This window comes from Bacillus sp. FJAT-27225, from assembly GCF_001685025.1.
Taxonomy (GTDB): Bacteria; Bacillota; Bacilli; order Bacillales; family Cytobacillaceae; genus Bacillus_D.
Genome location: NZ_MAYU01000021.1, coordinates 1 through 57,671 on the forward strand (window position 1 = coordinate 1; position 57,671 = coordinate 57,671).

48 protein-coding genes (1 of these 48 running past the window's edge) are annotated in these 57,671 nt (G+C 44.1%); all 48 read right to left on the reverse strand.

All coding sequences use genetic code 11. The annotated features are described in order from the left end of the window. Window positions 1-405: 405 nt before the first annotated feature. Window positions 406-1,272, reverse strand: a complete 867-nt coding sequence (locus A8F94_RS12200; protein WP_066200547.1) for a 2-oxoacid:ferredoxin oxidoreductase subunit beta — start codon at window positions 1,270-1,272, stop codon at window positions 406-408. After that, window positions 1,273-3,006 carry a 2-oxoacid:acceptor oxidoreductase subunit alpha gene (locus tag A8F94_RS12205; protein ID WP_066200551.1) on the reverse strand — a complete coding sequence of 578 codons (1,734 nt, stop codon included), beginning with the start codon at window positions 3,004-3,006 and terminating at the stop codon, window positions 1,273-1,275. 289 nt (window positions 3,007-3,295) lie between these two features. Next, a complete protein-coding gene (locus A8F94_RS12210; RefSeq protein WP_066200555.1) occupies window positions 3,296-4,219 on the reverse strand; it encodes a dipeptidase in 924 nt (307 codons plus the stop codon). 193 nt (window positions 4,220-4,412) lie between these two features. Beyond that, on the reverse strand, window positions 4,413-4,673 hold the full coding sequence (gene spoVS, locus A8F94_RS12215) for a stage V sporulation protein SpoVS (RefSeq protein ID WP_010193268.1): 261 nt from the start codon (window positions 4,671-4,673) through the stop codon (window positions 4,413-4,415). A 132-nt stretch (window positions 4,674-4,805) separates the two neighbouring features. Beyond that, window positions 4,806-5,603 (reverse strand): TIGR00282 family metallophosphoesterase, encoded by a 798-nt coding sequence (locus A8F94_RS12220; protein ID WP_066200560.1) that lies wholly within the window; start codon window positions 5,601-5,603, stop codon window positions 4,806-4,808. Window positions 5,604-5,713: 110 nt separating this feature from the next. After that, on the reverse strand, window positions 5,714-7,273 hold the full coding sequence (gene rny, locus A8F94_RS12225; RefSeq protein WP_066200563.1) for a ribonuclease Y: 1,560 nt from the start codon (window positions 7,271-7,273) through the stop codon (window positions 5,714-5,716). 278 nt (window positions 7,274-7,551) lie between these two features. Then, window positions 7,552-8,598 carry a recombinase RecA gene (recA, locus tag A8F94_RS12230; protein ID WP_066200566.1) on the reverse strand — a complete coding sequence of 349 codons (1,047 nt, stop codon included), beginning with the start codon at window positions 8,596-8,598 and terminating at the stop codon, window positions 7,552-7,554. Between the two features lie 267 nt (window positions 8,599-8,865). After that, window positions 8,866-10,116, reverse strand: coding sequence for a competence/damage-inducible protein A (locus tag A8F94_RS12235; RefSeq protein WP_066200569.1), 1,251 nt, complete (start codon window positions 10,114-10,116; stop codon window positions 8,866-8,868). 26 nt (window positions 10,117-10,142) lie between these two features. Beyond that, entirely contained in the window at window positions 10,143-10,721 is a 579-nt protein-coding gene (pgsA, locus tag A8F94_RS12240; RefSeq protein WP_066200572.1) for a CDP-diacylglycerol--glycerol-3-phosphate 3-phosphatidyltransferase, read from the reverse strand. Between the two features lie 62 nt (window positions 10,722-10,783). Then, window positions 10,784-11,692: a helix-turn-helix domain-containing protein gene (locus A8F94_RS12245; protein ID WP_368072786.1), complete on the reverse strand. Its 909-nt coding sequence runs from the start codon at window positions 11,690-11,692 to the stop codon at window positions 10,784-10,786. Between the two features lie 259 nt (window positions 11,693-11,951). Further along, on the reverse strand, window positions 11,952-12,743 hold the full coding sequence (locus A8F94_RS12250) for a DUF3388 domain-containing protein (protein WP_066200578.1): 792 nt from the start codon (window positions 12,741-12,743) through the stop codon (window positions 11,952-11,954). A 196-nt stretch (window positions 12,744-12,939) separates the two neighbouring features. Further along, entirely contained in the window at window positions 12,940-13,197 is a 258-nt protein-coding gene (locus A8F94_RS12255) for a DUF3243 domain-containing protein (RefSeq protein WP_066200581.1), read from the reverse strand. Window positions 13,198-13,324: 127 nt separating this feature from the next. Then, on the reverse strand, window positions 13,325-14,047 hold the full coding sequence (gene ymfI / locus A8F94_RS12260) for an elongation factor P 5-aminopentanone reductase (protein ID WP_066200584.1): 723 nt from the start codon (window positions 14,045-14,047) through the stop codon (window positions 13,325-13,327). Window positions 14,048-14,173: 126 nt separating this feature from the next. Next, the gene (gene yfmH, locus A8F94_RS12265; protein WP_066200586.1) at window positions 14,174-15,463 is read right to left on the reverse strand and encodes an EF-P 5-aminopentanol modification-associated protein YfmH; all 1,290 of its coding nucleotides are present in this window, start codon (window positions 15,461-15,463) and stop codon (window positions 14,174-14,176) included. After that, entirely contained in the window at window positions 15,450-16,742 is a 1,293-nt protein-coding gene (yfmF, locus tag A8F94_RS12270) for an EF-P 5-aminopentanol modification-associated protein YfmF (RefSeq protein ID WP_066200589.1), read from the reverse strand. The genes yfmH and yfmF overlap by 14 nt, the downstream gene beginning before the upstream one ends. A 659-nt stretch (window positions 16,743-17,401) precedes the next feature. Beyond that, window positions 17,402-18,352, reverse strand: coding sequence for an ABC transporter permease (locus tag A8F94_RS12275; protein ID WP_066200592.1), 951 nt, complete (start codon window positions 18,350-18,352; stop codon window positions 17,402-17,404). A 1-nt stretch (window position 18,353) separates the two neighbouring features. After that, window positions 18,354-19,433, reverse strand: a complete 1,080-nt coding sequence (locus tag A8F94_RS12280) for an ABC transporter permease (protein WP_066200595.1) — start codon at window positions 19,431-19,433, stop codon at window positions 18,354-18,356. Beyond that, window positions 19,430-20,953: an ABC transporter ATP-binding protein gene (locus tag A8F94_RS12285; RefSeq protein ID WP_066200599.1), complete on the reverse strand. Its 1,524-nt coding sequence runs from the start codon at window positions 20,951-20,953 to the stop codon at window positions 19,430-19,432. The genes A8F94_RS12280 and A8F94_RS12285 overlap by 4 nt, the downstream gene beginning before the upstream one ends. A 157-nt stretch (window positions 20,954-21,110) precedes the next feature. Then, entirely contained in the window at window positions 21,111-22,214 is a 1,104-nt protein-coding gene (locus A8F94_RS12290; protein ID WP_066200602.1) for a BMP family lipoprotein, read from the reverse strand. A gap of 70 nt (window positions 22,215-22,284) precedes the next feature. Further along, window positions 22,285-23,010, reverse strand: coding sequence for a GntR family transcriptional regulator (locus A8F94_RS12295; RefSeq protein WP_066200605.1), 726 nt, complete (start codon window positions 23,008-23,010; stop codon window positions 22,285-22,287). A gap of 337 nt (window positions 23,011-23,347) precedes the next feature. Beyond that, window positions 23,348-25,690 carry an FtsK/SpoIIIE family DNA translocase gene (locus tag A8F94_RS12300; protein WP_066200608.1) on the reverse strand — a complete coding sequence of 781 codons (2,343 nt, stop codon included), beginning with the start codon at window positions 25,688-25,690 and terminating at the stop codon, window positions 23,348-23,350. 171 nt (window positions 25,691-25,861) lie between these two features. Continuing rightward, complete coding sequence (locus A8F94_RS12305) at window positions 25,862-26,065, reverse strand: YlzJ-like family protein (RefSeq protein WP_066200611.1); 204 nt, start codon at window positions 26,063-26,065, stop codon at window positions 25,862-25,864. After that, window positions 26,062-26,790, reverse strand: coding sequence for a ClpP family protease (locus A8F94_RS12310; RefSeq protein ID WP_139070107.1), 729 nt, complete (start codon window positions 26,788-26,790; stop codon window positions 26,062-26,064). The genes A8F94_RS12305 and A8F94_RS12310 overlap by 4 nt, the downstream gene beginning before the upstream one ends. A 170-nt stretch (window positions 26,791-26,960) precedes the next feature. After that, on the reverse strand, window positions 26,961-28,628 hold the full coding sequence (locus tag A8F94_RS12315; RefSeq protein WP_066200617.1) for a ribonuclease J: 1,668 nt from the start codon (window positions 28,626-28,628) through the stop codon (window positions 26,961-26,963). A gap of 348 nt (window positions 28,629-28,976) precedes the next feature. Continuing rightward, a complete protein-coding gene (gene dapA / locus A8F94_RS12320; RefSeq protein WP_066200620.1) occupies window positions 28,977-29,858 on the reverse strand; it encodes a 4-hydroxy-tetrahydrodipicolinate synthase in 882 nt (293 codons plus the stop codon). A 184-nt stretch (window positions 29,859-30,042) separates the two neighbouring features. Further along, window positions 30,043-31,290: an aspartate kinase gene (gene dapG, locus A8F94_RS12325; protein ID WP_066200623.1), complete on the reverse strand. Its 1,248-nt coding sequence runs from the start codon at window positions 31,288-31,290 to the stop codon at window positions 30,043-30,045. A 27-nt stretch (window positions 31,291-31,317) separates the two neighbouring features. Further along, entirely contained in the window at window positions 31,318-32,373 is a 1,056-nt protein-coding gene (gene asd / locus A8F94_RS12330; RefSeq protein WP_066200626.1) for an aspartate-semialdehyde dehydrogenase, read from the reverse strand. A 185-nt stretch (window positions 32,374-32,558) separates the two neighbouring features. Next, a complete protein-coding gene (dpaB, locus tag A8F94_RS12335) occupies window positions 32,559-33,152 on the reverse strand; it encodes a dipicolinate synthase subunit B (RefSeq protein ID WP_066200629.1) in 594 nt (197 codons plus the stop codon). Then, window positions 33,149-34,051 (reverse strand): dipicolinic acid synthetase subunit A, encoded by a 903-nt coding sequence (gene dpaA, locus A8F94_RS12340; protein ID WP_066200632.1) that lies wholly within the window; start codon window positions 34,049-34,051, stop codon window positions 33,149-33,151. The genes dpaB and dpaA overlap by 4 nt, the downstream gene beginning before the upstream one ends. Before the next feature lie 198 nt (window positions 34,052-34,249). Further along, window positions 34,250-34,498 (reverse strand): YlmC/YmxH family sporulation protein, encoded by a 249-nt coding sequence (locus A8F94_RS12345; RefSeq protein WP_066200634.1) that lies wholly within the window; start codon window positions 34,496-34,498, stop codon window positions 34,250-34,252. A gap of 381 nt (window positions 34,499-34,879) precedes the next feature. Next, window positions 34,880-36,118 (reverse strand): M16 family metallopeptidase, encoded by a 1,239-nt coding sequence (locus A8F94_RS12350; protein ID WP_066200636.1) that lies wholly within the window; start codon window positions 36,116-36,118, stop codon window positions 34,880-34,882. 78 nt (window positions 36,119-36,196) lie between these two features. Then, complete coding sequence (locus tag A8F94_RS12355; RefSeq protein ID WP_066200639.1) at window positions 36,197-37,162, reverse strand: polysaccharide deacetylase family protein; 966 nt, start codon at window positions 37,160-37,162, stop codon at window positions 36,197-36,199. Between the two features lie 112 nt (window positions 37,163-37,274). Continuing rightward, on the reverse strand, window positions 37,275-39,395 hold the full coding sequence (pnp, locus tag A8F94_RS12360) for a polyribonucleotide nucleotidyltransferase (RefSeq protein WP_066200642.1): 2,121 nt from the start codon (window positions 39,393-39,395) through the stop codon (window positions 37,275-37,277). A gap of 166 nt (window positions 39,396-39,561) precedes the next feature. Next, window positions 39,562-39,831: a 30S ribosomal protein S15 gene (gene rpsO, locus A8F94_RS12365; RefSeq protein WP_066200648.1), complete on the reverse strand. Its 270-nt coding sequence runs from the start codon at window positions 39,829-39,831 to the stop codon at window positions 39,562-39,564. 157 nt (window positions 39,832-39,988) lie between these two features. Beyond that, a complete protein-coding gene (gene ribF, locus A8F94_RS12370) occupies window positions 39,989-40,933 on the reverse strand; it encodes a bifunctional riboflavin kinase/FAD synthetase (protein WP_066200651.1) in 945 nt (314 codons plus the stop codon). A gap of 68 nt (window positions 40,934-41,001) precedes the next feature. Then, complete coding sequence (truB, locus tag A8F94_RS12375) at window positions 41,002-41,925, reverse strand: tRNA pseudouridine(55) synthase TruB (RefSeq protein WP_066200656.1); 924 nt, start codon at window positions 41,923-41,925, stop codon at window positions 41,002-41,004. Between the two features lie 512 nt (window positions 41,926-42,437). Continuing rightward, window positions 42,438-42,809, reverse strand: coding sequence for a 30S ribosome-binding factor RbfA (rbfA, locus tag A8F94_RS12380; RefSeq protein ID WP_066200659.1), 372 nt, complete (start codon window positions 42,807-42,809; stop codon window positions 42,438-42,440). A 17-nt stretch (window positions 42,810-42,826) separates the two neighbouring features. Continuing rightward, the gene (locus A8F94_RS12385; protein ID WP_066202388.1) at window positions 42,827-43,105 is read right to left on the reverse strand and encodes a DUF503 domain-containing protein; all 279 of its coding nucleotides are present in this window, start codon (window positions 43,103-43,105) and stop codon (window positions 42,827-42,829) included. Beyond that, window positions 43,105-45,735 (reverse strand): translation initiation factor IF-2, encoded by a 2,631-nt coding sequence (gene infB, locus A8F94_RS12390; protein ID WP_066200662.1) that lies wholly within the window; start codon window positions 45,733-45,735, stop codon window positions 43,105-43,107. The genes A8F94_RS12385 and infB overlap by 1 nt, the downstream gene beginning before the upstream one ends. A gap of 19 nt (window positions 45,736-45,754) precedes the next feature. After that, window positions 45,755-46,057 (reverse strand): YlxQ family RNA-binding protein, encoded by a 303-nt coding sequence (locus A8F94_RS12395; RefSeq protein WP_066200665.1) that lies wholly within the window; start codon window positions 46,055-46,057, stop codon window positions 45,755-45,757. Then, the gene (gene rnpM / locus A8F94_RS12400) at window positions 46,057-46,338 is read right to left on the reverse strand and encodes an RNase P modulator RnpM (protein WP_066200670.1); all 282 of its coding nucleotides are present in this window, start codon (window positions 46,336-46,338) and stop codon (window positions 46,057-46,059) included. The genes A8F94_RS12395 and rnpM overlap by 1 nt, the downstream gene beginning before the upstream one ends. 18 nt (window positions 46,339-46,356) lie before the next feature. Beyond that, entirely contained in the window at window positions 46,357-47,562 is a 1,206-nt protein-coding gene (gene nusA, locus A8F94_RS12405) for a transcription termination factor NusA (RefSeq protein WP_066200672.1), read from the reverse strand. A 79-nt stretch (window positions 47,563-47,641) separates the two neighbouring features. Beyond that, window positions 47,642-48,112: a ribosome maturation factor RimP gene (gene rimP / locus A8F94_RS12410; protein ID WP_066200674.1), complete on the reverse strand. Its 471-nt coding sequence runs from the start codon at window positions 48,110-48,112 to the stop codon at window positions 47,642-47,644. Window positions 48,113-48,354: 242 nt separating this feature from the next. Next, complete coding sequence (locus tag A8F94_RS12415) at window positions 48,355-52,683, reverse strand: PolC-type DNA polymerase III (protein ID WP_066200679.1); 4,329 nt, start codon at window positions 52,681-52,683, stop codon at window positions 48,355-48,357. A gap of 332 nt (window positions 52,684-53,015) precedes the next feature. After that, on the reverse strand, window positions 53,016-54,719 hold the full coding sequence (locus tag A8F94_RS12420) for a proline--tRNA ligase (protein WP_066200682.1): 1,704 nt from the start codon (window positions 54,717-54,719) through the stop codon (window positions 53,016-53,018). Window positions 54,720-54,809: 90 nt separating this feature from the next. After that, complete coding sequence (gene rseP / locus A8F94_RS12425; RefSeq protein ID WP_066200684.1) at window positions 54,810-56,069, reverse strand: RIP metalloprotease RseP; 1,260 nt, start codon at window positions 56,067-56,069, stop codon at window positions 54,810-54,812. A gap of 74 nt (window positions 56,070-56,143) precedes the next feature. After that, window positions 56,144-57,292: a 1-deoxy-D-xylulose-5-phosphate reductoisomerase gene (dxr, locus tag A8F94_RS12430; RefSeq protein ID WP_066200687.1), complete on the reverse strand. Its 1,149-nt coding sequence runs from the start codon at window positions 57,290-57,292 to the stop codon at window positions 56,144-56,146. 137 nt (window positions 57,293-57,429) lie between these two features. Further along, window positions 57,430-57,671 carry the 3' end of a phosphatidate cytidylyltransferase gene (locus A8F94_RS12435; protein WP_066202390.1) on the reverse strand. It continues 553 nt past the right edge of the window, so only the last 242 of its 795 coding nucleotides appear in the window; its start codon lies beyond the right edge, outside the window — the gene reads right to left on this strand; the stop codon is at window positions 57,430-57,432.

Genomic DNA, 57,671 nt, shown 5'->3' on the forward strand with positions numbered 1-57,671 from the left:
TCATATTATTGTTTGTTGACGCTTGTTTGTTTAGTTTTCAAGGAACAACTTTATTATTATATAACTTCCGTCGCGATATGTCAACGTTTTTTTCAAATCGTTAACAGCAACATTTAATATAATAACATTACGAATCATTAGAAGTCAATAAGTTTTTTTATTTCCTTCAGATTTTTTAGCCGCTAACGAAGCAGCTAAATCATAATACCACTTCCTCAATAGGTTACTCAATGCATAAATATTTCCAATCATAATCAACCAACCACAGAAACCAAGGCCATCCCAATCCCTTCTATTCATTCACTTACAGAGAATGGCCCTTCACTCTTCCTTATATATAGCAAAACCCCCTGGCCAGTTCCTTAATCGGCCAGAGGGTTTTTAAACTATACTTTGTATATACTATTACATGAACTCAGCAACAAGCTTATCAAAATGATCCTGATCAAGGTTAAGATCGGCTTTAGCAAGCGGCTCGGCAGAATAGCCGTTTATTAACTCCTGATAAGATTGGCGCTCGGTATTTTGATAAATGAGGCCAGTTACAAGGCCGTTGTGCTTCATTAAAGTTTGCATTGCCAATTCGCGGTTGTTTGCATCGTAACCTTCAATATCACTAAGTTTGGTCAAGTTCTCTTTAAACCAATCATACGTATTGACTTTGTTATAGGTTACACACGGACTGAAAACGTTAATTAACGAAAAGCCTTTATGCTTAATGCCCGCTTCAATTAAAGCGGTCAAGTCCTTCAAGTCAGTCGAAAAGCTTTGGGCAACGAATGTTGCGCCCGCGGTCAAAGCCATTTCCATAGGAGCGATGGCTTGTTCAATCGAACCCATCGGGGTTGATTTTGTTTTGAAGCCGGTTGCCGACCTTGGCGATGTTTGCCCCTTTGTCAACCCATAGATCTGGTTGTCCATTACAATGTAGGTAATGTCAATATTCCGGCGGATAGCGTGGATGGTATGCCCCATTCCAATCGCAAAGCCGTCCCCATCACCACCTGATGCCAAAACAGTCAAATCGCGGTTTGCCATTTTTACTCCCTGGGCGATAGGCAAAGCACGACCATGAATGCCGTGGAAACCGTATGAATTTATATAACCAGAAATACGGCCGGAACAGCCGATACCGGATATTACAGCGAGTTGTTCAGGCTCGAGCCCTACATTGGCAGCTGCACGCTGGATTGCTGCCTGTACGGAGAAATCGCCGCAGCCAGGGCACCAGTTTGGTTTTACATTATTACGGAATTCCTTAAATGTAGCCATTTAGAACAACTCCTTGCTTTTTGTGTAGATTTCATTAGGAAGGAACGGATTGCCATCATACTTCAACAGCTTGAACATCTTTTCGGCATGTCCCACGTTCATCTTCATAATATTTGCAAGCTGCCCCGTCGCATTGTTTTCAACAACAACAATCTTTTTCGCAGAACGGACAAGCGGAAGGATTTCATCTACCGAAAACGGGTGAATAAGACGAACATGTGCATGGTTCACTTTATGGCCTTCAGCAGACAAGCGTCCCATTGCTTCTTCAATGGCTCCCCTAGTTGAGTTGAAACCTACAATTAACAAATCTGCTTCATCATGTGGTGCGTTGACATGAACTGGTTTATTAAAACGGACATTCGCAATTTTACGGAAACGTTTATCCATCTGGGCAATTCTGTTTGCTGCCGATTCGGAAGGCTTTCCTGTTTCATCGTGCTCAACACCGGTAACATGGTGAATCCCATTTTTCATACCCGGAATAACACGTGGTGATACTCCATCTTCGGTTACTTCATAACGCTTGAAGTAGCCCTTGTTTTCAATTTCAGGGAGTTCTCCTGATACCAGCTTGCCGCGGCGAATTTCCACATTGTTGAAATCCAGCGGTTCCACAGTCTGTTTTCCAAGCGATAGCTGAAGGTCGGAAAGGATGATTACTGGACATTGATATTCTTCTGCAAGGTTGAATGCCTCAGCTGTATCATAAAACGCTTCTTCAACAGTACTTGGCGCAAAGACGATTTTTGGAATTTCACCGTGTGTTCCATAAATCATCTGCATCAGGTCGGATTGCTCCTGTTTAGTAGGAAGGCCGGTTGAAGGGCCGCCACGCTGTGTATCTACAATAACGATTGGAGTTTCTGTAATACCGGCCAGGCCGATTGCTTCCATTTTTAGTGAAAGACCGGGACCTGCAGAAGCAGTAATGGCGCGAACCCCGGCGTAGTTTGCACCAATCGCCATTGTAGCAGCAGCAATCTCATCCTCTGTTTGGATGACCGTACCGCCTAGAGCAGGAAGTTTCTTAATTAGATATTCCATAATTTCTGATGCTGGTGTGATTGGGTATGCAGCCATAAAACGACAGCCGCCGGCAAGTGCTCCCAAAGCGATTGCATCGTTACCGATCATGAACATCCTCTTTTTCCCATCAGCTTTTTCAAGCTCCATGGTACGAACTCCGCCAAGCTGTTCAGTAATAAAATCATGGCCAGCCTGGATCGCATCCATGTTCTTTGCGACCACCTGATCGCCCTTTCTGCCAAAAATCTCGCGAACTACTTCTTCAAAGACCGCGATATCAAGATCGAGGACCGCCGTAGTGGCACCGATTGCAACCATGTTTTTCATAAGCGAAGTGCCAAGCTCTGTAGCAATTTCGGTAAAGGGCACGGAATACATGACAGCCTGGGTGTCTTCTGGTTTTTTTGGATTGAACTTTGCATCAGCAATAATCACGCCATTGTTGTGCAATTCTTTGTAGTTTAAGTCAATTGTTTCCTGGTCGAAAGCTACCAATATATCAAGATCATCGGAAATCGATCTGACTTGGGTGGTGCTAACCCTGATTTTGTTGTTTGTGTGGCCGCCTTTAATCCTTGATGAAAAGTGGCGGTAGCCATACAAGTAGTAACCAAGCCTGTTTAACGCGATCGAAAAAATTTCTCCGGTACTTTCAATGCCTTCCCCTTGCTGTCCTCCAACTTTCCAAGAAAGTTGATTAATCATCCTTTACACCCCTTTGGATATGTAAAAAAATAATAGTTTATACCTTACAACTGAAGTTTAGCACTTTTTCAGATAATTCACTAGAAATGCGCTTGCAAATTAAGCGTTTGCAAAGCACTGTCCGTCAGGTACTAAACGGTTTTAATTCTAGACCTATGTGACAAAAATTGCAACACTTTATGGCATAATATTGTCTAAAATTTGAATATTTTTTCAGACTCAGTTTAATAAACCTATATTCTTACTATTGATGTATGCCGACACAACAAAAAAGACTGATTTATTAGGGTTATTGCGGGAGCCGCTTTTTCATATTCTCATATAGAAATTTTGTTACTTGTATTTCAGAATAATATTTTTGCAATTCATTAATTAAATTATCATACTCGGATGCTGATGATAGCCCTTCTACAGTCTTTTCAATCCCATCAAAATCAGATCCAAATCCGACGTGGTCCTCTCCTCCTAGTGAGCATACATGGTCAAGGTGGCGGATTACATCGGAAATCGTAGCTTTCCCAGCCTTAGTAAGGAAATGAGGGACAAACGTAATCCCCATTACTGTATCCCTCCTAATGATTGCCCTAATTTGGTCATCCTTCAAATTTCGCGGGTGAGGACATTTTGTAAAAGAATTGGAATGGGAAGCCATTGGGAACTCGGCTATCTCCATAACATCCCAAAAGCCTCTCTCCGAAAGATGAGATACATCACACCACGTATTCGTTTCATTTAAAACCTCGACAACCTCCCGGCCAAACGGCGTTAATCCCCTACCTCTCGCTTCCATCGCCCCATCGGCAACTGCATTGGCCCAGTTCCAGGTAAGTCCGACTGATGATACACCCATCCCGAGAATTTCTTTCAATTTGTTGATATCCTTTCCAACCGGGTCGCATCCTTCCAGAGCAAGCATCGCACCTATTTGATTCTTATTAAGGGAAGCTAGGTCAGCTTTACTTTTTACATGGACAATACCATTGGTTTCACCGACAATTTTCTCATGAAAGATTTTTGCCATTTCACAAGCAGCCGTGAATGACTGATCTGCCCTCAATTCAGGTGGAACAAAAATGGCGAACACTTGAAGTTTAATATGGGAATTACGCATCCCTGTCAAATTTGCCTGAAGCTTTTCGGAATCTTTAAATTCTATTGAAGGGTCTTCAAATAATTTCAAAAGCACGTCACAATGGGCATCAAATATAGCCATACAATTTGCCTCCTCGGATATTTATCGCGTAACTCATTATAAAAACAGCCATTCGCCAGTCTTATCGGCGAATGGCATAGTTTTTCTTATCCGTTAGTAAAGTATAAATCCTTTAGCTAAAAAACCTGCTTGAAGGTTACAAGCAGGCTGAATCATGGGTTGCAGTTTAAATACAAGCCAGCGATAAAAGGATTTACCTAGGTTCTACAATTAATTTTATGGCAGTCCGTTCTTCACCGTCAATCAGTATATCGGTAAATGCAGGGATGCAAATTAAATCGACACCGCTAGGCGCTACGAATCCTCTTGCAATCGCTACTGCCTTTACCGCCTGGTTCAGTGCGCCCGCACCAATTGCCTGGATTTCCGCCCCGCCTCTTTCGCGCAGGACCCCGGCAAGCGCACCAGCTACAGAATTAGGATTAGATTTTGCTGAAACTTTTAATATTTCCATTCCTAGCTCCTCCTCGTATAATCCCGATCCCGCATGAGCAGCTCATGGACAGTTCAGGTATATATCATTCCATTGTTACTATATTCATGGCGATTGGGACATATTCCCGCCGGGAGGATTTTTGTATCCTTCTTATGAATAAAAAGGATGGTCCGGATTAACAAGAATCCGTTCAATCTTTTTCGCTTTTCCGTTTTTGCGGTCTAGCTCAATTGAAACAGCAGACAGCTGAGCCGGGCCTTCCTTAGGAACTTCAAAGCGGACAGGCATGGATGTTAGGAAGCGTTTTAATACAGCCTCACGCTCCATCCCCAAAATGCCATCATAGGGCCCAGTCATACCAACATCTGTGATATAGGCTGTACCGCCCGGGAAAATTCGGTTGTCTGCAGTCTGAACATGAGTATGGGTCCCGACAACAGCAGAAACCCTTCCATCAAGATACCAGCCCATTGCGAGCTTTTCACTCGTGGCTTCGGCGTGGAAATCAACGAAAATAAACGGAGTCCTTGTACTAGCCTCCTTAATCAGCTCGTCAGCCTTTCGGAACGGGCAATCAATTGCAGGCAAAAATGTCCTTCCCTGCAGGTTAATGACAGCTAATTCCAGATCATTTAGTTTGACATAAACAATGCCCTTTCCAGGTGTACCCTCCGGAAAATTTGCGGGACGCACCATATATTTGGCCCGATCGATGAATTCAAGAATATCACGGTTATCCCATGAATGATTACCGAGCGTAACTGCCTGCCCGCCCCATTCTAGAAAACTCTTATAGATTGCTTCGGTAATCCCTCTACCCGCAGCTGCATTTTCTCCGTTTATAACGGTCAAATGCGGCCTATACTTATCTTTAAGCTTAGGCAAATACTCTTTTACCATCTCTCGGCCTGGAGAGCCAACAACATCACCAATAAATAATATGTTCATTTTCCTTCTCCACTTCAGTTAGTCTTTACGCCCAATTGTATCATACAAGTTTCATGGTTATCCAAAATTCAAAAAAGGACAGCACCCAAAGGGATGCTGTCCTTTACTACTTATTTTGCATACTCTACTGCCCGGGTTTCACGGATTACCGTCACTTTTATATGACCCGGATAATCGAGCTCTTCCTCAATCCTCTTTCGGATATCCCTGGCAAGCCTGTGAGCTGCAAGGTCATCAATCGCTTCAGGTTTGACCATGATACGAACTTCACGGCCAGCCTGGATCGCAAAGGATTTTTCAACACCGTCGTATGACTCGGAGATTTCCTCAAGTTTTTCCAGGCGTCGAATATAGTTTTCAAGCGTTTCACTTCGGGCACCCGGTCTAGCTGCCGACAATGCATCCGCGGCAGCAACAAGGACTGCAATAATGGATGTAGGTTCCTTGTCCCCATGGTGAGAAGCGATACTGTTGATAACAACTGGATGCTCTTTGTACTTAGTTGCAAGCTCAACGCCGATTTCAACATGGCTGCCTTCGACCTCATGGTCAATAGCCTTGCCGATATCATGCAATAAACCTGCACGTCGGGCCAATGTCTCATCCTCACCGAGTTCAGCTGCTAACAGCCCTGAAAGCTGAGCAACTTCCATCGAGTGCTTAAGGACATTTTGGCCGTAACTTGTACGGAATTTCAATCGTCCTAGAATCTTAATCAAATCAGGGTGCAATCCATGTACCCCTACTTCATAGGTTGTCTGCTCACCGATTTCCCGGATATGCTCATCAACCTCCCGGCGTGCTTTGTCCACCATTTCTTCAATTCGCGCCGGATGGATCCTACCGTCCTGGACCAGCTTATCCAGTGCCAGTCGGGCAGTTTCCCGCCTGATCGGATCAAATCCTGACAGGATGACAGCTTCTGGTGTATCATCAATAATCAAGTCAATACCAGTTAGCGTTTCGAGGGTACGTATATTCCTACCCTCACGGCCTATTATGCGGCCTTTCATCTCATCGTTAGGCAAGTTAACTACTGAAACAGTTGTTTCAGCGACATGGTCTGCAGCGCAACGCTGGATTGCGAGGGAGAGGATTTCCTTTGCCCTCTTATCCGCCTCTTCTTTCGCGCGGTTTTCAGTTTCTTTGATCATCATGGCCATATCATGCGTAAGTTCTTTTTCGGCATGATCCAGGATGATCGCCTTCGCTTCTTCTCGGGTAAGTCCCGAGATTCTTTCTAGCTCGGCTTTCTGGGCCCGTACCATCTCGTCCACTTTGCTTTCCATCTGTTCAATATGCTGTTGTCTTTGGTTTAGAGAATCATCCTTTTTCTCCAGAAGGGTTTCACGCTTGTTCAGCGAATCATCCTTCCGGTCCAAATTTTCTTCTCTTTGCAGTAACCGGTTCTCTTGTTTTTGCAGTTCATTTCTTCGTTCCCGAATCTCACGTTCTGCTTCAGTCCGAAGCTTGTGAATTTCATCCTTCGCTTCCAGAAGCGCTTCCTTCTTGGAGGCATCTGCATCGCGTTTAGCGTCTTCAAGAATTTGCTCCGCTACACTTTTTGCGCCAGCTATCTGCTTTTCCGCAAAGGACTTACGAATAAAATAGCCAACAACCGCACCGACGAATAGGCCAAGCAAAATGGAGATGATATCAATGACGTCCATCGTTACACCTCCTCTTGCTATGAACTTTTGTTACATTTTCAAGTGTCGGCATGTACATTGTGTTCAACATACAGCAAGCACCAAGGCTTTTAACATGTAAAATTACCAAAAATGTAAAATATACATTTTTAATTGTATAGCTGTCAATATTCATTGTCAAGGGTTTGTCCTTTCATTACCAATAAATATGACAGTAACTGGAAAAAGAACAATAAATGCAGCTAATTATTCTAAAATAAAAAAGCAAAGCCATACCGGCTTTGCCTTCTTGATAATAGTTAGTCGATCAATTCAAATTGTTCAGGATCGTCCTCTTCCTCTTCTTTTACCACTTTCACGCCGTCGAGGTTGTAATGATCACGGATTTGCTGTTTGACCTTTTCACGGATTTCAGGGTTTTCCCTAAGGAATGTCTTGGCATTTTCCCTTCCCTGGCCAATACGCTCCTCATTGTAGGAGTACCAGGAACCGCTCTTTTGGACAATGTCAAGGTCCGAGCCAATATCAACAATTTCCCCTTCACGGGAAATTCCTTCACCGTACATGATATCTACTTCTGCAGTCCGGAATGGAGGAGCAACCTTGTTTTTGACTACCTTGATCTTCGTTTTGTTTCCTATCATTTCAGTACCCTGCTTTAAGGTTTCAGCACGACGCACTTCCAGACGGACAGTTGAATAGAACTTTAGGGCACGGCCCCCAGGTGTTGTTTCCGGATTTCCGAACATAACGCCAACCTTTTCACGAATCTGGTTAATAAAAATGGCGATTGTTTTAGACTTGTTAATTGCACCGGAAAGCTTTCGAAGAGCCTGGGACATCAGGCGGGCCTGCAAACCGACATGGGCATCTCCCATCTCACCTTCAATTTCAGCTTTTGGTACAAGTGCCGCAACAGAGTCTACCACGACGATGTCAACTGCCCCACTGCGGACAAGAGCTTCGGCAATTTCAAGAGCCTGCTCCCCTGTATCAGGCTGGGAAAGCAACAACTCATCAATGTTGACGCCTAGTTTTTGCGCATAAGCAGGGTCAAGGGCATGCTCGGCATCAATGAACGCAGCCGTTCCTCCCTTTGCTTGGACTTCAGCGATTGCATGAAGCGCAACAGTTGTTTTACCTGAACTTTCAGGTCCATAAATTTCAATAATACGCCCGCGTGGATATCCTCCAACTCCAAGGGCAATATCAAGGGTAAGGGATCCGCTTGATATAATGGAAATCTGTGTGTCTGTCTTTTCCCCAAGCTTCATAATTGAACCTTTTCCGAACTGCTTTTCAATCTGCTTTAACGCCATTTCAAGGGCTGCTTGACGATCACTCACTGTGTTTCCTCCTTAAGATCATATATATAAAAGCATAAGCGATTGGATACAATCTAGCAAATTACTTCTATTAATAATATACTATTATTCAACCCTTTTGTCCAGCAAAAAAGCGAACATCTATTCTGTTTTTTTATATAGCTCTCTTCCATTGAAATACCCGATTTGCGTGGCAGAATCCACTATTATTCACTCCATTTGGATGCAGAAAAACAATTTTTCCATGAAAACTGAAATTTCTATTTTAAAAAAAGAAGGAGCCTTTAATTAGGCGTCCTTCGTTTCCTTTAACCTCTTTAGGAGAAAATAGCAACCGTATTTTACGGTCCGAATCCGGTTTGCTTCCCGATTGCCGCCAAGATTCAATTTTTCGGCAGTGGTTGGCTGGCCATTTATACTAATTCCAATATACACAGTACCGACCGGCTTCCCTTCCAGTTCATCCGGGCCGGCAACGCCCGTAAAACTTATCCCGATATCGGAATGGGTGAGTCTTGCTACATTTTCAGCAAGCTCACGTGCGCATTGGGAACTCACAACGCCATGTTCTTCAATTGTTTCTTTCTTGACATGGAGAACCTCAGCCTTGACCTGATTCGTATAACACACCACTCCGCCCTTCAGATTGCCTCCGGCGCCAGGAATGCTTGTATACTCTTGCTGGAACATTCCACCTGTCAAACTCTCCGCACTGGAAATGGTCTGACTATTTTCCTTTAGAAGCTTGGCTAATTCATTCATAAGGGATGTATCATCATAGCCGTAAAAGTACTCTCCAACCCGGGCAAGTATTTTTTCTTCGATTTCATCAAGAAGCTCAATTGCTGCCTCCAGAAGTGAATGTTTTGCGGTAATCCTCAGTGCTACTTCCCCATCGGATGCCAAAGGGGCAATCGTAGGATTGCTCTGGCTATCGATAATATCCTCAAGTTCATGCTCAAGAAGCGCCTCTCCAATCCCAAAAAACCGGAGAACTCTTGAGATAATATGTTCATTCTTGTCCATTTTGCCTTTAATGGCAGGTACACCATAGGTAAGGAACATTGGCTCCAATTCCCTTGGCGGCCCCGGCAGAAGCATATACAGTTTTCCATTTTTATCGAACAGCATGCCAGGAGCCATACCATGGTCATTCGGGAGGACTTTGGCACCTTCCAAAACCAATGCTTGCTTCTTATTATTTTCAGTCATTTCCCTGCCTGTCCGTTTGAAAAACTGCTCAATTGATTCCATCGCCTGCTTATCCATAGCAAGGCCAGTATTTAAATGAGAAGCAACCGACTCTTTTGTCAGGTCGTCTTTTGTGGGGCCCAGTCCGCCCGTCACAATGACTAAATCCGAACGTGATTCAGCAATTTGCAAAGTACTCTTAAATCGTTCAGCATTATCACCAACAACAGTATGGTAATAAACGTTAATCCCCATCAGGGCAAGCTGCCCAGACAAGAACCTTGCATTTGTATTATTAATTTGCCCAAGCAGCAATTCAGAGCCAACTGCAATGATTTCAGCATTCAACTGTCAATCACACCTTCAAGTAGGGTCTATTTTGAATTTTTAAAGACATGCAGGTTTTTGGAAAAATAATCCCACCCTGACCAGACGGTAAAGATCAAGGCAACCCATAAAGCTATGTCATCGAATGGAAATCCAATGATTTCAAAAATGATATTATGAAGCAACAGCGCGGAGATTGCCACAATCTGTGCCCATGTTTTTATTTTCCCTAGCATATTGGCGGCAACGACTTCTCCCCCTTCGACTAGGAGAAGGCGCAAACCTGTAACGGCAAATTCTCTGCTGATAATGATGATGACAATCCAGGAAGGAGCCAATTGCAGCTCTACCAGAACAATCAATGCCGCTGATACAAGCAGCTTATCAGCCAATGGATCGAGGAATTTCCCCATGTTTGTAACAAGCTTGTATTTCCTCGCATAGTATCCATCTACCCAGTCAGTCGAAGCAGCTACAATGAATAGCAGAGCACCAACCAAATGGTTTACAGGAAGTACCGTACCCAAAAGGCTTAGCTCACCCCAATTAAATGGTACGAGCATAATGATTAAAAATAACGGAATGAGAAAAATTCTAGATATTGTAATTTTATTAGGAACATTCATTTTCTTTCCTCCAAGTTGGATAAAATCTAAGGCGCGAAAAAATAGCCATCATCAATGGATGACTATTGTTCCTCCTTGCTATAGCGAATCGTTATATCCTGACGAACCTGGTCCGTGGGTGGAACAGCATATTCAAGCTTCTGGCCATTCACATAAATCTCTGTATCAACGGACCTTCCGACGACGATTACAGCTTCAGACTCATTAGTGAAATCGACCGTATGATCAGCCTTTTTTCCATTAACGGCCAACATCCCCTGGAAGAAAGATTTCCCATTGCCATTCTTTATGTTTACCCATGTTTCTCCTGTAGAAACAACTTTGACTTCAAATTTTTCAGCATTTTTCAGTTCATATGTTGTTTGTTTTCCCGCTGCCTGGACAACAGCAAGCTCTTGGGCAGGAGTTTCAGGTTCAGCCGGTTCTTCACTCTCTCCATCTTCTCCACCCTTATTTTCTTCTCCTGCTTCATCCTCTTCAGTATTGCCATCGTCTGCCGGTTTTTCCTTTTCCACAATAGTTGGTGGAGCATCATTTTCATTTGGCTTCGAACCTGAATCGTTTGCAGCATAGTGCTGTACCAGGAAGTACACGAGGGCTGCAGCACCAATAATGAACACCCAAATCAGGATTTTAGGCAAAACATCAAATATACGCGAATTCCCTTCGGCAAGGCCTTTTCTGGATTTAACGCGTGAAAGCTGCTCTGGCAAGTCTTTTCGCATCGGGGATGGAATTTCAGCCTCATATGTATCGAAAATCTCATCGGGATCAAGCCCAACTGCCTCTGCATATTGCTTTATAAATGCGCGGACGTAAAAGTCCCCCGGCATACTGGAATAATTGCCTTCCTCGATGCCAGCCAAGTATCTCTTTTGTATTTTAGTTGCGGCTTGAAGATCATCAAGGCTTAGTCCTTTTGCAAGCCTGGCTTCTTTCAGCCTGTTACCTAGTTCTGTCAATACTAACACCTTCCAACTGTATAAAATGAAACTTCAATCAGCCGGGGGTTCCTCATCCCCAACGATTGTTTGTCCCGTTTAGCCGCTAAGACGCCAAATTACGGTGACCAAGCAGCACTACGAACCCGATAGGTGCAACTATGCCGCATTAAAGCGCGCAGCAACAGTTTCACCGTATTTCACAATCGGGCTCATCCTGAAGTTGATCCCCTGCCCTTTTTTGGTTAAACTTTTGGAATCTTAAAGTGGGGGCTTACTGTCCATCGGATTAAAAATCGAAATCTCCAAAATCCGAGGCCGGGAATCCATCCTTAAGATCAACGACGTCATACGTTATTTCTTCATCGGCATCATTGCGGAGTTCAATAATATAATCAAAATCATCCATTGTATATTCAGAGTTTCTGATAAAAATATCAGGATGCTCAATTACCTTGACGGCTGGCAGCCGCATAATTTCCCTCACCAGCTGCCAATGCCTTTCGTTTGCCCTTTTTGTTGAGACAATCCCATCAATAATAAAAAGGTTGTTTGCGTTATATTCATCCTCAATGAGCTGGCTTCTGATTGTTTGCTTAAGGAGTGTGGACGATACAAACAGCCATCTCTTATTTGCACAGACACTAGCCGCTACAATCGATTCCGTCTTGCCAACTCTAGGCATGCCTCTAATTCCTATTAACTTATGGCCATCCTGTTTAAACAGCTCAGCCATAAAATCGACCAGCAAACCTAATTCATTCCTTACAAACCTGAATGTTTTTTTGTCGTCAGCATCCCTTTGAATATAGCGTCCGTGCCTGACCGCAAGGCGATCGCGAAGTTTCGGTTCACGTACCTTTATTAGTTTTATTGTATCCATCGTATGTAAAATTGACTCAAGCCTTTGGATCTGGTCATCGTTGTCGGCAAGGATCAACAGCCCGCGCCTGCCTTGATCGACCCCATTTATCGTGATGATGTTTATAGAAAGCATGCCTAGGAGGGAGGATATATCGCCCAGAAGACCAGGGCGGTTTTTGGTGATTTCGTACTCTACGTACCACTCTTTCTTTGCCATATGTACCTCCTGCCCGAACTTCTGACAAAATTCATCATAATTTATCTATCCCTATATTAAATGATTTTAAAGTAAAGAGAAAGGAAAAACCATCTAAATATGAATATTCACTAGGGCAGCAGTAATACCTTAAAATGGCCAAAAGTGAGAAGTTTAAGATTTATTTACAAAAAAAAAGAGAGGAGGGTCCTCTCTTTTAGCGGGTTCCGTTATTTTGGACGAGCTTTACCATCATATTTGCAATGGCATGCTGTTCATCCTTATCAGCTACAGACCAAAGGTCGGCAAGGATGCGTTCCTGCTCGTTCTTAGGCTCAACCTGATTAGCAAGATAATCACCGATTTGGTAAGCCAGATCTGAAACCACTTCTTTGTTCATTCCCTGGTCCTGTGCTTGATGGAGCCTGTCAGCAAGAAAGTCTTCCCACTGTTTCCAGTTGTCGAGTACAGACATTATTTAACCCCTCCTTTTCAATACTACACAATTAGTTTGCCGGGAGAGCCAATTGCCTATGCATTCTTTTTTTAAATCAGGGACGGTCTGGGTTGCGAATTGGCAAACGAGAACCGTCCCTTTTAACCTACGTATGCCAGCCGCCATTGATGGAGAGGACGTGGCCTGTTATGTACGTGGCATGGTCCGATATTAGAAATGCGATTCCTTTTGCGATTTCTTCTGGTTCGGCCAGCCTTCCCATCGGGATATCAAGGGAAATAGCCTCCAGCTCATCGGGACTAAATCCGCCGAGCATCCCTGTCCTGACTGCACCAGGAGCGACCGCATTAACTCTTATTCCGCTGGGGGCAAGCTCCTTGCCCAGTGCTTTAACAAAAGCGATTTGTGCGCCTTTTGCAGCCGAATACGCAGCCTCGCATGCCGCACCTTCCTGTCCCCAAATTGATGAAACCATTACAATATTGCCAGTTTTTTTCGCAAGCAGTTTTGGAAGGAGGGCCCTTGTCAGCAAAATAGGGTTCATAACGTGGATATTCAATAAGTACTGAATTTCTGTATCAGCCAAATCCTGCAGCAAACCATATACACTGTTGCCGCTGCAATGGATGATTGCATCAAGGTTCTGAATGTGTGATACTAGTTCATTGTATCCTGCAGTTTGTGTAAAATCCGCTTTAACAGCCAGATACTCGCCACCTAATCCAGAAAGCTCTTCAATAAGGTCTTTAATATGGCCTTCATTTGAATTGTAATGGAGATACAGATTATAACCGTTTTTCGCGAGTTCCCTTGCTGTTGCCATGCCGATTCCACCACTTGCGCCTGTAATTAATGCAAACTTCTTCACAATCCTCACCCTTATATTGTTGCCTGCACTCTTTTAGGCAGTGCATGCCATTTTTTCGAATGGAATATATTCAGTTTTTCTTTAAATAAGGAAAAGCGCCAACCATGGCGCTTTTCGATTACTCTTTTACTTGGCCAATGGGACAACCTGGCACACCGAAAAACGTTCTTCTGAAAAAAGTTCCCGGGATACTTTCTGAATATCCTCCAAGGTTATTTTTTCAAGAACAGGAACAACAGCGAAAAGATCCATCTCATTAAAAGCATAACGGGTAAATTGATTTGCTATGAATTCGGGAGAGTTAATCGCTCTTAAAAACGAACCAATTTTCTTACGTTTTGCCCGTTCGAGCTGTTCTGATTCAATTGTTCCATCCTTTGCTGCCTGTAAAACTTTCTTCAAGGCATCGGCCAGATCATCAGGCCTTGATGTATCACCGCCTACCATAGCGAAGCCGAAACCCTGTTCCTGCGTATAGTCGAAGGAGAAGGTCTCATCAATAAGGCCTTCATCGTAAAGGCGAGCATAATTATCCGAGCTTTTACCAAAGAGAATATCGAGCAGCAGATTCATGGATAGTTCCTGGGCCAGCATTTCTTCTCCGTTTGTATCAACATTTAGAGCCTTTAATCCCACAAGACATTTTGGAGTCTGGACGTTCATTTCAAGAACTTGCTTAGCCTTTGATACACCTGCTGCCTCAGGTTCAAAATTCCTCTCTATCTCGTTTCTTGAATCGAACTGTTTTTTCCCCTGGTTATTCTTGATTTGAGCCATCATTTTTTCGGGCTCGACCGGGCCAACAACGAAAAGAAGCATATTTGAAGGATGATAAAACGTGCTATAACATTCATACAGCATATCCTTATCAATCTTGGCAATGGATTCGATTGTACCAGCAATATCGATTTTCACCGGATGGTCGTGGTACATATTTTCTATGAGGCCAAAGTAAAGGCGCCAGTCCGGATTGTCATCATACATCGTGATTTCCTGGCCGATAATCCCTTTTTCCTTCTCAACGGTCTTTTCCGAAAAATACGGTTCCTGGACAAAATCCATCAATGTCTCCAGGTTTTCTTCAACCCTCGAGGTACTAGAAAACAAATAGGCGGTTCTTGTAAAGGACGTAAATGCGTTTGCGGATGCCCCTTGTCTGCTGAATTGCTGAAACACGTCCCCGTCTTCCTTTTCAAACAATTTATGTTCAAGAAAATGAGCTATACCGTCAGGAACTATTACAAACTCATTCTTGCCGGGGGGTTTAAATGTATTGTCAATTGACCCGTACTTTGTTGTAAATGTCGCATACGTTTTGTTAAAACCTTGTTTTGGAAGGATATAAACATCCAGTCCATTAGGAAGCTTCTCATAAAAAAGTTCTTCCTTTAACTGGCTGAACTCAATTTTCTTCATGCCCGGACTCCTCCTTTCCCGTCAGGAAGTATATTGTATCAAGATCGACTTTTTGTCCAACTTCCACAATTTCTTCACGAGTGGCCGCTTTCATTCCATCAATCCACTCATCAAGAGTCAGCTCCACTCCCGCGACCACATTATGATACAGAATTTCAACAATGCCTCTATTCGTATCAATGGTTTCTAAAATCTGGTTAACAATGACTGCTTTGGTCTGTTCGAGTTCCGCATCTGAAAAATTGCCTTTTTTCATTTCATCCATCTGCTCTTTAATAATTCCAACAGCTTTATCAAAGTGATTTATATCGATTCCAGACATAACCATTAAAAGCCCTTTATGGCTCTCCAGCCGGCTTGCGGCATAATATGCAAGGCTTGCTTTTTCACGGACATTGATAAAGAGCTTGGAATGTGAAAAGCCGCCAAAAATTCCGTTAAATACCTGAAGGGCAGAATAGTCTTTGTCACCATACAGTGTGTTTGTACGATAACCAATGTTCAGTTTACCCTGCTTTACATTTTGAACTTCCTTGATAACTTGTTCTTTTTCCTTTTTTCCAATTGACCGCTCTCCCGGATGTTTAGGCTGCCTTGGTTTAAAAGTAAAGAGTTCGCCAGCAAGCGACTTCACTTCCTGTTCATCAATATCGCCCACAACATACAAGTCCAGCTCATCCTCATCCAGCGCCCTTTGGTATTCGCTATAAAGGCTTTGCGGCGTTATCTTATCAACATCCTCCAATGTACCGTGCACATTGACAGCATATGCTTCATCCTTGCACATCTCTTCAACGAGCCTGAGGTTGGAATAACGCATCTTATCATCAAAAGCAGATTGGATTCTCTGTTTGTGGGTGCGCTTTTCTTTATCAACCGTGGCACCGTTAAAGCCGTTCCCGTCTAAAAGCGGATTGAGGATAATTTCTCTTAAAAACTCAAATCCTTTTCTTAGCAGAGGTGAGGAGTCTGCAAGAAATTTTTCATTGGCTATTTCAACAAAAAAGGAAATAATATGGTAATCGCCTTTCTTGGCCAAATCAACATAAAAAACAGCTCCATACAGGTTATCCAAATACGATCTTAGCTTCGCTGTAGTTGGAAACGCTGCGGAGGAACTTTGTAAAACATATGGGATAAGTGCCCTGGCTGTTGCATCCTCTCTGTTTAATGGGGCTTTCATTTTAAATACAAGTGCATTGGTTTTGTATTTGCTTGTTTTAGCAATGTGCAGTTTATACCCCTGCATCGGGATTGTTTTTTCTGACAAGACGGCCATTAAAATCCTCCTTTATAAGGAATCTACAAGTTTATCCCGCATTAACGGGCTGTAAGACCCCCACCTAAAGTCTTGGGAATCGATGAAGCGTAGTTGGGGGATAACAGCCCGTAAAAGCCCGATTGGTGAAATACAGTGAAACTGGCCGCTGGAACTATAGCGGCTTAGTTGAACCAATCGGGTTCGTATTGCCGCTTAGTCGCCGTTCTTTGGCGAATTAGCGGCAATAGAACGGGACTAACAATCAGTGGGGGGATGAAGACCCCACTGAGTGAAGTTTCACTTTATCGGCATTCAATAGTATTTATTTTTTGCCTGGTAATTATAATATATTCTAACTATAAATTGTCAGCCTAACAAATTTAAGCAATCTGCTTATATATATGAACTTATTTTGTTTATATCCCGCTATTAATCGGTGATGTTACCCAAAAATGAATCACACTCTTTAAGTCGTATACAGGAATTCATGCTTGTCCAAGGGATCACTTATTCCTTTTCCATCCAGAAAACAGAAATTGTATCCCCTCCTAGGACGAACTTTTACCTTTTAATACGGAAATTGTTGCACTAGCAGTTCTAGATAAAACTACCCCATTGCTTTATTTATTCGTATAACTAAAAAAACCCTCTGCAAACGCAGAAGGTTTCTAAACATATTATCTCTTTCCTGAGTCGAATGGTTCGCCTGCAGCCTTTGGTGCCTGGGAGGTTTTTGAGAATAATACCAGTGCAATCAAAGTTACCACATAAGGGAAAATCTTTAATAGGATTGGCGGAATAACAGACAGTTCAGGTATTACCTGTGATACATTGGCAATTGTACTCGCAAAACCAAAGAAGAAGGCTGCGGCGAGTACACCAAATGGTCGCCATTGTCCAAAGATTAGTGCAGCTAGAGCAAGGAAGCCAAGCCCAGAAACGGTACCGGTAAATTCCCCGGCATATGTCAGTGTAATCAATGCTCCGCCAAGGCCGCCGAATGCACCCGAGATTAAAACACCGCTGTAGCGGACCCGCCTTACATTTACACCTGCAGCTTCCGCCGCCTGTGGATACTCACCACATGACCGGAGGCGAAGGCCAAACTTTGTTTTATACAAGACAAACCAGCTTATGACTAAAACAACCAAAATAAACCATGTGGTTGAATAGGTTTTAGTGAAGAATAAATCTCCGATAATTGGAATATCAGATAATCCAGGAACATTTTTTGGTGCAAACCCAGTCGTTACCCTGATATTTCCACTGCCGGTGATATTCCTTGCCAAAAAGATTGTTAATGCGGTTGCAATCAAGTTGATTGCTGTACCACTAATGATTTGGTTTGCGTTCAAATTGATACTTGCAAATGCATGCAGCAAAGAAACTAGCATGCCAAGAACAACTGCCGCCAATAGACCAATCCATAGAACCGCAGTATGATTCATTGTTCCATTCAAATAGTAAACTGTCAGGGCACTCGCAAATGCTCCAAAGACCATTAGCCCTTCAAGTGCAATGTTTACAACACCGCTTCGTTCACTGAAAAGCCCGCCTAATGCAGTTATGAGAAGAGGAATAGTAAATACAATCGCATATGGAAAAATCTGTTCAATGATTGTCCACATTTTATAGCTCCCCTTTCCCTGGTGCAGGAGCATCCATTGCTTTTTTGTTATTCTTATTTTTCATGAATTTATTTACCAAACGTTCAATCAAAATACTTGTTGCTGCGAAATAAATGATGATAGCAATGATGGTATTTGCCAGTTCAGGCGGGATTTCGGTCATCGCATTCATAAAGCCGGTTCCTGAATAAAGTAAACCAAAGAAAACAGCTGCGAAAAAGACGCCGATTGGATGGTTGTTTGCCAGCAGTGAAACCGCTATACCATCGTACCCCTGTGCAGGAAGAATGCCGATTTGCATGCTGGAAGCATTACCAGTGTACATAGCAACACCGCCAAGACCTGCCAGACCACCTGCAATCAGCATGGAAAGGATAATATTCCTGTTTACTTTCATGCCCGCATACTCTGCAGCAAACCTGTTAAACCCTACAGCCTTCAATTCAAAGCCCAGGGTCGTTTTTTCAATAATGAACCAAATAATGATAACAGCAAGTACTCCAAGGAAAAGGCCAAGGTTAATATAGGATCCCTGGAACATTTCAGTTAAAAATGGAGCTTTCAATGTTGCCGCGTCTGGGAGTTTCCGTGATTCTGTTTCAAGGAATTCTCCTTTAAAATAGCCAGGGACGGTATAGTAAACAGTCCAATATGCAACCCAGTTCATCATAATCGTTGATACAACTTCATGAACATTAAATTTTGCCTTGAGCAAACCTGGGATGAAAGCCCATAATGCTCCACCAATTAAGCCGGCAAAAATCATCAGCAATAGAAGAACCGGCCTTGAGAAGTCAAATGTCAGACCAACTGCAGTTGCACAAAGGCCCCCGATTAGCATTTGGCCTGCGGCACCGATGTTAAACAGTCCCGTTTTAAATGCAAAGGCTACTGAAAGACCGGTAAAGATAAGGGGTGTAGCTGTAGCGAGTGTATCCCCTATCCGTTGAATATTCTTTAGTGCCCCCTGGAATAAATATGCATACCCCTCAAATGGGTTTGCACCGATGAAGAGCATCAATATTCCTCCAGCAACGAGACCCAAAGCTATTGCAATTAATGAAACTATGGTATTTCTCATTTGCCTCTCTCCTTACTTACCCCTGCCATCATCAGGCCCACTTCATTTTCATCGGTTTCGGAGGCATTTACTATGCCGATCAAGTTTCCATTGTTGACAATGGCAATTCGGTCGGAAAGTTTCAATACCTCATCCAACTCCAAGGAAACGAGAAGTACTGCATTGCCATTATCCCTGTGTTCGATCAGCCTTTTATGAATGTATTCAATGGAGCCTACATCGAGGCCGCGAGTTGGCTGGACAGCAATTAGCAGCTTCGGGTTCAGTTCCATTTCCCTTCCGATGATTGCTTTTTGCTGGTTGCCACCTGAAAGAGTCCTCGCTCTTGATCCGGCACCTTCACCCGCTCGCACATCAAAATTCTGCATAATAGTATCTGCATACTTCCGCATTGCCGACTCATTCAATAAGCCTTTTTTGGAAAATGGCGGCTTGTTATAAATTTCAAGAACCATATTGGACTGCAGGGTGTAGTCAAGAACCAGCCCCCGCTTTTGCCTGTCTTCCGGGATATGTCCAATGCCTGATTCAATTCTTTCCCTTATAGGTACGTTTGTTATGTCTTTTCCGAGTAACTCAATCTTGCCTGATTCGGCTTTTCTAAGGCCAGTTATCGCCTCGACAAGCTCGGTCTGGCCGTTTCCTTCAACTCCGGCGATGCCAACGATTTCTCCTGCCCGGACTTCCAGTGAGAAATTCTTTAAGCCCAATACTTTTCTGTTGCTGTTGACGGAAAGATCGTTAACTTTTAAGACTGTCTCCCCCGGTTTGCTTTCGGCTTTATCAACCGCAAAGGATACACGGCGCCCTACCATCATCTCGGCGAGGCTCGCTTCGCTTGCTTCAGCTACATTAACAGTGCCAATCCCTTTTCCCCTGCGAATAACCGTACACCGGTCAGCAACCGCCTTTATTTCTTTCAGCTTATGTGTAATAATGATGATTGATTTGCCTTCCTTGATTAGGTTGCGCATAATCTTCATCAATTCATCGATTTCAGCTGGGGTTAATACAGCCGTAGGTTCATCAAAAATCAGAACTTCCGCTTCACGATACAGCATTTTCATGATTTCAACCCTCTGCTGCATCCCTACGGAGATATCCTCGATTTTTGCATGCGGGTCAACATTCAAACCATACCGCTTTGAAAGTTCTTCTATTCTTTTGGCAGCGCGGTCAATATCGAGCACGATGCCTTTTAGAGGCTCACTGCCAAGAATAATGTTTTCAGTAACTGTAAAATTATCAACAAGTTTAAAGTGCTGATGCACCATCCCAATTCCCAAACGGTTGGCGACATTCGGATTGGTAATTTTCACTTCTTTGCCGCGGACTTTAATAATTCCCTTTTCCGGCTGGTACATCCCGAAAAGCACACCCATAAGAGTCGACTTACCCGCACCGTTCTCACCAAGCAGAGCATGTATTTCCCCCTGCTTCAGAGTCAATGTAATATTGTCATTTGCCACTATTCCCGGAAATTCCTTGCGGATATTCAGCATTTCAACTACATAACTCATTGTAACACCCACCTCATCTGAGTCATCTGTTCCTTTATTGAAATAGGGGTCCCCTATTTTTTTCAGTAATTATAAATCATTACCAGCTTTTCCAATGGGTTATATAGACTTAGATACAAAAGAGACGGAACGTGCCCGTCTCCTTTGCATTTGTCATTTACTTGATTAAAGAGCCTTGCTCGTCAGCAACAGTGATTTCACCTGATTTAATCTTTTCGTAAACTTCTTTAACCTTAGCTTTCGTATCATCGTTTAAGTTAGGGTTTTCTTCAGGGAGTCCGATACCATCGTTCTTCGCGTCAAAAGTAAGAGTTTCGCCACCTTTGAACTTGCCGTCCAATTCATCCTTGATCATATCAATCGCAACTTGGTCAAGCTTCTTCATAGCGGATGTTAGGATTACTGATTTACCATCCTTACCTTTTCCATCTTCATACTGGTCACTGTCTACACCGATAATCCAAACTTCTTCACCAGCACCGGCACGCTGTTTGGCTTCGTTAATCGCACCAACACCAACGCCGCCAGCAGCAGCGAAAATAGCTTTGACCCCACGGTCATACATTTGGGCAGCGATTTGCTGTCCTGCAGCCACGTTGTCGAAAGAACCTTGATATAGGACGTTTTCAGGCTTGATTGTCATTTTTGTGCCCAGGTTATCATTTGCATACTTAATGCCTTGCTGGAAGCCCCAGTTGAATTTCTGTACAGCAGGAATTTCCATACCGCCTATGAAACCAACGTCGCCTTCTTTTAGCTGGTTTGCAGCCGCAACACCAGCTAGGAAGCCTGCCTCATGCTCAGCAAAGAAAACAGCCACTGTATTTTTAGCAACTACTGGCTTAAAATCACCTGAATGTGGGTTTCCGTCAAGAATGACGAATTTTGCATCTTTATATTTTTCCTGTGCCTGGAATATAGCAGTTTCAAATTTAAAGCCAGGAGCTACGATAAACTTGTATCCAGCATCATAAAGGTTACCTATTTCCTTCAGGTATTCAGCTTCAGTTGTTCCTGCTGGCTTCAGATATTTTGTCTGTACACCGAACTCTTCCTCAGCTTTTTTGATACCTTCCCAAGTACCTTGGTTAAATGATTTATCATCGATTGTACCAGCGTCAGTGACCATGCCGACTTTTAAATCGTTTTTCTTGCCGCCATTGCCAGTACCCCCATTGCTCTCATCCGAACCGCAAGCTGCCAATAGCATGCTAGCAGATAACAGCAACGACATAGCCAAACCAAATTTACGCTTTTTCAAGGTTGGAACCCCCTATAGATTTTGTGATTTAGCAGGAATGTGAAACTAATTACTTGCAACTTGCCCAGTATTAAAATCTTTTTCTTAAGACTTTGAAGCTGAACTTGTCTGCTTTGAAATAATTCACCGAATAGAGAACTGGTTCATCCGCCTCATCGAAATGCATCTGTTTTAGAACAAACATCGCAGTCTCGGGTTCACATTCAAGGATGGGAGAAATTTTATCGTGGTAGCCTAATGGTTCGATTTGGGCAACCGCGTATGTAATCCTCCGGCCCGCTTCATTCTCCAATATCGAGAAAAGCGATTCCTCTTTATGCGAGAAAGCTTCTGGCAGAATGCGCTCCGGAACTTTGTCTATACAATAGACAACTGGTTCTCCGTTTGCGGTCCTTACCCTCTCGGTCACGACGATTTCCTCATCCTGGGTAAATGAAAATCGGCGAATGTCTTCCTCTCCTGGCATCTGAGTTGATGAACTCAAGAAAATTGTGCCTGGTTTCATGCCTGCCTGCAGAATCATATCCGTGACCGAGCTAAGCTGCTCGATACCGGAACTAAACAGGGGTTTCGCATTAACAAACGTTCCGACACCATGCCGGCGAATGATAACGTTTTCTTCCTCGAGTATGCGCAACGCTTCCCGAAGTGTTGCCCTGCTTACTCCTAGATGTTTGGCAAGATCGAATTCAGAAGGGAGTTTTTGTCTTTCTTTATATACTCCTTCTTCAATGTCTTGCTTTAACCGGTCAATTACTTGTAAATATAAGTGACGGTTATCTGCCTTGATTGACATGCAGGTACCTCCAGTTTTTTCTTAAGACATCAGACATCTGATGTATAATCATTCCTACTAATCGACAATACTATAACACTTTTCGACTGATAAATAAATAGGAAATAAACACTTTTCAGAAAAACAAATCTAGTAAAAACCTTCAAATTTCGGTTGACATTTCATCCTTTTTTACCCTTTATCTCTTGAATATAGGCTGTTTGCCATCCAACAGCCACAGTCAGGTTTTACTATTGGCTTGCTAGATTCCTACTATTATTGGTGTCTATTTTATGAAAATTATAGTTCGGTAAAAAAAGAAAAAGACCCCGGAAGGCCTTTTTCAACATTGATTCTATTAACCCATTTCTTCGTTCTGCTTGGCAACCAGGACAGTTCTTGGCTTACTGCCTTCATAGGGCCCGACCACTCCACGTGCCTCCATTTCATCAATAAGCCTGGCCGCCCGAGTGTAGCCAATCCTAAACCGGCGCTGAAGCATCGACACTGATGCTGTCTGCATCTCGACGATCAGTTCGACAGCCTCATCATATAATTCATCTTCTACTTCTCCAACAACTTCCGGCACATCATCCGGAATCATTTCTTCCTGATATTGTGCCTTTTGTTGGGAGATAACATATTCGACTGTGTCTTCAACCTCGTCATCTGAAAGGAAAGCTCCCTGAACGCGAATTGGTTTGGATGCTCCAACAGGAAGGAAAAGCATATCACCTCTGCCGAGCAACTTTTCAGCACCGCCCATGTCCAGTATCGTCCTGGAGTCTGTCATACTCGAAACGGCAAATGCGATACGGGATGGAATATTCGCTTTTATAACACCGGTGATAACATCCACAGACGGGCGCTGCGTGGCAATAATGAGGTGTATGCCTGCTGCCCGCGCCATCTGTGCTAATCGGGTGATTGAATCTTCAACGTCGGAAGAGGCAACCATCATCAGGTCGGCAAGCTCATCCACTATAACCACGATATAGGGCAGAAGAGGCTGGTTATCATTTTCCTCTGCGTTGTGGCGTTTTACATGATCATTATACCCTTCAATGTTTCTAGTACCGGTATGTGAAAACAGCTCATAACGGCGTTCCATTTCGTTTACGACTTTTTTAAGTGCCTGAGAAGCCTTCTTTGGTTCCGTTACCACAGGAGCCAACAAATGAGGAATACCGTTATAAACATTCAATTCGACCATTTTTGGGTCGATCATCATTAATTTTACCTCATGGGGTTTTGCTCTCATAAGCAGGCTCGTGATAATGCCATTTATACAAACACTCTTTCCGCTCCCTGTTGCTCCGGCTACAAGCAAGTGCGGCATTTTATTCAGCTCAGCAAGGACAGCTTCCCCGGTAATATCCCTTCCAAGCCCAATCAAGAGTTTTGAATCAGGACGGTCATTTTTAGAAGATTCAAGAACTTCCCTTAGTGATACCATTGCAACTTCCGAATTTGGAACCTCGATCCCAATCGCTGATTTCCCAGGAATCGGTGCCTCAATCCTGATGTCTTTTGCAGCAAGAGCCAGGGCAAGGTCGTCGTTAAGGCTGACAATTTTGCTTACCTTTACCCCTACATCCGGATGGACTTCGTATTTCGTGACAGCAGGGCCAAGATGGACCTGGGTGACTCTGGCCTTGACACCAAAACTGTTGAACGTCCGCTCAAGCTTGGCGGCATTGGCGTGAATCAGTTCATATTCGCCACTTTGATCAGTCTTTTTAGGCAATTTCAGTAAATTTACCGGCGGCAATTCATAAGCAGTGTTCTCCAATTCCGTAAAGGTTATTGGTGGTGAAATGTCCTCCTCTTCCTTGCCAGCGTTTTTTTCTTTTGGTTTTCCAGGGGACTGCTGCGGGACCTGGCTGTTTTCTTGTTCATACGCCCTATCTGCAAAGCTTGAGATGATTGGCTCTGGAGAAGGCAATTCCTCCTCTATAAAAACAGCCTGGACAGGAACAGTACCGCCTTTGTCTGGCTGCGAGGCAGGTGCTTTTTTCTCTTTCTTTGAAGTCTGGGCTTTTCTTCTTTTCTTCCTCTTTTCTCTCCACTCTGAGAAATCCGCCTTAAATGCTTTCCACTGTTTGGCGAAAAACTCCGTGAAAAACGAAATCAGCTTACCAAGAGCTTCACCAAAGGTTTTACCTGTTAGTAAAATCAAACCAGCGGCAACCAGGAGTCCGGCTATAATTTTCGCTCCTGTTTCGTCAAATAAATAGTGAAGCATCGCGAATAAAAGTGCTCCGATCATCCCGCCGCCAAGGTCACCAGTCGCGGGAGTTCCTTTTGCCTCCAGAAAAAACAGCTTCCAAGTGTTCGAAATGACACTTGGATTTTCAAACGTTCCATTCCTTGAAAGCAGATTAAAAAGAGTGATATGGCTAAGGATTAGCAAAGCCGCCAATATGGAATAGGCGCCGACAAGCCTTCCGTGGAAAAAGAATGGAATTTGCCTCTTCCAAATCATGTAGATGCTTAAAATAAATACCCCGGCGAGGCCTGCCATATGCCATTCTCCGAGCCAGAACCTGAAAAACAGTACGACACCTTTTCCAACCGCACCTAACTCGGCCATGGAAATCACTGACAAGGCAAGGAGAATGAGCCCCGCCAGTTCAAATTTTATTGTTGTTTTAATTGTGCTTTCCCTGTTGCGGGATTGCCTTCGTTTCTTCTTGGCCATTTAAATCACCTATGTATGTATAATCTTTGGGGTATTAGAGCTTAAATAGAACAAGCAGCCCTTCGGCTGCCTTATTCAAGCTGGCAGATGTAAAAAGCCAACTGCCGATTTTCTCTAAACCGTATCCTGATTATACCATAAGCTAGGGTCGGATTGGATAAGCCCGACGTTCTAAAACGAAATTTTTGATCCCGGAGCCCATCTTGAATCCAGGAAATCTCCAGGATTCGTGCTGAGAATCCTGACAATTCTATACCCATCCCCATCAGCTTCTATCTCCATCGGGACTCCCTGAAAGTTGATTATTTGCCTTATTTGCGGTTCAAAAACGGGAGGAAAGATAAGTTCTTCCGGCATCATTGTATATAAAATCATTGAATGAGCGCCTCCTGGTTATTTTTATGAAGCTCAATGAGTTCATTTAACTTTTTCATTGCAGGCCCTAGCCCGCCCACTTCATCTATCAAACCTGTTTCGACTGCATCCCGGCCAATGACATTCGTTCCAATATCCCTTGTCAGGTTACCTTTCGCAAACATCAAGTCCTTGAATGTTTCTTCTTTAATCTTTGAATGTCTAGTCACAAATCTCACAACCCGTTCCTGCATTTTGTCCAGGTATTCGAACGTTTGCGGAACACCGATGACAAGACCTGTAAGCCTGACTGGATGAATGGTCATCGTTGCGGTTTCGGCAATAAAACTATAATCGCATGAAACGGCAATCGGCACTCCAATCGAGTGGCCTCCTCCAAGGACAATCGAAACGGTTGGTTTTGACAAAGATGCAAGGATTTCCGAAATGGCAAGCCCTGCCTCAACATCCCCTCCAACCGTATTCAAAATAACAAGCAGCCCTTCAATCTTTGGATTTTGCTCAATGGCAACGAGCTGTGGAATGATATGCTCATATTTTGTTGTTTTATTTTGGGGCGGAAGAGCCAGATGCCCTTCAATTTGGCCAACAATTGTCATGCAATGGATACTTGAATCATTAGTCATTTGAGGAACATTTGTTGTCCCAAGCTGCTGTATCTTTTCAATGAGAGCTGAAGCTGGTTTTTCTTCACGTGCAGGGCTTTCTTCCCCATTTTCGTTCATTCTGCCGGGTAAAAAGTGTTCATCCATACGTATTCTCCCTTCTATCTTATAGGTCTAGTATTGAACTTTAGGAAAGAAAACATGCCGTTAAAGAGAAAATCCATACTAAACTAATAATCGAAAGCAATAAAAAGTAAAGACACCGGTTTCCCGGTGTCTTTACTTCAGCTCTAAACTTCCATGATAATCGGCAGAATCATTGGCCTGCGTTTTGTTCTTTCGAATAAATATTTATTGAGGTCGTCCCTCATTTCCTGCTTTAAGCTCGACCAGTCAAAGAAATCCCTGGAAATATTTTTCTCAACAATATCACGTACCAGCTTTGAGGATTCCTCCATCAGCTTTTCCGATTCGCGTACATACACGAAGCCCCTTGAAATAATTTCAGGACCTGCCAGAATCTTCTTTTCCTGCCTGGATAGAGTGACAACAACAATTAATGTCCCATCTTGTGAGAGAAGCCTGCGGTCGCGCAGGACAATATTTCCGACATCGCCAACTCCAATTCCGTCAATGAGGATATTCCCGGAAGGCACTTTCCCGCCAGGAATAAATTGCCCGTCCTTAATTTCAACAATTTCACCATTCTCCGGAAGATAGATGCTTTCACGCGGCAAACCGCATTCTCTGGCTATGTTTTCATGTGCCTTAAGCATCCGGTATTCACCATGAACTGGTATGAATAGCTTTGGTTTCATCAGGTTAATCATGAATTTCAGTTCTTCCTGGCTTCCATGGCTTGAAACATGAATCAATTTCTTGTTGGAAACCACATTCGCTCCCGCACGCAGAAGCATGTCCACTGTCTTGGCAAGGAAGAGTTCGCTTCCCCTTAAAGTGGTAGCTGCGATCATGACTGTATCGCCTTCTTTAATATTGACGAGTTTATGCGATTTCCTGGCCATTTTTTGGAGGCCCTCCAACGGTTCTCCCTGGGACCCTGTCATTAAAACAACAACCTTGTCATCCGGGTATTCAGAGATTTCTGAAAGCTGTATAATCAAATCTTCGGAAATCTCAAGGTATCCCAAATCAACTGCAATGTGATAAATACGTTCGAGACTTTTGCCGACAACAGCCACTTTCCTGCCTGTCTGTGCCGCAGTATCAAAAATATGCTGAATTCTGTTAATATCCGAAGCAAAGCATGCCGCAATCAGACGCCCGGGAGCACTATAGAATGTATCGCACATCTCCCTGGCAACTTTTGCTTCTGATGTCGTATAGCCGGGTTTTTCAGCTTCGGTACTGTCTGACAGAAGGCAAAGGACTCCCTGCTCACCAATTTCAGCCATTTTGCCAATATCAGGCCTGTAAAGCCTTGTAGCCCCCTGGTCAAATTTGAAATCTCCGGTATACACAATGGCTCCCTCTGAGGTATGGACACATATTCCAACTGAGCCAGGTATACTATGGTTTGTGCTGAAAAATGATACTGTTACACTTCCCATTTCAACAACAGAGTCCGATGAGATTTCAATGAATTCAGCCTTACCTTTGTATTCCTGTTCTTTTAGCTTGGCGTTGGCTAGTGCCAGCGTCAGCTCTGTCCCGTAAACAGGAACATTTAGTTGCCTCAGGATATAAGGCAACGCCCCGATATGGTCCTCATGGCCATGTGTCAGGAAAATTCCCTTTACTCTTTCCTTGTTATCGATCAGGTAGGATATGTCCGGAATTACTATATCAATTCCCAGCATTTCGTCCTCTGGGAACATGAGCCCGGCATCGAGCACAAAAATATCCCTGTCTACTTCACACAGGAACATATTCTTCCCGATTTCCCCCACCCCGCCAAGCGCGATGATCCTGATGGATTTATTTTTTTTCTTTCGCAATTTCTGTTTCCTCCTATGATGATTTAGCCGACCTTAGATCAGTTACCATCATTATACTTGAACACTGAAAATTATTACAACCATTTCCATACCCAAGGCAGATTCTCTTCAATCTTCCTCCAGGATTTAAAACTGCCATAAATCATTTGGCAATCTTTAAATATATGTCTTTAGCCTATGTATATACACCGGTTTACAGAGTTGATAGCTTTGCATTCCTACCTTTAGGTAAGTCAATGGCTGCTTTTACTCCCTCAGGCTTATTTTCTATAAACGTCTTCATGATAAAAAACAACAGGCTGCGAAGTTCAGCCTGTTGTTTAAATCCATTACGAAGCTTAAAAATCATTATAATGGCTGGTGAATTCCCAATAGCGCCGAAAGATTGGCCCGTTCCTCCGCACTTAGCGGAACTAGCGGGAGTCTTACAGAACCTACATCAAACCCTTTTAACTGCAGTGCTGTCTTGACAGGGACCGGATTGGGAGCTGTAAACAACCCAATCATGATTGGCAGAAGTTCCTGATGCAGCCTTGAAGCCCGTACCGTGTCATTTGCAAGATAAGCTTGAACCATTTCCTGCATCTCGTTCCCAATAATATGGGAAGCTACCGAAACGACTCCATTTCCCCCAATCGCCATGACTGGAAGGGCAAGGCCGTCATCCCCACTGTAGAGGTAGAAATCATCCCTCGTATTCGCAATGATTGTTGTCATTGCATTCAGGTCGCCACTTGCCTCCTTAACAGCAAAGATATTCGGAATCTGGGATAACCGAATAATGGTTTCTGGGGCAATATTAATCGAAGTTCTGCCCGGGATATTATAAATCATTACAGGCAGGGACGTGTTCTCGGCAATTGCCTTGAAATGCTGGTATAATCCTTCCTGGTTTGGCTTGTTGTAGTAAGGGGCTACAACCATAATCCCGTCGACGCCAAGCTGTTCTGCCTTCTTTGTAAGCTCTATTGATTGATACGTATTGTTGCTGCCGGTCCCTGCAATGACAGGAACACGCCCTGCTACTGTCTTGACAGTGTGGGCGAATAAAGCCAGCTTCTCTTCCTTTGAGAGAGTAGGCGATTCACCTGTTGTTCCGGAGACGACAAGTGAATCGGTCCCATTGTCCAGCAGATGGTTAATCAGCTGGGTTGTTTTCGGAAAATCAATATGTCCCTTTTTATCAAAGGGTGTTACCATTGCGGTCGAAACTCGGCCTAAATTGATCATTTTCGATTTCACCTGTCCTTTTTATTAGTTTGGCGGGCTAGGCCCGCCTGGCTAAGGAGACTAGCCTTTTTTAGCTAAAAGAAAAGTATAGATCTATACTTTCCCAGCGCATTAGAAAAACTATGCCATTCGCTGATCAGGCTGGCAATTTCCAGTTCTTCCGTTAAGGCTAGACAGGCATCTGCTATAATATGCCCGGATGTCCAAACTCGCTCTGCTCTTCATTGAGCCCAAAAGCATCATGCAGGGCATTTACGGCCTTTACCAGGTCATCTTGTTTAACAAGAACCCAAATTGTCGTATGGCTGTCAGCAGATTGCAGGATCCTTATTCCTTGTCCTGTCAAGGCTGTAACGATTTTGGCTGTTACACCGGGAACACCCGCCATGCCTGCGCCAACAACGGAAACCTTCGCGCAGCCCCGTTCAATAACTGGATCGTGGCCAAGTTCATTCAGCACCTCGATTGCCTTATCGGCAGAATCCTCAGACACAGTATATACAACCCCGCTTGGCGATATGTTTATGAAATCGACAGAAATCCGTTCATTTGCCATCGCTTTAAAAACCTCAGCCTGAAGATTGTATTGGTCTTTCTTTGCTAGTACCTTGATTTGGGTAACATGTGGAACGTGGGCAATCCCGGTTACCGGGCGCTCCTTTATATCTGCGCCTACCCTTGAACGGACTTGGCCAGTTACAAGTGTGCCCGGTCCGTCTGAATAGGTGGATCGGATTCTCATCGGGACTTTTGCTTGCATGGCAATTTCCACAGCTCTCGGATGGATAACCTTTGCCCCTTGATATGCCATGTTGCACACCTCGGTATAGGTAACAACAGGAAGGGGTCTCGCATTTTCAGCAATTCTTGGGTCTGCTGTCATGATACCTTCTACGTCAGTAAAAATATCAATCCACTCGGCATTGAGCGCTGCTCCGAGTGCTGCAGCGGATGTATCGCTGCCTCCCCTGCCTATCGTGGTTACATCACCATTTTCGGCAGTCCCCTGGAATCCTGCTACGACGGCGACATCGGCATCCTGGAGCTCTTCCACTAGCCTTGCGCAGTCCATTTCAATTATTTTTGCATTAGTGTGGTCATCGTTTGTCCGAAAACCTGCCTGGGCTCCATTCAATGATACCGCCCTAATGCCTGACTCAAGCAGCATTGAAGTAAAAACAATGCTTGAAATAACCTCTCCACAAGCAAGTAGCATATCAACCTCCCTGCGGCTGATTTTGCTTAAGCTTTCGCCTGTAAGAGATAATAATGTATCTGTTGAATAAGGATCACCTTTACGGCCCATTGCCGACACTACGACAACGACCTTGTACCCTTCAGAAAGGGCCTTTTCTATATGTTTTTTGGCTTGAAGCCGTGTTTCTTCATTCCTGACGGATGTACCGCCGAACTTTTGTACGATTACTTTCATTCCTGCACCCCAAAAAATCGGTATGAATTACTTCTCTTTTACGACTCCCAATTTGATCAGGCTTTCTGCAATTTGTACTGAATTCCATGCAGCACCTTTAAGGAGGTTATCTGATACTACCCACATATGGAAGCCTTTATCGTTGTCTAGGTCTTTACGGATTCTTCCGACGAAGACCTCATGTTTGCCAACAGAGTTGACAGGCATCGGATAGATTTGGTTTGCAGGATCATCCTGAAGGACCACTCCTGGTGCATCCTTTAACAATTCCTTCATTTCGCCGGCAGTAACCCCCTCGGAGTCGATTTCAAAATAAACAGATTCCGAATGGCCTGTCTCAACTGGAAGCCTGACGCAAGTAGCCGCAACCTGAAGGCCTGTATCATGCATGATTTTTTTCGTTTCATTTATCATCTTCAATTCTTCGAAAGTAAATCCGTTATCTTCGAAGTTATCAATTTGCGGAATTGCATTGAATGCGATTTGGTAATGCTTTTCCCCCGACTTGACAGGCAGCACCTTTGGTTCGTAGCTCTTACCTTCACTATTGGCCTTGGTTTCTTCCCTTAACTCTTCAATTGCCGCTGCACCGGCACCAGAAACGGCCTGATAGGTAGAAACAATAATTTTTTTAAGGCCGAATTTTTTCCTAACCGGTTCTAGGGCAACGACCATTTGAATTGTTGAACAGTTCGGGTTGGCAATAATGCCTTTGTGAGTATGAACATCTTCTACATTCACTTCTGGAACAACAAGAGGCACCTCAGGGTCCATCCGGAAAGCACTCGTATTGTCAATGACGACAGCTCCGCGTTTTGCGGCTTCCGGTGCAAGTTCCTTAGAGACACTCCCTCCTGCGCTGAACAGGGCAATATCAATCCCCTCGAAGCTCTCAGGCTTTGCTTCCTGAACTGTATGCTGCACACCATTTACACTTATTGTTTTGCCTGCAGACCTAGCTGAAGATAGCAAGACAAGCTTTTTTATAGGAAAGTCCCTCTTTACAAGAGTATCAATCATTTGCTGGCCAACAGCGCCGGTTGCGCCGACGACAGCAACAGTATATCCATTTTGTCCATTCATTCTAACCCAAGACTCCTTCCGTCCATGCGTATCTTAAAAGTGATTTCATCTGGGAATGATCACGTAAAGTTCCCATATGTATAAAGGGTCAGCGGGCAAAAACCCGCTGATGCTTTTCTACATTTTAACACATTCCCTTGTTAATGAAAGTCTTAAAACCTTTTTGCTGTAGCAAAAAGCTTTATTCAGTCAAGATATCTTTCTACCAGAACGGGTTGGAGTTGTTTTCCTTCAATGGCAGCCTCGACTGTTTCTTTCAATTGTGCCATTCTGGCAACCATAGAGTTCGGTTTATTTACAGGATCATCCTGGCCAAACGGGATAAAGTATATATGTTTGGATGCCATCAGACGCATTAAGTTTACACCATTTAGGCCAAGTGCGTCATTTGTTGAAATTCCGAGCACCACAGGCTTCTGATTCCTGAGCGTTGCTTTGGCTGCCATTAAAACGGGGGAATCGTTTATGGCATTTGCGAATTTACTCATGGATGCACCTGTCATCGGTGCAATCACCATGCAATCCAGTGGGGTTTTCGGGCCGAGCGGCTCTGCTTTAACAATTGAATCGATCGCTTCATTTCCTGTAGCTTCTACAATTCTCGCTATCCAGTCCTCTCCTTTTCCAAATCGGGTTTCAGTGTTTTTTACAGTAAACGTTACGATTGGAATAACTTCGGCTCCTTCACTGACAAGCTTTTCAATCTGTGGGAATACCTCGTCATATGTGCAGTGAGAGCCAGTTAGGCCAAATCCAATCCGTTTCCCTTTAAGTTTCATATTGATTTCCCCTTTCGATTCTTTAGGTCACCCTGGAGCAGCTGTGATAACACGTTCGCTAAGATTTGCCCGGCTGTTTTCGGTGCAACGATCCCAGGAAGGCCTGGAGCGAGAAGCGCTTTAATTCCCCGCTTTTCTGCATACCTGAAGTCCGTGCCGCCCGGCTTGGAAGCCAAGTCAATAATCAATGTATGTGAGGCCATTTTTGAGATAACAGATGCGCTAACAATCGGGTGAGGAATTGTGTTGATAACAATATCGGCATCTCGTATTTCTTTTTCAATTTCTGACAAATGAAAAGGATGGATGCCCATCTCGGTAATCCGGGCAAGATGCTCAGATTTTCTTGCTCCAGCCTTAACCTTTGCTCCGAGAACATGAAAGGTCCTTGCTACACTCATCCCAGTCCGTCCAAACCCAAGGACGGCTACATTTGATCCGTGAATAGTAAAATCGGTGTGCTGAATAGCCATCATGATTGTGCCTTCGACAGTTGGTATGGAGTTATAGATAGCCACATCATCACGCTCAAACAAGAGAACGAGGCGGCGTTTCGCCTTTTTGACTATTCCGGTTAAATAGCTGTTTGTAATACCTGAAAAAATGGTGCATGTTTCGGGAGTTTTAGCCAGAATCTCATCAGTCAGCACGACTTGTTCATTTGAAAATATCGTTTCAACATGGCCATCCATGCTCGTTCCCGATACAGGTAAGATCAATGCATCATACATTGAAAAATCAGCTTCCGCCAACTTTTCCTTTTGTGCTCCGGTAAAGGCGTGATCCAATTGTTCAAACCCGATAAGTGACAGTTTGGCATCCAATTCAGTCAGTTTCCTGATGATTTCCAGCTGCCTGGCATCGCCGCCCATAATGGCTATCTGCATTCCTGTCAGCATGAAATGCTTCACCTTCTTTTTTACAGATTCCACTCGTTTTACTTCTGCCTAATTCACGCTACTTGACATTTTATGTTTTTGGCTTGGAAGAGGTGAAAGCATTCAGTTTCCGTTTTAAAAATCCCATACTCATGCACAAATAGTAAAAGGCCTCCGCTCTAAACGGAGGCCTTTCGTTCGTATTTATAGCAGCCAGGCTTAGCTTTCGTCCCGGCCAGGAATATCAATAATAATCATATCGGCACCTATCTTTTTAACATGCTTCCAATGGACCCGAATCTCCTCTCCCTGCTTCCTGAATCCGAACCATTTTAATGAAGGGATGAGCAGTGCCTGTATTTGACCGGTCTGCTCGTTGATTTCAAGGTCAGTCTGCCCTAAAACTCCAAGCCTTTCTGCCCTTTTGACGTCTACGATCTCTTTGCCGCTTAATTCACTCAATCTCATGCTCCTTGCCCCCTGTCAGCCCTTTTTATTAGTTTATAGTCACTTGGAGGCAAATAGACTACTTTTCCCAAAACGGATTCTTTCACAGCACCTCTTACTAAGATGACTCTCAACGTGTTGAGGAATCTACTTGGAAGTATGCTGGCGGCACCAGGCAAAAAACTTCACCTGCCTGTTCTAATCTCCTAAAAGTGGAAACCTTCAAACTTATCGTTAAGCATAATCCAAGGATTCAGCTTTTCTTATAAAGTCTACTCTATTGACGACCATACCATGTGTTTATGGCTATTATGATCAGCAAGAATCTTATAGTTAACGACCTTAACAGAACCGCAAGAAGCTAAAAAAAACAGCCATTGCGGACGCAATGGCTGTTTGATGTTATTTCAATAAGTTGGGGAGTTCCCCATCAGGGCTAATCAAAGAGACTGAATAATGGTCTGTAAAGATTTTATTGGCTAGACTGTCAACACCAAGCTTTGTTACACTGTCGATTTCTTCAATAATTTCATCCAATGAGCGATGGTATTTAAGAATGAGTTCATTTTTACCATTGCGGCTCATCCTGCTGTTCGTGCTCTCTAAGCTTAGCATTAGACTTCCCTTAAGCTGTTCCTTGCTATTGGCCAACTCTTTATCTGTTATTCCATCCCGTTTAAGTGTATCGAGAGTCTCCTGAATCGTATCAAAAAGAAGGTTTAGCTGCTTCGCGCCAGTACCCCCATAGATGGTCACAATACCACTGTCCTGGTAGGCTGAATGATAGGAAAACACGGAATAAGCAAGACCCCTTTGTTCACGGACATCCTGAAATAAGCGGCTGCTCATGCTTCCTCCAAGTACATTATTCAGGACTATCAAACTGTAGATATCTTCATGGCCAACCTTCAGCCCTTCAAATCCAATGCAAAGATGAGCCTGTTCCGTTTCTTTTTTACGAGACAAGCGATTGGCATGGAAAACGGGTTTATCATCACTGATATCCGCCCTTCCACCTTCATATGACCCAAATTGCTTTTCTACTTTGCCTATGAAGGTCTCGGCAATATTACCGGCAATCGAGATGACAACATTTTCGGGTGTATAATGGCTATGGATGTACTCCTTTAGTTTAGTGCTGTTAAAGGTTTCAAGGGTGCTTTCCGTTCCCAGTATCGGATAACCGAGCGGATGGGTTTCGTATACAGCTTTACTGAGCAGGTCATGAACAATGTCATCTGGTGTGTCATCGTACATTTTGATTTCTTCAAGGACAACATTTTTCTCTTTTTTCAATTCTCCTTCATCAAAAACCGAATTGAAGAACATATCCGAAAGTACTTCTAGTGCAAAATCTGCATGGGTATCAAGAACCTTTGCATAATAGCACGTATATTCCTTTGAAGTAAAAGCATTTACCTGGCCGCCAATACTGTCGAATGATTCGGCAATTTCCCGAGCTGTACGGGTTTTTGTTCCTTTAAAAAACATGTGCTCAAGGAAATGAGAGATGCCATTGGTTTCTGGCATTTCATTTCTTGAACCAGTGCCAATCCAGATACCTATTGCAACCGATCGGACAGTCGGAATATTTTCTAGTACAACCCTTACTCCATTTTGGCATGTATATTTCTTAATCATTGAATTCCTCCTGTTCTTGGGCAACTGCTGCGGCTATTCTTAGATTATTTTACATGTTTGTTCCGATTTCTCCAAATTTTAGCGCTTTTTAACTTGAGCCGGGTGTATCCTATCTTCGGATAGCAGCTCGGACACAGTGGCTATTTTCAGGTTTTTCTCTTTTAGAGACAAAATCATTCGCTCCAATGCTGCGGCAGTCGGTTCAGTTGGGTGCATCAGTATGATCGAACCATTACCTGCTTTTGTTGTAACCCGCTTAAGTATAGTTTCTGGGCTTGGCTTTTGCCAATCTATAGTATCAACTGTCCACATAATGGTTCCGAGCTTCAAGGTTGCAGCAAGTTCTGCAGTATTCGTTCCGAGACTTCCGCTCGGCGGCGCAAACCACCTGCTTTTTTTCCCCGTTGTTGCTTCAATCACATCATTTGTTTTACGAAGCTCCTCCAGCGCCCGCTCTCTGGTCACTTTGGCCATATCTACATGTGAATAGGAGTGATTCCCTACTTCATGCCCGCCATCTACAATCATCTTAGCGAGATCGGGGTATTTTTTTACCCAATTGCCTTCCAGAAAAAAACTTGCGTAAACGTTTTGCTTTTTCAGGACGGCCAGCATATCTGGCAAATATTCATTTCCCCACGCAACATTGACTGCAAAAGCAACCATCGGTTTAGATGGATTTCCCCTATAAAGCGGAGCGGGTGGAAGGTCTTCAAGATGGACTTTTGGCCGTATTTCCTTGAAAATCAGTTTTGAAGGATCATATTTGCCGGCTTTTTTCATTTTTTTATAAGATGCTTCCATATCGACTTCATAACCATTGTAGCCAGGAATGCGTTTCCATACTTTGTCAATTTTTGCATCTTGGGCTGCTATATTTTTTTCTGCAGCTGCAGCTTCAATTTTTTCATAGAGTGGGTCCTTTTGTTTGAGTGCAGGCATAGAGTTTGTTTTCATAGCCTGGATATAGCCAGAAACATATGGGTTGTTAATTGCCAAAAGTACAAGTATGCAAGTTATAAGAAATAAGAAACCCCTTTTCATTCTTTTACCCCCTTTCCTACACAGTATGTTATGTATCTAGAGGGAAGAACATGCCCTGACCAAACGAAAAAGGAGGTTGCCACTAGTATGGACAGCCTCCTTGCAAAGTATTTTATTTGCTTTCCTGTTCAGCTTTCTCACGCTGTTCTTTTAGGACAGCCTTGCGGGAAAGGTTAACACGGCCTTGTCTGTCGATTTCAGTTACTTTCACAAGCATTTCGTCACCGATTTTGACAACGTCCTCGACCTTGCCCACCCGTTCTTCAGCAAGCTCGGAAATATGGACCAGCCCGTCCTTGCCGGCGAAAATTTCTACGAAGGCACCGAATTTTTCAATTCGTTTTACCTTACCAAGATAATACTCGCCTACAACTACTTCACGGACGATATCCTCAATGATCTTCTTCGCTTTCTGGTTCATTTCCTCATTTGTAGAAGCAATGAAAACCGTACCATCCTGCTCGATATCGATTTTTACGCCAGTTTCTTCAATAATCTTGTTAATCTGTTTACCGCTAGGACCAATAACATCCCTGATTTTATCCGGGTTGATTGTCATCGTCAAAATCTTTGGTGCATATTGGGACAACTGAGCCCTTGGTTCTGACAAAGTAGCAAGCATGGATTCAAGAATCTGCATGCGGCCTTTTTTCGCCTGTTCAAGCGCTTCTTCAAGGATGTCACGGGATAATCCTTCTATCTTAATATCCATTTGAAGGGCAGTTACCCCTTTGGAAGTACCAGCGACCTTGAAGTCCATGTCACCAAGGTGGTCTTCCATTCCCTGGATATCTGTAAGTACTGTATAATGCTCTCCGGATTTAACCAACCCCATTGCAATACCTGCTACAGGAGCTTTGATTGGAACCCCGGCATCCATCATGGCGAGAGTGCTGGCACAAATACTCGCCTGTGATGTCGAACCATTCGATTCAAGCACCTCGGACACGAGACGGATTGTATACGGGAAATCCTTCTCGGAAGGAATCACTGGCTCAAGTGCGCGCTCACCAAGTGCACCGTGTCCAATTTCGCGGCGGCCTGGCCCCCTTATAGGACCTGTTTCACCTACAGAGAAGAGAGGGAAATTATAATGGTGCATAAACCGCTTTTCTTCTTCAAGCCCAAGGCCATCCAGAATCTGAACGTCGCCCATTGCACCAAGAGTACAGATGCTGAGCGCCTGAGTCTGGCCGCGTGTAAACAAGCCGGAGCCATGTGTACGGCTCAACAGGCCGACTTGTGAAGACAGAGGACGGATTTCATCGACACCGCGTCCGTCTGGACGAACTTTTTCCTCAGTTATCAATCGGCGTACTTCATCCTTAACTAACTTGTCGAGGATTTGTTTAACCTGTTTCAGATCTTCATCGGTTGCTTCTTGATCTATATACTTTGCAAGAACTGCATCCTTCACTTCTTTGATGGCAGCTTCTCGGGCATGCTTTTCCTGAACCTGGATAGCGGAAATCATATCTTTTTCACAAATCTCAAGTACTTCTGCCTTCAATTCCTGATCAACTTCATAAAGTTTAATTTCACGCTTTTCCTTGCCCACAGCTTTTACAATCTCATCCTGGAATGCAATAAGGCGTTTGATTTCATCATGCCCGAACATAATTGCTTCCAGCATGACCTCCTCAGGCACTTCAAGCGCACCTGCCTCAACCATGTTGATTGCATCTCTTGTTCCGGCTACAGCAAGGTGAATATCGCTCTTTTCAGCTTGTTCAACAGTTGGGTTGATGACGAACTTGCCATCGACACGACCGACGATCACACCAGCAATCGGCCCTTGAAATGGGATGTCGGAAACGCTAAGCGCTATCGAAGATCCCAACATTGCCGCCATATCTGAAGGGCAATCCTGATCTACACTCATAACAATCGAGATAACTTGTACATCATTACGGAAGCCATCAGCAAAAAGCGGACGGATTGGACGGTCAATCAGGCGGCTCGCAAGGATTGCCTTTTCACTTGGCCGACCCTCACGCTTAATGAAACCGCCAGGAATTTTACCTACAGCATATAGGCGTTCTTCATAGTTTACTGTTAACGGAAAGAAATCGACATTTTTCGGTTCCTTGGAAGCAGTAGCTGTGCTAAGTACTGCTGTGTCACCATAACGGACCAATGCCGCCCCGTTTGCTTGCTTTGCCAGCTGTCCAATTTCAACGGTAAGCTTGCGGCCTGCCCAATCAATGGAGAACTCTTGTTTCGTTGATTCCATATATTTATTACCCCTCTTTCTGGCTAAATCCTTTTAAACCATCACTACTATTAGATATCAAATTAATTATAGTATTTACAAGATACCGGTGTCTTAAAAATATGTATGGGGCTTCTTTTTAATTTTTACCTAACAAAAAAGCGGGAAGATTCCCGCTTCTTTTCGACTATCGACGTAAGCCAAGCTTATTGATTAACTCACGGTAGCGTTGAACGTCTTTGTTACGCAGGTAAGTAAGCAAGTTACGGCGCTTACCAACCATTTTCAAAAGGCCACGGCGTGAGTGGTGATCTTTCTTGTGGGTACGCAAATGTTCGTTCAGATTATTAATTGATTCAGTAAGGACAGCGATTTGGACCTCAGCAGATCCAGTGTCGGCTTCATGAGTTTTGTACTCATTGATCAATTCGTTCTTGCGTTCTTGTGTTAATGCCATCCTGGTTCACCTCCTAAAATTTCAATCCCCATTTACTGAGCAAGCGCCGGTGATTCGACATGCCAAGCAAAGGTTCTTTTGATACGTTAATAAGAATACAACTTTTCCAGTCAAAAAGCAAGAAAAAACCGAAAGTCTCACAATTTATTCGACTTAATCAAAAATCCAGGCCGAAATGTGCCGCAGCTCTCTCCTTGTCTTTGCTGATTTGCTTAACTAATTCGTCTATCCCAGAAAACTTCTGTTCCTTACGCAAATATGTATGCCATTCGACAATCGCACTTTGCCCATATATTTCCTTGCTGAAATCGAATATATGGACTTCAATGGAAGGTTTGCCAATTTCTTTTTTAAAAGTCGGCTTGTGGCCTAAATTACATACACCATAATGCCAATCTCCATTAACATGAATCCGGACAGCATAAACTCCCAGTGGCGGCAATAAATAATCTCCACCGAGCTCTACATTGGCTGTGGGAAATCCAATCGTTCTCCCCCGTTTATCACCATGGACAACTGTTCCAGCGGTTGTATACATTCTGCCAAGCAGGTCTTTCATTTCTTCCATCCTGCCTTCAGACATACATTTTCTAATTAGGGTGGAACTAATTTTCTCCCCATTCCGTTCAAGTTTTTCAACAGTGGAGAAAGAAAACTGTCCCCTCGAATGGAACGGCAAGGTCTCCATCGTTCCTTTTCCCATCCGGCCATACGAATAATCAAATCCCGCAGAGACATGTTTGATATTTAATCCGATAATGTAAAAATCAATGAATTCCTGGGGTGTCAGATTTGCAAATTTATGTGAAAATTCACAAATAAACAATATATCAGCACCTGTTTCGCCTATCAGCCTGATTTTTTCATGAAGAGGAGTAATATATTCAATATCCTGTTCCATCCTGCCTAATACGACCTTCGGATGGGGATGGAAGGTCATTACGGCCGTTTTTAATCCCTTTTGCTCAGCATGCAGCCGGGCATCAGAAATAACTTTTTGATGGCCAAGATGAACCCCATCAAAATAACCAAGTGCAACCGCTGATGGCGGCAACATATTTTTATCAATTTTATGGGGAAATCCAAGCTTGATAACTTCCACTGCGGTTCACCTTTCCTGTTAAAGCAACTGCCCAATTCCTGGGGGTTTAGTCCCCATGCCCATTTTGTTCATTCGCCGCTGCCAGTCCAAAGTACTTTCACTGGCTTCATCAATCCATCCTTTTCAGGGTGCTTTTGATAAATGGCGAAGACCTGCCCGGACATGCCTTCTAAAACGATGGGGCCGGAATGGTTGCTGAATTCTTCGGGTATACGAAGCCGCACCCCGTTCTTCACTTTCTCTGCTAATGTATCATTTATCCTGTATTTCGGCAAATTCAACAGCGCACTCGCTATCGGTTTCAACGCCCTTTCAATCTCGCCCTTTGCCATCAACTCCTCGATTTCCGAAAAGGTAAGGCAATCTTCAAGGCTATAGGACGCAGAGCGGATCCGGACAAGCGAAGACATATGAGCCGGGTAACCGAGCTTCTCGCCTATCATCACTGCAAGGGTCCTTATATACGTTCCTTTACTGCAGACCGCCCTGAATTTAAATGTAATTGTTTCACCAGCGAATTCATCCCGTTCATCAAGCAGTTCAAGGCTGTAAATCGTCACCATCCGGGAAGGCCTTTCGACTTCAATTCCTTTTCGGGCATATTCATAAAGCCTTTTTCCATTAACCTTGACGGCCGAATACATAGGTGGAGTCTGTTCAATCTCTCCAGTCAGTGTTGACAGGACATCCAGCACCTCCCGCCTGCTAATGACTCGGTTGATTGGCAGACGGCTGACTTCCAGACCTGATGCATCTTCTGTTTCTGTTGAAAAACCGAGCGTCACTTCCCCTTCGTACGCTTTTCCAGCGTCCGTTATGTATTCCGCGACTTTCGTGGCTCTTCCAATACAAATTGGCAGCACACCCGTGACATCCGGATCAAGTGTCCCAGTATGTCCGACCTTTTTTGTTTTCAGGATTTTCCTCAATTTGAACACACAGTCATGGGATGTCATCCCTGCCGGTTTGAACAGCGGTAGTATACCCTCCATTGGATCAGCTCCTTTCGGGTTGTTATATAAAAATGGATTTTTAAAGGTCTGTTGATCTTTGGGCGATGCTGGAGCAGTTCTGCACACATCTGTTAGTGACCTTGTTCTCCAGTTATATTTACAAATTCACATAGAGTCGATATCAATGACTTTGTCACACAATTGTTAACTGCAAAGTCACTTACAGCCATTATTAATGACCTTGTCACACAATTTTTAACTGCAAAGTCACTTACAGCCTTTATTAATGACTTTGTCACACAATTGTTAACTGCAAAGTCACTTACGGCTTTTATTAATGACTTTGTCACACAATTTTTAACTGCAAAGTCACTTAGAGCTTCTTGCATCATATATATTACCGTGAAGGCAGTGGAGCAAAGCTGTGTTTAACTTTTTAAGAATACATTCTTTAATATCCAAGATCCATCCTTTAAAAAAAGCAGACCTAGGGCGAAGCTCCGCCCCTTTACCACAGCAAAGATGGATAGACATTTGTCTATCCATCCCATTTACTCTTCTTTTCCTTCGGATGACTCTTTATCTTCATTTTGAATCTTGGTGAGCAACGTCTCAATTCGGTTGCCGTAATCAATTGATTCATCAAATTCAAAGCTGATTTCCGGAGTTTTACGAAGGCGGATTCGGCTTCCGATTTCGGACCGGATGAACCCTTTCGCTTTGGCAAGGCCCTTCAGCGTATTTTCCCTTTGTTCCTCGTCACCCAAAACGGAAATATAAACAGTTGCCTGCTGGAGATCTCCAGTTACCTGGACATCAGTCACAGTCACGAACCCAATTCGCGGATCCTTAATTTTGCGGCCGATGATTTCACTTAATTCCTTTTTCATTTGTTCCCCAACACGGTTAGCTCTATGGCTCATGTCAGTCACCTCTTATCTTAAAGCCATTCTATATCGGTGATAGTTCTTTCAATTTCAGGAAATGAATCAATGAGTTTGATGGCATTTTGCAGTTCCCGTTCGGCAGGGACCTTCGCGGATGCAACGCTGGCGACAGCAATCGCTGTCCTTTGCCATGCATCCTGAAAGTCCACTTCCGATACGGAAACATTGTACTTTTGCCGGATACGAGTGATGATTCTTTGCAGGACGGCCCGCTTATCCTTTAAGGAAGCCGCATCATAAATCAAACACTCGCACCTGGCAATGCCAATAATCATTTCCTTTCCACTTCCTCCATTACAAACGCCTCAAAGATGTCTCCTTCTTTTACATCATTGAAGTTCTTGATGGTGATTCCACATTCGTATCCTTGGGCCACTTCCTTGGCATCATCCTTAAAGCGCTTCAGTGCATCAATCGTACCTTCAAAAATAACAACACCGTCACGAATGACACGGATACCGCTATCTCGGGTAATCTTGCCATCTGTTACATATGAACCGGCAATCGTACCAATTTTAGATACCTTAAATGTCTGGCGGACTTCAGCCTGCCCAATAACTTTCTCCTGGAATTCAGGATCAAGCATACCCTTCATAGCAGCTTCGATCTCTTCAATTACCTTGTAAATAATCCTGTGCAGGCGCATATCAACTTTTTCAGCCTCAGCTGCACGCTTTGCATTCGCATCAGGCCGTACATTAAATCCAATGACGATAGCATTTGAAGCAGCTGCTAGGGTGATGTCCGATTCATTAATAGCACCGACTCCGGTATGGATGATTCGGATATTTATTCCTGGAACATCGATTTTCATAAGTGATCCAGCCATTGCTTCTGCAGAACCTTGAGCATCGGCTTTAATAATGATGTTTAAGTCTTTCATTTCCCCTAGTTTTAACTGTTCAAACAAGTTATCGAGACTAACGCGGGTCTTCTCGCCACGGGATGCTGCGAGAGCCTGCTGCGCGCGGGCTTCTCCGACATGCCTTGCAGTTTTTTCATCTTCAAATACGACAAAACGGTCACCAGCCTGTGGAACATCGCTCAAACCTGTAATTTCAACAGGGGTAGACGGTCCTGCCTCTTTTACACGGCGGCCTTTGTCATTGACCATGGCGCGGACACGGCCGTAGGCTCCACCGACAACGATAGGGTCACCAATTTTCAATGTACCGTTTTGGACAAGAAGGGTGGCAACTGAGCCGCGGCCTTTGTCAAGCTGCGCTTCAATAACCGTTCCGACTGCTCTGCGGTCAGGATTGGCTTTGTATTCTTCTACTTCGCTGACTAGAAGGATCATTTCTAGAAGGTTGTCGATTCCTTCTCCTGTCTTGGCTGAAATTGGAACAAAAATAGTGTCACCGCCCCATGCTTCTGGAACAAGGGCATGTTCGGTTAATTCCTGCATCACTTTATCAGGGTTGGCGGTCGGCTTATCCATTTTGTTTACTGCAACAATAATTGGAACCTCGGCAGCTTTTGCATGGTTGATTGCTTCAACTGTTTGCGGCATAACACCATCATCTGCTGCAACAACAAGAATAGTGATATCCGTAATTTTGGCGCCTCGAGCCCGCATCGTTGTGAAAGCAGCGTGGCCAGGTGTGTCCAGGAATGTAATCTTTTTGCCATTTTCATCTACCTGATAGGCACCGATATGCTGGGTAATCCCCCCTGCTTCACCTTCAGATACCTTTGTATGGCGTATCGAGTCAAGCAATGTGGTTTTCCCATGGTCTACGTGGCCCATAATGGTAACGACAGAAGGCCTCTCGACAAGGTTCTCGGTTTCATCTTCTGTGAAATACACTTCAAGATCAGTTGTATCTATTTTGATTTCTTCTTCTACTTCAACGCCGTATTCACCCGCAATCAATTCAATCGCATCTTTATCCAATTCCTGGTTAATTGTTGCCATTACACCAAGAAGGAACAGCTTTTTGATGATTTCAGATGGTTCCCTATAAAGCTTCTTCGCCAGTTCTGCGACAGTCAGGGATTCGCTGAAGGTAATTTTAGCAGGAAGCTCGCGTTCCTTTTTAACCTGAGGTGCTGGCTGTTGCTGCGGCCTCTTGCCAGGCTTATTGTTGCGGTTTTGTCCCTGGCCAGGCTTATTAGAAGCTTTCCCTTTATTGAATGCTTTATTTTCTTTTGATTTGTAATCATTTTCCTTCTTTTTGCTATCAACAGTTTTTGGTGCTGCTGGCTTAGAAGGACGTTGGTTTCCCTGTCCCTGTGGACGGCCTTGTTGCTGTGTAGCAGCTTGCGGCCTCGCATCACGATTGCCTTGCGGGCGATTTTGGCTACCTTGAGGACGGTCGCCTTGTGGACGAGCCGGACGATCTCCTTGCGGGCGATTCGGACGATCGCCTTGCGGACGGTTCGGACGGTCGCCTTGCGGGCGGTTCGGACGGTCACCTTGCGGACGGTTCGGACGGTCGCCTTGCGGGCGGTTCGGACGGTCGCCTTGTGGACGAGCCGGACGATCCCCTTGAGGACGGTTCGGACGATCACCTTGCGGACGGTCACCTTGCGGGCGGTTCGGACGATCGCCTTGCGGTCGGTCACCTTGCGGGCGGTTCGGTCGGTCGCCTTGAGGACGATTCGGTCGGTCGCCTTGCGGGCGATTTGGACGGTCGCCTTGTGGACGATTTGAACTTTCGCCTTGCGGACGGCCCTCACGATTTCCCTGTGGCCGGTTTTGAGGCCTTGAATGAACAGCCGTCTGTGGCTGGCTATCCTGTTTTTTATTGTAAATGGCTTCGAGCTTATTAAAAGCATCGGATTCGATGGTAGCCATATGATTGCTGACTTCTATATTCATATCTTTCAATTTTGAGATTACATCCTTACTTGAAACATTGTATTTCTTTGCGTATTCATATACACGAGTTTTACTCATTCTTTCACCCCCGCTAAAATTAATCGAGCAGTGTCATCAATTTAGTGGCGAACCCATCATCCAGTACAGCTACTACTACCCGCGCCTCTTTGCCAATTGCGGAACCGAGCTCTTCCCGGCTGTCAACAATCTTGTAAGGAACTGAATAGCTGCTGCACTTATCTGTGACTTTTTTGGCGGTATTTGAAGACGCATCTGCAGATAAAAGGACTAATTTTGCCTTTCCACTCCGGATTTCTTTTATAGAAAGTTCTTCACCGGATATGACTTTTCGTGCCCGATTTGCCAAGCCAAGCAATGACATCCATTGATTTGTTTTCATCAGGATTGCCGTTTCTCCTTCTCAATGAGCCCAAGCAGCTCTTCATATAAAGCAGGATCTATGCTAGTTTGTAAATGGTTTGCTAAACTGTTTTTCTTTTGTGCCAAAAGGATTGCTTCACGATTAAGTGAAAGGTATGCACCACGGCCCGACTTTTTTCCGGTCGGATCAATCGATACGTCCCCTTCTTTGGAACGGACGATGCGAACAAGTTCTTTTTTTGGTTTCATTTCACCCGTAGCGACACATTTTCGCATTGGGATCTTTTTCATTTTGTTCACTGCTGCTCCCTCCGGTCCTTAACGCTTATCCTCGTCTTCATCTTCGTACTCATCGTCATATTCTTCATCATAATCATCGTCAGAGTACTCTTCTTCATAGTTATCATCATATTCGTAATCGTCTTCCTCGTAAAACTCTTCATCTTCATCAAAAAGCCTGATCGTTTCTTCACGAGGGAAGATTCCTAATTCACGTGCATCCGTTTCCGACTTGATGTCAATTTTCCAGCCAGTCAGCTTTGCTGCAAGGCGGGCATTCTGGCCTCTTTTGCCAATAGCAAGTGAAAGCTGGTAGTCAGGAACGACGACTGTCGTAGCTTTCTCCGCTTCATTTACATTAACATCAAGGACCTTGGACGGGCTTAGTGCATTTGCTACAAATACAACCGGGTCATCCGACCACTTTACAATATCGATTTTTTCACCCTTCAATTCGTTAACGACTGCCTGAACACGTGCTCCCTTTGGTCCAACACAGGCGCCGACCGGATCGACTTCACCATTTTCCGAATGGACGGAAATTTTTGATCTGTCGCCAGCTTCCCGCGCAACCGATTTGATTTCAACAGTCCCGTCATAAATTTCCGGAACTTCAATTTCAAAAAGGCGCTTCAGAAGGCCAGGATGGGTCCGTGAAACAAATATTTGCGGCCCTTTTGTTGTCTTTTCAACCTTAGTTATGAAAACCTTAATCCGGTCATGCGGCTTGTATTGTTCATTTGGCATTTGTTCATTAATCGGAAGCAAAGCTTCTATTTTGCCAAGGCTTACATAGATAAACTTTGAATCGATCCTCTGAACGATGCCTGTCATAATATCCTCTTCGCGGTCAATAAATTCGGAATAGATGATTCCTCGCTCTGCTTCCCTGACACGCTGAGTAACAACCTGTTTGGCAGTCTGGGCTGCAATCCGGCCAAAATCCTTCGGCGTTACCTCCATCTCGACGACATCCTCAACCTGATAGTTCGGGTTAATTAGCCTTGCCTCATCGATCGAGATTTCAAGCCTGGGATCAAATACCTGGTCAACAACCTCTTTTCTTGCAAAAACACGCATGGTTCCTGTTTGCATGTTCAGGTCAATCCGTACATTTTGCGCCTGGTTGAAATTGCGGCGGTATGCCGAAATAAGTGCTGCTTCAATTGCTTCAATCAAAACATCCCTGGAAATCCCCTTATCTCTTTCCAGTATCGTCAGAGCATCCATTAATTCGCTGCTCATTTGAATAAATCCCCCTTTAACCTCATATTCATTTCGAGTCCAGCCCCGTCGTTGGAGCTGAAGTTATACGCCAGACAAATCAGCCAAACGTAACGGCAAGGCGCGCGCTTGCCACTTTGCTGTACGGAAGTTCAACAGTTTTTTTGCGTGTTTTCACTTTAACCTCAAGCTTGATTGTCTCACCAGTGAATTCCAGCAATGTTCCTTCAAAGGTTTTTTCACCATCAATCGGTTCATAGGTTTTTACAAAAACATTTTTGCCGATGGCATTGATAAAATCCTTTTCCTTCTTCAAAGGCCTTTCGGCTCCTGGAGATGAGACTTCAAGGAAATAGTTATGCGGAATCGGATCCAGTTCATCCAGCTTTTCGCTAAGGCGTTCACTTACAATTCCGCATTCTTCAATATCAACGCCATTTTCTTTATCAATAAAGACCCGTAAAAACCATTCCCGGCCTTCCTTTACATATTCAATATCGACTAGTTCCAATCCAAGCTCCTGTACAATTGGAGAGGCCAGGCTTTCAACAACTTCTGTTACCTTGCTCATAGCAAACCTCCTTTGCAGCTTTTTACCTTATCTTGCGCAGTTTACGTAGACAGTTATCTAGTACCTCGCAAAACGTCTCCATACACAAACGAAAGAGTGGGTTCCCCCACTCTTCCGGACATTTTGCTTAGTATTTCCATAAAAACTATACCATACACATATGTCGAATGCAAATAATCGGAAATTCAGTGATAGCTGAGAAAGGGTTGCATGCCAGTTCCCGGCGTAAGATAATACTAGGATTAGAACAGTGAAAGCTGATTCTGGTCAGGAAGTGCTTCAAGACAACCCTGTTTATCAAGATACTCTAAGATGGTTTTCGAAACCTTGCCGCGCTGCTGAAGATCTTCTTTTGAAAGAAACTCTCCTTCTCCCCGTGCTTTGACAATGTTCTCTGCGGCATTTGTCCCTAAGCCAGGGATTGCATTGAACGGAGGGATAAGAGTTTGGCCATCGATTATAAATTCGGAAGCTGATGACTTATACAGGTCGATTTTTTGAAAACTAAAACCCCGTTCAGTCATCTCGAGTGCCAATTCAAGGACTGTCAGCAAGCTCTTTTCTTTCGGAGCGGCATCCAATCCCTTTGCATTGATTTCTTCTACCTTTGCCCGTATTGCTTCAGGGCCGCGCGCCATTGCTTCAAGGTCGAAATCTTCTGCCCTTACAGTAAAGTAGGCTGCATAGTACAGAAGCGGGAGATGCACCTTGAAGTAGGCGATCCTTACAGCCATAAGAACATAGGCAGCTGCGTGAGCCTTCGGGAACATGTACTTAATTTTTTTGCATGAGTCTATATACCATTCAGGGACATTGTTTTTCCTCATCTCCGCTTCCATTTCATCAGTCAGTCCCTTCCCCTTACGGACAGATTCCATGATTTTGAAGGCGAAACCTGGTTCAAGACCCTGGTAAATGAGGTAGACCATAATATCATCACGACAGCCAATTACTTCGCTTAATGTACAAGTCTTATTGTGAATCAATTCCTGGGCATTGCCGAGCCATACGTCAGTACCATGCGAAAGCCCTGAAATCTGGACAAGTTCGGAGAAGGTTGTCGGTTTCGTATCCTCGAGCATCTGGCGTACAAACCGTGTGCCGAATTCGGGGATGCCGAGTGTTCCGGTTTTACACATGATTTGCTCTTCGGTAACTCCGAGTGTCTCTGTTCCACTGAAAATTTTCATAACTTCAGGATCGTCAGTCGGGATTGTCTTTGGATCAATACCGCTTAAATCCTGGAGCATGCGGATTACAGTCGGATCATCGTGTCCAAGAATATCAAGCTTCAGAACGTTGTCATGAATGGAGTGGAAGTCAAAATGGGTTGTTTTCCACTCTGACCCTGTTGCATCGGCAGGAAATTGGATAGGCGTGAAATCATAAACGTCCATATAGTCAGGAATAACAATGATTCCGCCCGGGTGCTGGCCTGTATTCCTCTTTACACCGGTACAGCCTGATGCAAGCCTGTCAATCTCGGCACCCCTAAGCTGAAGGTTGTTTTCCTGCTGGTATGCCTTGACATATCCAAAAGCTGTTTTATCTGCGACCGTACCTATTGTCCCGGCACGGTACACATACTCCTCCCCAAACAGGACTTTCGTATAATTATGGGCCCGCGGCTGGTATTCCCCCGAGAAGTTCAAATCGATGTCAGGGACTTTGTCCCCTTTGAAGCCAAGGAATGTTTCAAACGGGATATCATGGCCGTCTTTCCTATACTTGCTTCCGCATTCCGGACAATTTTTATCCGGAAGGTCAAAACCTGAACCTACTGAACCATCATTAAAAAATTCGGAGTGCTTGCATTTCGGGCATACGTAATGCGGAGGCAACGGGTTAACCTCGGTGATTTCCGTCATGGTTGCAACAAAGGATGAACCAACCGAACCCCTGGAGCCAACAAGGTATCCGTCATCAAGTGATTTTTTAACAAGTTTATGGGAAATCAGATAAATGACCGCAAAGCCATGGCCTATAATACTTTTCAGTTCTTTCTCAAGACGGGCTTCAATGATTTCAGGAAGCGGGTCACCATAAATTTTCCGCGCCATTGAGTAACTCATCTCGCGCATCTCTTCATCGGCGCCTTCAATCTTCGGCGTGTATAGATCATCCTTGATAGGCTTGATTACATCGATCATATCAGCAATTTTGTTTGTATTCGTTACAACAATTTCCTTCGCTTTTTCAGCTCCAAGAAATTTGAATTCATCAAGCATCTCATCTGTTGTCCTGAAATGGACGTCAGGAAGATTATGACGGTTCAACGGATTTGCTCCGCCCTGGGAATTAACCAGAATTTTCCTGTAAATCTTGTCGTTGTTATTCAGATAATGAACATTGCCCGTTGCCACGACTGGAAGATTAAGCTTATCGCCAAGCTGGACAATATTTGAAATGATTTCCTCAAGGGATCGTTCATTCCGGACAAGCTCCATTTCAATAAGCGGAGCATAGACCGGTTTAGGCATAACTTCAAGATAGTCATAAAAGTGCGCCATCTCTTCAACTTCATCAGGAGACTTCTGCATCATCCCCTCAAAAACTTCCCCTCTATCACAGCCCGAGCCTACCAAAATCCCTTCGCGATATTTTTGCAAAACCGACCTCGGAATTCGCGGAACTCTATAAAAATAATTGATATGTGCAATCGATACGAGTTTAAAAATATTTTTTAAACCAATATCATTTTGTGCAAGGAGTGTGCAGTGGTAAGGCCTGGCCCGTTTGTAGGCATCGCCTTTTCCCATGTTTTCATTAAATTGGTCATGATAGTCGATGCCTTTGTCAAAGGAATCCTTAAGCATTTTTAAAAGAAGGTACCCAGTCGCTTCAGCATCATAAATAGCCCTGTGATGCTGGGTAAGTTCAACGTCAAATTTCTTCGCCAGCGTATTCAGCCGGTGGTTTTTCATTTCCGGATACAGGAACCTTGCAAGCTCAAGTGTATCAATAACTGGATTGGCGGCTTTTCCGAGTCCGATTTTTTTATAGCCTGTATTCAAAAAGCCCATATCGAAGGAAGCATTATGGGCAACCAAAACGGCATCTCCTGCCCACTGATGGAACCTTTCCAGTACCTCGCCAACTTCCGGCGCATTTTCAACCATATCATCCGTAATTCCGGTCAGGTTTATCGTTGTCGCGGATAATCGGTGGTGGGGATTTGCAAATGATTCAAATCGGTCAATGATTTCCCCGTCGTGAATTTTCACAGCGGCCAGCTCGATTATTGTATCGTAAACAGCTGACAGCCCGGTCGTCTCGACGTCAAACACGACGTACGTATCATCAGAGAGTTTCCGATGTGCATCATTGTAGGCAATTGGAACTCCGTCATCAACAAGGTTCGCTTCGACACCATAAAGGATTTTAACATCATTTTTCTTGCCAGCCGCAAAAGCTTCAGGGAATGACTGGGCTACAGCATGATCAGTAATTGCAATCGCCTTATGGCCCCATTTTTTCGCCTGTGACACCAAGTCTGCAACTGATGTAACGGCATCCATCTGGCTCATTGGAGAATGGAGGTGGAGCTCAACCCGTTTCTCCCCTTCAGGCGCTTTATCCTTCCGGGTTTCAGGTTTAATTTCATTTATATCATTCCCGATCATAACAAGGTCGCGTACGAACGTGTCGTCCTGTATACTGCCGCGTACCCTTGCCCACATGCCTTTTTTGACACGTTGGAACAATGCAGCATCCTCTTTATCGCGAGAGAACATTTTTACCATGATCGAGCTTGTGTAGTCGGTGATTTTAAAAGTTAGCAGAGTGCGCCCGCTTCTTAGCTCTCTTGTTTCTGCGGCAAAGATATAGCCTTCAACAGCTATCCGGCGCTCTTCATCTATAATGTCAATAAGCTGCTTGAACTCTGCGTCATTCTTTATGTTCATTCCGATAACTAGCGGCCCATCACCTGCTTCAGAGCCAGCTTTGTCCCTATCAGCTTCACGTTTCTGCATTTCGACTACAGCCAGCTTGGCCCGTTCCTCATCCTCTTTTTGCTTCGCCTCAACGAATTGCATGTACTCTTTACTTTCTTCCATTTCCTGAATGGCGGTATCAATGGAAAGGGATGGGAAACCGAAGGAGCGGTATATGGATGAAATTACACTTCCATATTTGTTTTTGATTGTCCCGCTTTCGGCATCATTCCTGACTTTAACTGTCAGCTTGGCGCCTTGCACCGCAGGGATTTGTTCGTTCAGGAGCTTTAGGAGCGGCGGAGCGATGCCATCAATCTCCTGAATTGTTTTTTTCCAATAATCAACAACGAGCTCTTCTGTGAAAGACTGGTCAAGACAGTGCAATTCAAATGATGTATTCCTTGCAATCTCTGAAAATTTTCTTTTAAGCTGCGTTTCAAGCATCGAATAAACACTGCTTGGAAGGATCTTTTCGACAATGAGTTGAAAGTGCATATTTCGCGACTGTTTGCCGACAAGCACTTTTTCAATGCGGGCATTTCGAAAATACGGAACAATATCGTCCCCGGTCATTTCAAGCTGGTGCAGCAATACTTGAAATCGTTGCACTCTATCATCTAAATGGGCGTTCATAAACTCTCTCCCACCTTGTTCTATCTATTTATCAAAAATTTATTATATCATAGAATGATGCCTTCTTATGTAGGAATTAAATACATAATCGGAAACTACGCGACTAGGTTTTGTCTATAAACTCTTTGCTCAAGGACAACTTCACTTTTCCGACGTGTTGTTTTGTCATTGAAACACCTTGCTCAGGGACATTTTCATAATTTGGACACGGTGTTTTGTACTTGATCTCCTTACTCAATGACACTCCAAAATGTTACCAATAAGGGAATGCTAACGAGAACCGTCCCCCCTTGTTAACAAAAGGTGCCGCAACTTTGTGCGGCACCTTTCTATTATTTATGTTTTTTCAGGAGCTCTTCAATTGTTTCAGTGAGAGTGGATGCTTCTGCTTCAATCACTTCTCCTGTCGCTCTTACTTTTAATTCAACTATGCCCTCGGCTGCTTTCTTGCCGACTGTGACTCGGACAGGAATACCTATCAAATCAGAATCCGCGAACTTAACCCCAGGACGTTCCTGCCTATCATCAAGGAGAACCTCAAACTGCTGGCCAAGCTGTTCGTATAGCTCTTCCGAAAGCTTCGCCTGGGCCTCGTCCTTCAGGTTAACAGGAATCAGGTGAACCTGGTATGGCGCAACTGCCTTTGGCCAAACAAGGCCTTTGTCATCGTTGAATTGTTCGGCAATAGCTGCAAGTGTACGTGATACGCCAATTCCATAGCAGCCCATGATTATTGGCTGAGACCTGCCGTTTTCATCCAGGTATACAGCATCCATTACCTCACTGTAGCGGGTGCCGAGCTTGAAAACATGACCGACCTCGATCCCTTTTGCAAATACGATGTTGCCGTTCCCATCAGGTGATGGATCACCTTCCTGAATGAAGCGCAAATCTGCATATTGGCTTACTTGGAAATCCTTGCCGGGGTTTACATTGATGAAATGATTATCCTCTTCATTCGCTCCACATATTCCATTTACGATTGATTCAATCGCATGGTCCGCGACAATTTCCACACCCTTAACGCCAACCGGGCCAATCGAACCAACTTCGCACCCGAGGATAGCCGCGGTTTCACTAGCATCCGCAAGTTCGGCACTACCAGCTTCGAACAAGTTTTTAAGCTTGATATCATTAACCTCGTGATCTCCTCTTACTAAAACAAGAACATTTTTATCGTCTACTTTGAAAAGCAGCGACTTAATGCATTGCTGCTCGTCAACTTTTAGGAAGGAGGCTACTTCTGCAATCGTCTTCTGATTTTCTGTTCGAACTTTTTCTATTTCACGCGGCGTTTCACTGCTTTTCTCATAACGGGTAACAACAGGAGCCATTTCGATGTTGGCTGCGTAGTCCGAAGTGTCTGAGTAAGCTATTGTGTCTTCACCTATGTCAGAAAGGACCATAAACTCATGTGTATCCTTTCCGCCCATTGCACCTGAATCAGCAATGACTGCACGGAAGTTGAGTCCGCAGCGCTCAAAAATAGCAGTATACGCTTTAAAAATCCGCTCGTACACCTCATCGAGACTTTCCTTGCTGGAATGGAAGGAATAAGCGTCTTTCATAATGAATTCCCTTCCGCGAAGCAGTCCAAAGCGCGGACGTTTTTCATCCCGGAATTTCGTTTGAATTTGGTATAAGGTTAACGGAAGCCTCTTATATGATTTCACTTCATCACGAACAAGGCTTGTGATCACTTCTTCATGTGTAGCTCCCAGTGCAAATTCTCTTTCATGCCTGTCTTTTAGACGCATTAATTCTGGGCCATATGAATACCATCTGCCTGATTCCTGCCAAAGCTCTGCCTGCTGAAGGGCCGGCATTAGCAATTCGACGGCTCCTGCCTTATCCAGTTCTTCACGTACGATTGCCTCAATTTTCGTCAGTACACGTTTCGCTAGCGGCATATAGCTATATACACCACTCGCGTTTTGACGCATAAAGCCCGCTCTTAAAAGGAGCTGGTGGCTTTTTACGTCAGCATCGGCAGGGATTTCCCTCATTGTTGGAATAAGTGTCATACTTTGTTTCAAATTTTCCGCCTCCATTCACTCAAAAAAAAGCATATGTATGCCGGCGTGGAAGCATCCGCGCCGGCTAAAGTACTTTCTAAAGTGCAATTTTTATAAAAAGAATCTTTGGATGTCATTCCAGGTTACTACAAGCATTAAAAGCATCAAAAGTGCGAACCCGATGAAATGCACCATTCCCTCTTTTTGTCTGTCCACCGGCTTCCCTCTTACCGCCTCAATTGCGAAGAACAAAAGCCGTCCGCCATCAAGCGCAGGAAGAGGCAATAAGTTCATTATACCCAGGTTGATACTGAGGATGGCAGCCCACCTCATTAGGTTGTAAATACCGGTTTGGGCAACGGTATCGGTTGATTTGTAGATACCTACCGGACCGCTTAAAGCATCAATAGAAAATTGTCCGGTGACAAGCTTGCCAAGCATGATGAAGATTTCCTTGGTCCAGGTAACTGTCTGTTCAAAACCATAGGTCAGCGCCTTTAGCGGAGATTTTTCAACAGGGCTGTATACCCCAATCAGGCCGAATTTTTCTCCCTCGACTTCCTGGGCCTTTGGAATAACCGTAATTTCCTGTTCTTTTCCATCACGTTCAATGACAAACTGAAGTTCCTTTTCGGGATTTTTCCGAACAACTTCAACAACATCCGTCCATTCAGAAACCTCCGAACCGGAAATTGAATGAACAATGTCCCCCTTCTTAAGCCCTGCTTCTATCGCAGCACCATCTGGAGTGATATCGCCGAGCTTTGGCTCATTGGATGGAACACCCTGCAGGAAGCCCAGCAATAAAAATACAATAAAAGCAAGGATGAAATTCATCATTGGACCCGCGAAAATCGCCATTGCCCTTTGGCCGAGTGTTTTTGAGTTGAATTGGCGATTATACGGGGCTATTTGGTTTTCGACCTCATTTTCAACCGTTACCGCTTCTTCATGAACAAGGAATGTCTTGAGGGTTTCTTCCTCGTCATCGGGATAACCTTTTATTACAAGTGTCCGTTCAAGGTCAGCATGTTCCACTTCAATGATCCGGGCATTTGGATATTTATCTTTATTATTTAAAATAATTTTATTTACCTTGCCGTCCTGGCCTGTCAGGAGGCCAATCCGATAGCCGGGCTTGATTTCGACCGTTTCTGGATCTTCTCCAGCCATACGGACAAACCCGCCGATAGGCAAAAGGCGGATAGTGTAGACCGTTTCACCTTTTTTATGCGTAAAAACCTTTGGGCCCATTCCGATAGCAAACTCACGGCAAAGAATTCCGGCCCTTTTTGCAAAAACAAAATGCCCTAATTCGTGGAAGAAGACAAGCGCCCCGAATATGACGATAAAGGCAATGACTGTAGTCAAATAAAAAACCACCTTTTTAAAAAAGATACGCAAGTCAAGAGGATGAGACCTTTAAAACTCACGAAAATTTTGGTTTAAGAATCAAGCAGTGACCTTACGAAATCCCTTGCCTGGGCATCAATGCCGAGGATGGTTTCAAGGTCAGGATCTGCCTGAATCTCATGCGCTTCCAGGGCTTTCTCAATCAATGTTTCAATTTCAAGGAATTGAATCCTCCCTGCCAAGAAAGCAGCCACAGCCTCTTCATTGGCAGCATTAAGGACAGTTGGCGCAGTGCCTCCAGCTTTTCCCGCATCGTATGCAAATTGCATGCAACGGTATCGCTTAAAATCCATTTCCTGAAAATGCAGCTTTCCGACTTCAGCCAGGTTAAGGCGCTTCGAGCTCGGAAGTGGAAGCCTGTCAGGGTAGGAAAGAGCAAATTGGATGGGGACCCTCATGTCGGGGCTTCCAAGCTGTGCAATAATACTGGAATCATGGAACTCAACCATCGAATGAATAATGCTTTCACGATGGAGAAGAACATCAATCTGCTTATATGGCAGCGAGAAAAGCCAGTGTGCTTCTATGACCTCCAGCCCTTTATTCATCATTGTTGCCGAATCAATTGTAATTTTTGCACCCATTGACCAATTTGGATGATTTAGTGCATCTTCCACGGTGACATTTTCAAGCTCATCCCTGGTACGGTCACGGAAACTTCCCCCAGATGCAGTAATAATCAGCCTGTCGATATTCTTTTCATTTTCCCCCTGCAGAGCCTGGAAAATAGCCGAATGCTCGCTATCCACCGGCAGGAGGGAAACTCCATTTCTCTTGGCAGCCGAAATTACCAGATGTCCGGCTGTAACAAGGGTTTCCTTATTAGCCAGTGCGATCGTTTTACCCATCTCGATTGCCTCTAGAGTCGGCTTTAACCCGACGCTTCCTACTACTGCATTCACAAGAATGTCAGAGCGGCCGTCGCTGGCAACCATGCCTAGGCCATCTGATCCCCAATAAAACTTAATACCGGGAAATTCAGCCTGCAGGCGCTCTGAGTCAGTCTTATTCTGTACTGAAACTAGAGAAGGTTTAAATTCTGTTATGATTTTCCTCGCAAGTTCAATATTCCTTCCAGCTGAAAAAGAAGTCAGCTTAAAGGATTCACTATGTTCCTTGATTATATCCAAAGTCTGGATGCCTATAGAACCTGTAGCACCCAGAATGCTTATATTTTTCATACGTACAACTCCTAAAAGGCAGAAGCGCCACTTCGCTCTATCGCATTTGTATTAAGTTCATCTATTAAATAAACGGGCTTAAACGCTTCTAATACCAATTATAAAACTATATTTACTTCCAAATAAAAATAGGCCGGCTACAAAAGCTGAAATAAGTGAATCAGCGGCCATACGAACAATAAACTATCGAACCTGTCAAGGATCCCTCCATGGCCCGGAAGAATCGATCCTGAGTCCTTGACACCGTAATTCCGCTTAAACGCTGATTCGGCAAGGTCCCCAAGTTGTCCGAAAACGGAAAGAAGTGCGGTAATTACAAGCAATTTTATCACAGAACCCTCACCAATATCACTAAACACAACAAATAAAACTGCGACAG

Excerpts from the sequence above, each read along its gene's own strand:
- A8F94_RS12200 (WP_066200547.1), bottom strand. The coding sequence starts at position 1,272 with ATGGCTACATTTAAGGAATTCCGTAATAATGTAAAACCAAACTGGTGC.
- A8F94_RS12205 (WP_066200551.1), bottom strand. The coding sequence starts at position 3,006 with ATGATTAATCAACTTTCTTGGAAAGTTGGAGGACAGCAAGGGGAAGGC.
- A8F94_RS12210 (WP_066200555.1), bottom strand. The coding sequence starts at position 4,219 with ATGGCTATATTTGATGCCCATTGTGACGTGCTTTTGAAATTATTTGAA.
- spoVS (WP_010193268.1), bottom strand. The coding sequence starts at position 4,673 with ATGGAAATATTAAAAGTTTCAGCAAAATCTAATCCTAATTCTGTAGCT.
- A8F94_RS12220 (WP_066200560.1), bottom strand. The coding sequence starts at position 5,603 with ATGAACATATTATTTATTGGTGATGTTGTTGGCTCTCCAGGCCGAGAG.
- rny (WP_066200563.1), bottom strand. The coding sequence starts at position 7,273 with ATGGACGTCATTGATATCATCTCCATTTTGCTTGGCCTATTCGTCGGT.
- pgsA (WP_066200572.1), bottom strand. The coding sequence starts at position 10,721 with ATGAATGTTCCTAATAAAATTACAATATCTAGAATTTTTCTCATTCCG.
- A8F94_RS12250 (WP_066200578.1), bottom strand. The coding sequence starts at position 12,743 with ATGGCAAAGAAAGAGTGGTACGTAGAGTACGAAATCACCAAAAACCGC.
- A8F94_RS12255 (WP_066200581.1), bottom strand. The coding sequence starts at position 13,197 with ATGTCTGTACTCGACAACTGGAAACAGTGGGAAGACTTTCTTGCTGAC.
- yfmH (WP_066200586.1), bottom strand. The coding sequence starts at position 15,463 with ATGAAGAAAATTGAGTTCAGCCAGTTAAAGGAAGAACTTTTTTATGAG.
- yfmF (WP_066200589.1), bottom strand. The coding sequence starts at position 16,742 with ATGGCCGTCTTGTCAGAAAAAACAATCCCGATGCAGGGGTATAAACTG.
- A8F94_RS12275 (WP_066200592.1), bottom strand. The coding sequence starts at position 18,352 with ATGTGGACAATCATTGAACAGATTTTTCCATATGCGATTGTATTTACT.
- A8F94_RS12280 (WP_066200595.1), bottom strand. The coding sequence starts at position 19,433 with ATGAGAAATACCATAGTTTCATTAATTGCAATAGCTTTGGGTCTCGTT.
- A8F94_RS12285 (WP_066200599.1), bottom strand. The coding sequence starts at position 20,953 with ATGAGTTATGTAGTTGAAATGCTGAATATCCGCAAGGAATTTCCGGGA.
- A8F94_RS12295 (WP_066200605.1), bottom strand. The coding sequence starts at position 23,010 with ATGTCAATCAAGGCAGATAACCGTCACTTATATTTACAAGTAATTGAC.
- A8F94_RS12300 (WP_066200608.1), bottom strand. The coding sequence starts at position 25,690 with ATGGCCAAGAAGAAACGAAGGCAATCCCGCAACAGGGAAAGCACAATT.
- A8F94_RS12305 (WP_066200611.1), bottom strand. The coding sequence starts at position 26,065 with ATGATTTTATATACAATGATGCCGGAAGAACTTATCTTTCCTCCCGTT.
- A8F94_RS12310 (WP_139070107.1), bottom strand. The coding sequence starts at position 26,790 with ATGAACGAAAATGGGGAAGAAAGCCCTGCACGTGAAGAAAAACCAGCT.
- dapA (WP_066200620.1), bottom strand. The coding sequence starts at position 29,858 with ATGATCAATTTAGGCCGAGTTTCGACCGCAATGGTAACACCCTTTGAT.
- dapG (WP_066200623.1), bottom strand. The coding sequence starts at position 31,290 with ATGAAAGTAATCGTACAAAAGTTCGGCGGTACATCCGTCAGGAATGAA.
- asd (WP_066200626.1), bottom strand. The coding sequence starts at position 32,373 with ATGAATGGACAAAATGGATATACTGTTGCTGTCGTCGGCGCAACCGGC.
- dpaB (WP_066200629.1), bottom strand. The coding sequence starts at position 33,152 with ATGAAACTTAAAGGGAAACGGATTGGATTTGGCCTAACTGGCTCTCAC.
- dpaA (WP_066200632.1), bottom strand. The coding sequence starts at position 34,051 with ATGCTGACAGGAATGCAGATAGCCATTATGGGCGGCGATGCCAGGCAG.
- A8F94_RS12345 (WP_066200634.1), bottom strand. The coding sequence starts at position 34,498 with ATGAGATTGAGTGAATTAAGCGGCAAAGAGATCGTAGACGTCAAAAGG.
- A8F94_RS12350 (WP_066200636.1), bottom strand. The coding sequence starts at position 36,118 with ATGATTAAGAAATATACATGCCAAAATGGAGTAAGGGTTGTACTAGAA.
- A8F94_RS12355 (WP_066200639.1), bottom strand. The coding sequence starts at position 37,162 with ATGAAAAGGGGTTTCTTATTTCTTATAACTTGCATACTTGTACTTTTG.
- pnp (WP_066200642.1), bottom strand. The coding sequence starts at position 39,395 with ATGGAATCAACGAAACAAGAGTTCTCCATTGATTGGGCAGGCCGCAAG.
- rpsO (WP_066200648.1), bottom strand. The coding sequence starts at position 39,831 with ATGGCATTAACACAAGAACGCAAGAACGAATTGATCAATGAGTACAAA.
- truB (WP_066200656.1), bottom strand. The coding sequence starts at position 41,925 with ATGGAGGGTATACTACCGCTGTTCAAACCGGCAGGGATGACATCCCAT.
- rbfA (WP_066200659.1), bottom strand. The coding sequence starts at position 42,809 with ATGAGCCATAGAGCTAACCGTGTTGGGGAACAAATGAAAAAGGAATTA.
- infB (WP_066200662.1), bottom strand. The coding sequence starts at position 45,735 with ATGAGTAAAACTCGTGTATATGAATACGCAAAGAAATACAATGTTTCA.
- A8F94_RS12395 (WP_066200665.1), bottom strand. The coding sequence starts at position 46,057 with ATGAAAACAAATCAATGGATGTCATTGCTTGGCTTGGCAAATCGGGCA.
- nusA (WP_066200672.1), bottom strand. The coding sequence starts at position 47,562 with ATGAGCAGCGAATTAATGGATGCTCTGACGATACTGGAAAGAGATAAG.
- rimP (WP_066200674.1), bottom strand. The coding sequence starts at position 48,112 with ATGAGCAAGGTAACAGAAGTTGTTGAAAGCCTGGCCTCTCCAATTGTA.
- A8F94_RS12415 (WP_066200679.1), bottom strand. The coding sequence starts at position 52,683 with ATGAACGCCCATTTAGATGATAGAGTGCAACGATTTCAAGTATTGCTG.
- dxr (WP_066200687.1), bottom strand. The coding sequence starts at position 57,292 with ATGAAAAATATAAGCATTCTGGGTGCTACAGGTTCTATAGGCATCCAG.